The organism is Sphingomonas phoenicis (assembly GCF_047238005.1).
GTDB lineage: Bacteria > Pseudomonadota > Alphaproteobacteria > Sphingomonadales > Sphingomonadaceae > Sphingomonas.
In genome coordinates this window covers 56,258-110,922 of record NZ_JBDFMC010000005.1, presented here as the reverse complement: position 1 = coordinate 110,922, position 54,665 = coordinate 56,258, and the positions used below count along the sequence as shown (strand labels likewise).

General features: G+C 67.0%; 61 protein-coding genes (2 of these 61 running past the window's edge). 7 read left to right on the top strand and 54 right to left on the bottom strand.

What is annotated here, in order from left to right; genetic code table 11:
* The 3 genes in view from ABC319_RS19380 to ABC319_RS19370 are tightly spaced (at most 3 nt apart) and all read left to right on the top strand, a layout consistent with a single transcriptional unit that may run on beyond the window.
* Positions 1–387, top strand: partial view of a Y-family DNA polymerase gene (locus tag ABC319_RS19380; protein ID WP_413071905.1) — the end only. Its footprint begins 1,413 nt before the window's first position; the window shows 387 of its 1,800 coding nt (coding positions 1,414–1,800); the start codon falls outside the window, past its left edge; the stop codon is at positions 385–387.
* On the top strand, positions 384–3,647 hold the full coding sequence (locus tag ABC319_RS19375) for an error-prone DNA polymerase (RefSeq protein WP_413071904.1): 3,264 nt from the start codon (positions 384–386) through the stop codon (positions 3,645–3,647). The genes ABC319_RS19380 and ABC319_RS19375 overlap by 4 nt, the downstream gene beginning before the upstream one ends.
* Before the next feature lie 3 nt (positions 3,648–3,650).
* Positions 3,651–3,938, top strand: coding sequence for a hypothetical protein (locus ABC319_RS19370; protein WP_413071903.1), 288 nt, complete (start codon positions 3,651–3,653; stop codon positions 3,936–3,938).
* 617 nt (positions 3,939–4,555) lie between these two features.
* On the opposite strand, the gene ABC319_RS19365 is transcribed toward ABC319_RS19370, so the two are convergent.
* The 5 genes from ABC319_RS19365 to ABC319_RS19345 form a co-directional block, all read right to left on the bottom strand.
* Positions 4,556–5,167, bottom strand: a complete 612-nt coding sequence (locus ABC319_RS19365; RefSeq protein ID WP_413071902.1) for a DUF3800 domain-containing protein — start codon at positions 5,165–5,167, stop codon at positions 4,556–4,558.
* A complete protein-coding gene (locus ABC319_RS19360) occupies positions 5,168–5,686 on the bottom strand; it encodes a helix-turn-helix domain-containing protein (RefSeq protein ID WP_413071901.1) in 519 nt (172 codons plus the stop codon).
* A 272-nt stretch (positions 5,687–5,958) separates the two neighbouring features.
* Positions 5,959–7,377, bottom strand: coding sequence for an argonaute/piwi family protein (locus ABC319_RS19355; protein WP_413071900.1), 1,419 nt, complete (start codon positions 7,375–7,377; stop codon positions 5,959–5,961).
* Positions 7,374–8,975 (bottom strand): SIR2 family protein, encoded by a 1,602-nt coding sequence (locus ABC319_RS19350; RefSeq protein WP_413071899.1) that lies wholly within the window; start codon positions 8,973–8,975, stop codon positions 7,374–7,376. Before ABC319_RS19350 ends, ABC319_RS19355 begins: the two co-directional genes overlap by 4 nt.
* A gap of 136 nt (positions 8,976–9,111) precedes the next feature.
* A complete protein-coding gene (locus ABC319_RS19345) occupies positions 9,112–12,576 on the bottom strand; it encodes a class I SAM-dependent DNA methyltransferase (protein ID WP_413071898.1) in 3,465 nt (1,154 codons plus the stop codon).
* 458 nt (positions 12,577–13,034) lie between these two features.
* Between ABC319_RS19345 and ABC319_RS19340 the strand changes: the two genes are divergently transcribed.
* Positions 13,035–13,181, top strand: a complete 147-nt coding sequence (locus ABC319_RS19340) for a hypothetical protein (RefSeq protein WP_413071897.1) — start codon at positions 13,035–13,037, stop codon at positions 13,179–13,181.
* 82 nt (positions 13,182–13,263) lie between these two features.
* Here the strand turns inward: ABC319_RS19340 and ABC319_RS19335 are convergent, their stop codons facing one another.
* The 9 genes from ABC319_RS19335 to ABC319_RS19295 form a co-directional block, all read right to left on the bottom strand.
* Positions 13,264–13,767 (bottom strand): hypothetical protein, encoded by a 504-nt coding sequence (locus ABC319_RS19335; RefSeq protein WP_413071896.1) that lies wholly within the window; start codon positions 13,765–13,767, stop codon positions 13,264–13,266.
* Positions 13,768–13,780: 13 nt separating this feature from the next.
* A complete protein-coding gene (locus ABC319_RS19330; protein ID WP_413071895.1) occupies positions 13,781–14,581 on the bottom strand; it encodes a CsgG/HfaB family protein in 801 nt (266 codons plus the stop codon).
* A 19-nt stretch (positions 14,582–14,600) separates the two neighbouring features.
* The gene (locus tag ABC319_RS19325) at positions 14,601–14,945 is read right to left on the bottom strand and encodes a hypothetical protein (protein ID WP_413071894.1); all 345 of its coding nucleotides are present in this window, start codon (positions 14,943–14,945) and stop codon (positions 14,601–14,603) included.
* A gap of 19 nt (positions 14,946–14,964) precedes the next feature.
* Positions 14,965–15,174, bottom strand: a complete 210-nt coding sequence (locus tag ABC319_RS19320; RefSeq protein WP_413071893.1) for a hypothetical protein — start codon at positions 15,172–15,174, stop codon at positions 14,965–14,967.
* A 140-nt stretch (positions 15,175–15,314) separates the two neighbouring features.
* Positions 15,315–16,010, bottom strand: a complete 696-nt coding sequence (locus ABC319_RS19315) for a hypothetical protein (protein WP_413071892.1) — start codon at positions 16,008–16,010, stop codon at positions 15,315–15,317.
* A 294-nt stretch (positions 16,011–16,304) separates the two neighbouring features.
* Positions 16,305–16,544 (bottom strand): hypothetical protein, encoded by a 240-nt coding sequence (locus ABC319_RS19310; RefSeq protein WP_413071891.1) that lies wholly within the window; start codon positions 16,542–16,544, stop codon positions 16,305–16,307.
* 2 nt (positions 16,545–16,546) lie between these two features.
* Positions 16,547–19,624 (bottom strand): MobF family relaxase, encoded by a 3,078-nt coding sequence (mobF, locus tag ABC319_RS19305; RefSeq protein ID WP_413071890.1) that lies wholly within the window; start codon positions 19,622–19,624, stop codon positions 16,547–16,549.
* A gap of 3 nt (positions 19,625–19,627) precedes the next feature.
* On the bottom strand, positions 19,628–22,105 hold the full coding sequence (locus ABC319_RS19300; protein WP_413071889.1) for a type IV secretion system DNA-binding domain-containing protein: 2,478 nt from the start codon (positions 22,103–22,105) through the stop codon (positions 19,628–19,630).
* Complete coding sequence (locus tag ABC319_RS19295; RefSeq protein WP_413071888.1) at positions 22,098–22,355, bottom strand: hypothetical protein; 258 nt, start codon at positions 22,353–22,355, stop codon at positions 22,098–22,100. Before ABC319_RS19295 ends, ABC319_RS19300 begins: the two co-directional genes overlap by 8 nt.
* A 575-nt stretch (positions 22,356–22,930) precedes the next feature.
* On the opposite strand from ABC319_RS19295, the gene ABC319_RS19290 reads away from it, so the two are divergent.
* Complete coding sequence (locus tag ABC319_RS19290) at positions 22,931–23,149, top strand: hypothetical protein (protein WP_413071887.1); 219 nt, start codon at positions 22,931–22,933, stop codon at positions 23,147–23,149.
* A gap of 196 nt (positions 23,150–23,345) precedes the next feature.
* On the opposite strand, the gene ABC319_RS19285 is transcribed toward ABC319_RS19290, so the two are convergent.
* From ABC319_RS19285 to ABC319_RS19120, 34 genes are all read right to left on the bottom strand, one after another.
* On the bottom strand, positions 23,346–23,900 hold the full coding sequence (locus tag ABC319_RS19285) for a hypothetical protein (RefSeq protein ID WP_413071886.1): 555 nt from the start codon (positions 23,898–23,900) through the stop codon (positions 23,346–23,348).
* Positions 23,901–24,952: 1,052 nt separating this feature from the next.
* On the bottom strand, positions 24,953–25,963 hold the full coding sequence (locus tag ABC319_RS19280) for a DUF2493 domain-containing protein (RefSeq protein WP_413071885.1): 1,011 nt from the start codon (positions 25,961–25,963) through the stop codon (positions 24,953–24,955).
* 537 nt (positions 25,964–26,500) lie between these two features.
* A complete protein-coding gene (locus ABC319_RS19275) occupies positions 26,501–26,917 on the bottom strand; it encodes a hypothetical protein (RefSeq protein ID WP_413071884.1) in 417 nt (138 codons plus the stop codon).
* 104 nt (positions 26,918–27,021) lie between these two features.
* The gene (locus ABC319_RS19270) at positions 27,022–27,357 is read right to left on the bottom strand and encodes a single-stranded DNA-binding protein (protein WP_413071883.1); all 336 of its coding nucleotides are present in this window, start codon (positions 27,355–27,357) and stop codon (positions 27,022–27,024) included.
* Positions 27,358–27,985: 628 nt separating this feature from the next.
* Positions 27,986–28,336, bottom strand: a complete 351-nt coding sequence (locus ABC319_RS19265; RefSeq protein ID WP_413071882.1) for an A1S_2505 family phage non-structural protein — start codon at positions 28,334–28,336, stop codon at positions 27,986–27,988.
* Positions 28,337–28,612: 276 nt separating this feature from the next.
* A complete protein-coding gene (locus ABC319_RS19260) occupies positions 28,613–29,041 on the bottom strand; it encodes a type II toxin-antitoxin system VapC family toxin (protein WP_413071881.1) in 429 nt (142 codons plus the stop codon).
* A complete protein-coding gene (locus tag ABC319_RS19255) occupies positions 29,041–29,295 on the bottom strand; it encodes a type II toxin-antitoxin system prevent-host-death family antitoxin (protein ID WP_413071880.1) in 255 nt (84 codons plus the stop codon). The genes ABC319_RS19260 and ABC319_RS19255 overlap by 1 nt, the downstream gene beginning before the upstream one ends.
* Before the next feature lie 131 nt (positions 29,296–29,426).
* A complete protein-coding gene (locus ABC319_RS19250; RefSeq protein ID WP_413071879.1) occupies positions 29,427–29,912 on the bottom strand; it encodes a DUF736 domain-containing protein in 486 nt (161 codons plus the stop codon).
* A 190-nt stretch (positions 29,913–30,102) separates the two neighbouring features.
* Positions 30,103–30,690: a hypothetical protein gene (locus tag ABC319_RS19245; RefSeq protein ID WP_413071878.1), complete on the bottom strand. Its 588-nt coding sequence runs from the start codon at positions 30,688–30,690 to the stop codon at positions 30,103–30,105.
* Between the two features lie 178 nt (positions 30,691–30,868).
* A complete protein-coding gene (locus ABC319_RS19240; RefSeq protein ID WP_413071877.1) occupies positions 30,869–31,036 on the bottom strand; it encodes a hypothetical protein in 168 nt (55 codons plus the stop codon).
* Positions 31,037–31,091: 55 nt separating this feature from the next.
* Positions 31,092–31,373 carry a hypothetical protein gene (locus ABC319_RS19235; protein WP_413071876.1) on the bottom strand — a complete coding sequence of 94 codons (282 nt, stop codon included), beginning with the start codon at positions 31,371–31,373 and terminating at the stop codon, positions 31,092–31,094.
* A gap of 452 nt (positions 31,374–31,825) precedes the next feature.
* The gene (locus ABC319_RS19230) at positions 31,826–32,143 is read right to left on the bottom strand and encodes a DUF7673 family protein (protein ID WP_413071875.1); all 318 of its coding nucleotides are present in this window, start codon (positions 32,141–32,143) and stop codon (positions 31,826–31,828) included.
* A 2-nt stretch (positions 32,144–32,145) separates the two neighbouring features.
* The gene (locus ABC319_RS19225; protein ID WP_413071874.1) at positions 32,146–32,397 is read right to left on the bottom strand and encodes a hypothetical protein; all 252 of its coding nucleotides are present in this window, start codon (positions 32,395–32,397) and stop codon (positions 32,146–32,148) included.
* A 56-nt stretch (positions 32,398–32,453) separates the two neighbouring features.
* A complete protein-coding gene (locus ABC319_RS19220) occupies positions 32,454–32,585 on the bottom strand; it encodes a hypothetical protein (RefSeq protein WP_413071873.1) in 132 nt (43 codons plus the stop codon).
* Positions 32,585–32,962 carry a hypothetical protein gene (locus ABC319_RS19215; protein WP_413071872.1) on the bottom strand — a complete coding sequence of 126 codons (378 nt, stop codon included), beginning with the start codon at positions 32,960–32,962 and terminating at the stop codon, positions 32,585–32,587. Before ABC319_RS19215 ends, ABC319_RS19220 begins: the two co-directional genes overlap by 1 nt.
* A 55-nt stretch (positions 32,963–33,017) precedes the next feature.
* Positions 33,018–33,470 (bottom strand): hypothetical protein, encoded by a 453-nt coding sequence (locus ABC319_RS19210; RefSeq protein ID WP_413071871.1) that lies wholly within the window; start codon positions 33,468–33,470, stop codon positions 33,018–33,020.
* A gap of 355 nt (positions 33,471–33,825) precedes the next feature.
* Positions 33,826–34,353, bottom strand: a complete 528-nt coding sequence (locus tag ABC319_RS19205; protein ID WP_413071870.1) for a DUF736 domain-containing protein — start codon at positions 34,351–34,353, stop codon at positions 33,826–33,828.
* A gap of 337 nt (positions 34,354–34,690) precedes the next feature.
* Positions 34,691–35,449 (bottom strand): hypothetical protein, encoded by a 759-nt coding sequence (locus ABC319_RS19200; protein ID WP_413071869.1) that lies wholly within the window; start codon positions 35,447–35,449, stop codon positions 34,691–34,693.
* Positions 35,450–35,489: 40 nt separating this feature from the next.
* A complete protein-coding gene (locus ABC319_RS19195; protein ID WP_413071868.1) occupies positions 35,490–36,005 on the bottom strand; it encodes a hypothetical protein in 516 nt (171 codons plus the stop codon).
* Between the two features lie 35 nt (positions 36,006–36,040).
* Positions 36,041–36,325: a hypothetical protein gene (locus ABC319_RS19190; protein WP_413071867.1), complete on the bottom strand. Its 285-nt coding sequence runs from the start codon at positions 36,323–36,325 to the stop codon at positions 36,041–36,043.
* 118 nt (positions 36,326–36,443) lie between these two features.
* Positions 36,444–37,760, bottom strand: a complete 1,317-nt coding sequence (locus ABC319_RS19185; RefSeq protein WP_413071866.1) for a hypothetical protein — start codon at positions 37,758–37,760, stop codon at positions 36,444–36,446.
* Between the two features lie 57 nt (positions 37,761–37,817).
* Positions 37,818–38,525, bottom strand: coding sequence for a hypothetical protein (locus tag ABC319_RS19180; protein ID WP_413071865.1), 708 nt, complete (start codon positions 38,523–38,525; stop codon positions 37,818–37,820).
* Between the two features lie 26 nt (positions 38,526–38,551).
* Positions 38,552–39,061 (bottom strand): hypothetical protein, encoded by a 510-nt coding sequence (locus ABC319_RS19175; protein ID WP_413071864.1) that lies wholly within the window; start codon positions 39,059–39,061, stop codon positions 38,552–38,554.
* 77 nt (positions 39,062–39,138) lie between these two features.
* Entirely contained in the window at positions 39,139–39,453 is a 315-nt protein-coding gene (locus ABC319_RS19170) for a hypothetical protein (RefSeq protein ID WP_413071863.1), read from the bottom strand.
* 67 nt (positions 39,454–39,520) lie between these two features.
* Positions 39,521–39,814: a hypothetical protein gene (locus ABC319_RS19165; RefSeq protein WP_413071862.1), complete on the bottom strand. Its 294-nt coding sequence runs from the start codon at positions 39,812–39,814 to the stop codon at positions 39,521–39,523.
* Positions 39,815–39,876: 62 nt separating this feature from the next.
* A complete protein-coding gene (locus tag ABC319_RS19160; protein ID WP_413071861.1) occupies positions 39,877–40,683 on the bottom strand; it encodes a Mom family adenine methylcarbamoylation protein in 807 nt (268 codons plus the stop codon).
* A 31-nt stretch (positions 40,684–40,714) separates the two neighbouring features.
* Positions 40,715–40,975, bottom strand: a complete 261-nt coding sequence (locus ABC319_RS19155) for a hypothetical protein (RefSeq protein WP_413071860.1) — start codon at positions 40,973–40,975, stop codon at positions 40,715–40,717.
* Positions 40,963–43,365 carry a DNA cytosine methyltransferase gene (locus ABC319_RS19150; protein WP_413071859.1) on the bottom strand — a complete coding sequence of 801 codons (2,403 nt, stop codon included), beginning with the start codon at positions 43,363–43,365 and terminating at the stop codon, positions 40,963–40,965. Before ABC319_RS19150 ends, ABC319_RS19155 begins: the two co-directional genes overlap by 13 nt.
* Positions 43,366–43,437: 72 nt before the next feature.
* A complete protein-coding gene (locus ABC319_RS19145; RefSeq protein WP_413071858.1) occupies positions 43,438–44,487 on the bottom strand; it encodes a deazapurine DNA modification protein DpdA family protein in 1,050 nt (349 codons plus the stop codon).
* Positions 44,487–44,849 carry a DUF3768 domain-containing protein gene (locus ABC319_RS19140; protein WP_413071857.1) on the bottom strand — a complete coding sequence of 121 codons (363 nt, stop codon included), beginning with the start codon at positions 44,847–44,849 and terminating at the stop codon, positions 44,487–44,489. Before ABC319_RS19140 ends, ABC319_RS19145 begins: the two co-directional genes overlap by 1 nt.
* Positions 44,850–44,938: 89 nt before the next feature.
* On the bottom strand, positions 44,939–45,868 hold the full coding sequence (locus ABC319_RS19135) for an adenine nucleotide alpha hydrolase family protein (protein WP_413071856.1): 930 nt from the start codon (positions 45,866–45,868) through the stop codon (positions 44,939–44,941).
* Positions 45,865–47,541 carry an ATP-binding protein gene (locus ABC319_RS19130; RefSeq protein ID WP_413071855.1) on the bottom strand — a complete coding sequence of 559 codons (1,677 nt, stop codon included), beginning with the start codon at positions 47,539–47,541 and terminating at the stop codon, positions 45,865–45,867. The genes ABC319_RS19135 and ABC319_RS19130 overlap by 4 nt, the downstream gene beginning before the upstream one ends.
* Positions 47,542–47,567: 26 nt before the next feature.
* A complete protein-coding gene (locus ABC319_RS19125) occupies positions 47,568–48,146 on the bottom strand; it encodes a hypothetical protein (protein ID WP_413071854.1) in 579 nt (192 codons plus the stop codon).
* An 87-nt stretch (positions 48,147–48,233) separates the two neighbouring features.
* Complete coding sequence (locus tag ABC319_RS19120) at positions 48,234–48,866, bottom strand: DUF7007 domain-containing protein (protein WP_413071853.1); 633 nt, start codon at positions 48,864–48,866, stop codon at positions 48,234–48,236.
* Between the two features lie 114 nt (positions 48,867–48,980).
* Here ABC319_RS19120 and ABC319_RS19115 point away from each other — a divergent pair, with 114 nt between their 5' ends.
* Positions 48,981–49,184, top strand: coding sequence for a hypothetical protein (locus ABC319_RS19115; RefSeq protein ID WP_413071852.1), 204 nt, complete (start codon positions 48,981–48,983; stop codon positions 49,182–49,184).
* Positions 49,185–49,192: 8 nt separating this feature from the next.
* On the opposite strand, the gene ABC319_RS19110 is transcribed toward ABC319_RS19115, so the two are convergent.
* Positions 49,193–50,500: a hypothetical protein gene (locus tag ABC319_RS19110; protein WP_413071851.1), complete on the bottom strand. Its 1,308-nt coding sequence runs from the start codon at positions 50,498–50,500 to the stop codon at positions 49,193–49,195.
* 75 nt (positions 50,501–50,575) lie between these two features.
* On the opposite strand from ABC319_RS19110, the gene ABC319_RS19105 reads away from it, so the two are divergent.
* Positions 50,576–51,097: a hypothetical protein gene (locus ABC319_RS19105; protein ID WP_413071850.1), complete on the top strand. Its 522-nt coding sequence runs from the start codon at positions 50,576–50,578 to the stop codon at positions 51,095–51,097.
* 95 nt (positions 51,098–51,192) lie between these two features.
* On the opposite strand, the gene ABC319_RS19100 is transcribed toward ABC319_RS19105, so the two are convergent.
* The 5 genes in view from ABC319_RS19100 to ABC319_RS19080 are tightly spaced (at most 23 nt apart) and all read right to left on the bottom strand, a layout consistent with a single transcriptional unit that may run on beyond the window.
* Entirely contained in the window at positions 51,193–51,600 is a 408-nt protein-coding gene (locus ABC319_RS19100) for a response regulator (RefSeq protein ID WP_413071849.1), read from the bottom strand.
* A 23-nt stretch (positions 51,601–51,623) separates the two neighbouring features.
* Positions 51,624–52,187 (bottom strand): thermonuclease family protein, encoded by a 564-nt coding sequence (locus ABC319_RS19095; protein ID WP_413071848.1) that lies wholly within the window; start codon positions 52,185–52,187, stop codon positions 51,624–51,626.
* Entirely contained in the window at positions 52,184–52,429 is a 246-nt protein-coding gene (locus ABC319_RS19090) for a hypothetical protein (protein WP_413071847.1), read from the bottom strand. Before ABC319_RS19090 ends, ABC319_RS19095 begins: the two co-directional genes overlap by 4 nt.
* Positions 52,426–52,794, bottom strand: a complete 369-nt coding sequence (locus tag ABC319_RS19085) for a DUF6927 domain-containing protein (protein WP_413071846.1) — start codon at positions 52,792–52,794, stop codon at positions 52,426–52,428. Before ABC319_RS19085 ends, ABC319_RS19090 begins: the two co-directional genes overlap by 4 nt.
* Positions 52,791–54,665, bottom strand: the 3' portion of a protein-coding gene (locus ABC319_RS19080; RefSeq protein WP_024018999.1) for a reverse transcriptase domain-containing protein. 48 nt of this gene lie beyond the right edge of the window; the window shows 1,875 of its 1,923 coding nt (coding positions 49–1,923); its start codon lies off the right edge, out of view; the stop codon is at positions 52,791–52,793. Before ABC319_RS19080 ends, ABC319_RS19085 begins: the two co-directional genes overlap by 4 nt.

Below are 54,665 nucleotides of genomic sequence, written 5' to 3'. Positions count from 1 at the left end.
TGCGTCGCTCCGCTGGAGAGCCACGTCCCTGAGCGGGCGGCCGTCAGGGTTGATCCGGTCGGCGAGACCGGAGCGTGGCCAAGTTGGCCACGGCCGGTACGCCTGTTCGCCCATCCGGAGCCTCTCGCGAGCGTGATCGCGTTGCTGCCTGACCATCCCCCGCGACGGTTCGAGTGGCGCGGCCGCTCCCACCGCGTCGTCGCCGGCGACGGACCGGAGCGCATCCATGGCGAGTGGTGGCGGCGCGAGGCCGAGGTTTGGGCGGTGCGCGACTATTACCGCGTCGAGGACGAGGCGGGGGGTCGGTACTGGGTGTTCCGGCGCGGTGATGGAGTGGAGGACGATACCGGCGATCGAAGCTGGTGGATTCACGGCGTGTTCGGATGACGGACTATGTCGAGTTGCAGCTCCTCACCCACTTTTCACTTCTCCGAGGCGCCTCGTCTCCGGAAGAGCTCTTTTCGGCCGCGGCGCTGCTCGGGTATCGGGCGCTCGGCGTGGCCGACCTGGGTACGGTCGCCGGCGTCGTCAGGGCTTGGGAGGCGCAGAAGCAGACCTCCGTACGCTCGATCGCGGGAGCGCGTGTCGATTTCGTAGATGGCCGACGACTGATCCTGTACCCGACCGATCGGCCCGCCTGGTCGAGGCTATGTCGTTTGTTGACCATCGGGAAGCGCCGCGCCGGCAAAGGCGGCTGCGAGCTTCAATGGCAGGATCTGGCACCGTGGTCTGAGGGGTTGATCGCGATCCTCCTTCCGGAGGAGCCGGACGAAGCGAACTCAGCGGCGCTGGCAGACCTCAAGGCGCTCTACGGCCGACGGGGGTACCTGGCGTTGTTTCAGCGGCGCCGGCCGGGTGATGCGGTGCGCATCGATGCGCTCGCCCGGCAGGCGCGGGAAGCGGGCGTGCGCGCGGTCGTGACGGGTGCCGTGCTTTACCATGCGCCCGAGGCGCGCCTCCTTCAGGACGTGGTGACCGCGGTCCGGGAGAAATGCACGGTGGACGAGCTCGGCTACCGCCGCGAGGTCAACGCGGATCGCGCGCTCAAGTCGCCGGAGGAAATGGTGCGGCGTTTCGCCGCCTATCCGGATGCGCTGCGCGCCAGCGTCGACATCGCGCGAGCCTGCACCTTTGACCTGGGAGAGCTCGCCTACCAATACCCCCACGAGCGGTTGATCGAAGGGCTGAGCGCACACGAGGCGCTGGAGCAGCTAACGGCGGAAGCGGCCGGGCAGATGTTCGCCGACGACGTGCCGGCGGCATACCGGGACCAGCTCGACCACGAATTGAAGCTGATCCGCGAGCTGTCCTACGCGCCCTACTTCTTGACCGTCCATTCGATCGTCCGCGAGGCCCGCCGGCGCGGCATCCTGTGCCAGGGGCGCGGTTCGGCGGCCAATTCGTGCGTGTGCTTCGTCCTCGGCATTACCTCGATCGACCCCATCAAGCATGAACTGCTGTTCGAAAGGTTCATCTCGGGCGAGCGGCGCGAGCCGCCCGACATCGACGTCGATTTCGAGCACGAACGACGCGAGGAAATCATCCAGTGGATTTACGAGACCTACGGCCGGGACCGCTCTGCGCTAACGGCGGTGATCCAGCGCTATCGAGCGCGGGGGGCGGTCCGCGACGTCGGCAAGGCGTTGGGGCTCCCTGAGGACCTGACGAAGGCTCTCGCCGGATTGGTATGGGGATGGTCGGTCGACGGTGTTGGCGAGCAGCATCTCGAGCAGCTGAACCTCAACAACGCCGACCGGCGTCTGCGCCTCACTCTTGACCTCGCACGCAAGCTCATCGGCGTGCCGCGCCATACCGGTCAACACCCAGGCGGGTTCGTCCTAACCCAGGATCGGCTCGACGACCTGGTGCCGATCGAGCCGGCCGCGATGGATGATCGTCAGATCATCGAATGGGACAAGGACGACATCGACGCCCTGCGGTTCATGAAGGTGGACGTCCTGGGGCTGGGAATGCTCGGCTGCATGAACCGGGCGTTCAACCTTCTTGAACAGGCGAAAGGTATCCGGCTCGGGCTTGCGGACCTGCAGGACGACGATCCCGCCGTGTTCGCGATGATCCAGAAGGCCGACACCCTCGGGACCTTCCAGATCGAGAGCCGCGCGCAGATGAACATGCTGCCGCGCATGAAACCGCAGCGATTCTACGACCTTGTCATCCAGGTCGCGATCGTCCGGCCGGGTCCGATCCAAGGCGACATGGTGCATCCATACCTCCGGCGTCGCGAAGGCCTGGAGCGGCCCGAGTACCCGCGCCCCGAGCTCCGCAGTGTCTTGGAGAAGACGCTGGGGGTGCCCCTCTTCCAGGAACAGGCGATGAAGGTCGCTATCGTCGGGGCTGGTTTTACCGCCGCAGAGGCCGACCAATTGAGAAGGGCCATGGCCACCTTCAAGTTTACCGGGGGCGTGTCGCGCTTTTCGGAGAAGCTGATCGGCGGGATGGTCGAGCGGGGCTATCCCAGGGACTTCGCGGAACGCACTTTCCGCCAGCTCGAGGGCTTCGGCAGCTACGGCTTTCCGGAAAGTCACGCTGCGAGTTTTGCGAAGATCTCCTACGCGTCGAGCTGGATGAAGCATCATCATCCCGACGTCTTCTGCGCAAGCCTGATGAACGCCCAGCCAATGGGATTCTACGGGGTCGCACAGATCGTGGGAGATGCCCGCAAGCATGGTGTCGATGTTCGGCCTCCCTGCATCAACGCGAGCCGGTGGGATTGCAGTCTGGAACCGACCAGTGGTCCCTATCTGGCCGTCCGCCTCGGGCTTGGCCAGGTGCGGGGGTTGTCCAATGCCGATGGCGCGGCAATCGTGGCATCGCGCGGGGAGGCGCCATTCGAGTCCGTGGAGGATGTCTGGCGCCGCTCCGGCGTCCAGCGTGCCGCGATCGAGAAGCTGGCCGATGCCGACGTCTTCCACGGCTTCGGCGCGGATCGCCGGCAGGGCCTTTGGGAGGTGCGTGGGCTCGGGGAAGCGCCCCTTCCTCTCTTTGCAGCGGCTGATCGCGCGGCGATTGCCTTCAGTCCGGAGGGCGTCGAGCCGGACGTCGCGTTGCGGCCGCTTACCGACGGGCGCGAGGTAGTCGAGGATTACAGGTCGCTGCAGCTCTCCCTCCGCGCGCATCCGGTGGCGTTCCTGCGGGACGAGCTCGCGCGCCGTGGTGTGACGCGTTGTGCGGATCTTGCCGGTGTTCGCGATGGGCGGCACGTCGAGGTCGCAGGCATCATCCTCGTCCGGCAAAAGCCCGGCAGCGCAAAAGGCGTCCTCTTCATAACGATCGAGGACGAGACCGGCGTCGCGAACGGGATCTTATGGCCCGATCGTTTTGAGGCGCAGCGGCGCACCGTCATGTCAGCGTCGATGATCTGCATGAAGGGTAGAGTTCAGAAAGAGGGCGAGGTGATCCACGTCATCTGCGACCGGATTATCGACCACGGCGACCTGCTGCTTCGCGTCGGCGAGATGTCTTTCCCGCATCATACCGGGCGCGGTGACGGTGCCCGGCATGGTGGCACGCCCGACCGCGGCGATGCTGTTTGGAAGCCGTCCTCCCGTAACTGCTACTGGCCACCCCACGCGGAGGGCATGGATCCCGAAGAGGTCGTGCGGATGCAGTCGCGCGACTTTCGCTGACTCATGGTTCGCCTTCCGCTGCACCAACGCAAGATCATCAGCTATTCCCTCGATGTGCTTCGGGCGGCGGCGGCTCGTTCGTCTGACACGCGGATTGACAGGATCGACGTGAAGCTGGCGCTACGGTGCCTTCTGCCGCACTGCCCCGAGAAGTGGCCCCTGCTGCTGTTCTGGGATGCTGCCTGTCAGCCCAACGAAATTGGCCGTGCGCAAGGAGTCACCGCGGCCTTCAACGGCATCGTGCGCCAGCTGCGCAGATCTGGTTGCTATGAAGAGGTGAGCATCACGTGATCAGCTACATTCTGTTTAGGCACAATGACATTCGAGAAAAGTCGCCCACCTGTCGAGATGATGGGCGGGAAGCGGCCCGGCTACTTTCCGCGACGGACATGGCATAAGCTGCCGCTTGTCAGCACGCCGGCACGGCGCAGGCTCAGGCTGGAGCATCCTCCCTTGTCTCATGCGGCTTCATCTGAAGTCGCGCCGCTTCTTTAGTGGCTTGGACGGCTTTGTATCCTTGATCAGCGCTTCAAGCTCGATGAGAGGCGTACCGTGTCGGAGGCGGGATTGTTGCAGCTGTGACCATGGTGGCCATAAACGATCGATCGGGTCTGTAGCGAGGCGGCTTCAGAAGCACCGCGCCTTCGGATGGGCAAGGCGTGTCACAGGACGTTAACGCCTCTGCGGTATGGGCACCCTCGTCCGGGCGTACTAGTAACGAACGTCCGGACCCCTTGTATCCGGCTCGCGTGCCGCGTACATGGAGATTGCAGGGAGACCTGCAAGGCGACTTGTCCCGGCCGTGTGTTGGGCGAGCGCCGTGGCTACCCAGGGTCTACAAGCCTTGGTTGCCGGCCACCACTCCCTGCCGAGTTCTCTGAGCCGCCCTTCGGGGCGGCTCTTTCTTTTCAAAGAAGCTCGATCCCGAAGCGCTCCCGCAATCCTCGGGCGTTGAACTCCTCAGCAACGATCCACTTGCGGGCATAAGCGACAACGTCAGCAAGCTGCAGTAGGCGAGACGCCGCCGAGTCCAATCGCACAACGCGATTGACGCCGCGAAACCGACCATCGTCCTGCCGTGCTCGCTCAAGCTCGCCAGCGAAGCTTGGATGATCATTGTGCTGGTTCACGTCGGTAACAACATCCACATTCGAGACGCTGTCCCGCCCCAGAACCGGGCGAAACCGCTTGAGGCCGATTTTCACCGTCTCCACCACAGCCTGAGCGTAAAGAACCGGCGGATCGCCTTTCTGGACGGGAAACTTCTGATTGATCATGACTACCCGATCGAGGTGAGAGCCAGCACGCAGGCGGTCGAGCAGGCCTTGGAGATAACCGTCCGAGAGGTTCACCGCATGGATCTCGTTGGCATTTGCCTCGAGCAGGTCACTGAAGCCCTTATCCAGACGTCCAGCCTCGCTCGCCAGCACGAACACCGCGCCGAGATGGAACGGCGCAGATCCGGCCGTCCCATACTCATCGATGAAACACAGGACCTTCTTGTTGAGCCGAACTGCCACTTAGGCCTCTTCTGAACTGGCGGTTGCGGTCGGCTTGCCGCGCCGGCGCAGACCTGGCCGAGCAGCTGCCTCGCGCTTTGCCCGCGCGTCCTCCGCGGCCTCACGGAAGTCGGGTTCGATCTCGGCCAGCTTATCGACCAGCCCCTGAAGATCATACTCGTTCGAGATCTTACCACGATGCGCGGCACGTCGCTCGATACGGCGCACCAAGCCCGCCTCCTCCAACTCCGCGATGTACCGCTGGACCTGCCGTTCGCTAAGACCGAGCCGCTGGGCGAGGTCCGCCTTTTTGGGAAACGGCTTACGGCCGGCATCCCACCAGAAGTCAGCGAGCTGGATGAGTACGGCAAGCTGGGTCGGGTTGAGCCCGAGACGCCGTTGCGCCCGCAGCAGCAAAGAGGGCAGGATGCAGAAGCCCAGGGCAATCACCTTGGCGCCCCACTTGTTCGCCGACCCGGCATTCCCTTTCTTTGGCTTGGCCGCCACGTCGGTCGCGGTAGTTTGGGTATTGTCACTCACGTCAGGTCTCCTTAGACCTCAGATGAGCCGCTTACCGTCGGGGAACAAGGGCGAGTGACCGGACACATAGACCTGGTCGCTTCCAGTCACTTATGACCGGTACGACAGGGTATACACGTCCGCTCTTAATAAGGACGTAGGGAATTCGGATAAGCTGGAAACGGATTAACCGAGTATCAGGGGTACCAGGCGCAGATGACCGGTCGGTTTCGCTGCTGACTTGCCAGCGCTGAGTTGCTCGGGATCCGGCTTAACGATCGTCGGAGCGCCGCTTACATGAAAAAGCGGAACTGGAACGGCGCACTGCCCAAGCGCGGCATGCGTTTGAGGACTCGGGCGAGCACCTTGGCGTAGCTCATGGTGACGGGCAGAGGATCGTAGAGCCCGTCGTTGTTCCAGTTCATCTTGGACAGCGCCAGCGCCGCCATTGCCGTATCGTCCCAGGAACCATGTCCGGCGTGTCGGACAAGGCGGATCGGTTTGGGCGTGCCTCGCCCTCCCTGCAGGTGTGGACGCTTGCCGAGGCCATCCACCGCACCGTGGATCCAGAGCAGGGCATCGCGCGGCCCGAGTTGAACCAGTGTACCCCGCTTGACCGGATAGGCAGCAGCCTCGTTCCGGCGGGGATTGTTAGGGTCCTGCTCCCACCACACCCCACGCCACCCAACCTCGTCGACGACCTGGATGAGATCAACCGCCTCGCACACCGGTAGCGCCTCGAAGCAGCCGGCAATCTCGTCATCTTTGAATTCGGTCGTCTTGTGGATCATGACGCGCCGAGGCGAGCGCCCGGCGTGCCGCCGCCTGTACAGTTCCAGCGATCGGGTAATCACGCGAAACATCTCGGCACGCGACAGAAACGGGTTCTCGCGTTGCACCTGGATTTCGTTGGTATCGAAAGCGATAAACTCCAGCCCCGCCCCGTCCTCGTCGAAGACCTGGCTGCAGCAGGTCACGAAGCGTGGGTTGCCGCTGTCGTCATTGCGGACGGCGTAGGAGATCCCGATGAAGGCCGTCTCCGCTTTGGTATCGGCCAGCTTCCAGGGCACGCCGCCTGCCTTGGCGTAGATGGCAAGGCCAATCCGCCACATCACGCTGGCTCGACATGAGTAGGACAGCGCGCGCCCTTCGCGCACGATCTGAATCGGCATGCCCCGGACCGCGGCGAAAGCTTTCAGATAGTCGTGCAGGTCAAAATCGTCATCTTGGCCGAAGAAGGCGGCCTCCCAGCGATCAGGCAGGTAGACGAACAGGACGTCGAACTCGGTGCGGAAGGCTTCCAGGGACCGCACCGCCTGGATGAGACGGTCAGCGAGCAAGGTCTGCGGCGCGGGACTGGCTGCCAGGTCACCGTCCAGTGCCGGCTCAAGCTCGACACGGCACTTGGCCGGCGCAGCGGTCACCCTCGTGTTGAACACCGCCGAGAAGCCAGGCCACTCGGGAAGATAGTCGGTCCGCTCCCGCGGCGAGAAGGTCCGGTGCAGTTCCTGCATGAAGCCGAACAGGCGGGTAGATTCCCCAGCCGGTGCGATGGTGGCGACACGAATGGGGCTGGGCACTTGCGAGGCAGAATATGGCCCGAACCGTTTGAGGCCGCGTAGCGGATGGATGTCCCGATCGCCGGTTCGCTCAGGATGGAACAGGAGCTCAGGCTCGGGGTACCAGACATGGGGTGAGACTTCGCTGCTCATGGCGTCACCCTGTATGAAAACGCGGTTCGTCGGCCCAAGCTGAAGGACGCGTCGATCCCGTCGCCAATCTCAAGCGCCCGGACGTTTTCTCCGGCAAACAGCCCCGTCCAGAAGTCAATGAGCTTGTCCGCATCGCGATTGTACCGGCGCGCGGTGCGCTCACGCGCGAAATCGGCTGCCTTCGCCCGGCTCGCGACGGAGCCGTCGTCCTCCGTGTCGATCCGGGGGTCTACCAACAGCCAGAGGCGATCGTCCGCCCAATCCAAGCGGATACCGAGGCCCTCGCGCCATTGTACAGTGCCCCCGTCGAGTTGGCCTCTAACAGGGCCTACCAGGGCCCGCAGCGGCGCCCATTGCTCGTCGATTGGATTATGCGGTGCCAAGATGTGAATGTTGCGTCGCCGCTTGGCATTGAGCCCATGTGCCCTGCACAGCCCGCGAACCAGCGCGTCTCGTAAAAGGCCTCGCTCGCCGGAGTCATAGCGTAGCCGCCGATCCTCGAAGACGGATAAGTCGAAATCCTCGATGTCGAACGGCGCGAAAACGCGACGGAACTCCTGGTCGGAGCCGAAACCGATAACGCCCCCGCTGGTCCGGGTGGCAATCAGATCCGCACTTGCCGCCAGTATGGCATCTCGGACCTCAGCTGCTCCGCCAATGCCGCAGACGATCCGGCGGGCATTGGTCGGGATGGACTCCACTTCGATCCCGTTCAACCGAACGAGTGGCCAATTGTGTTTGCCAGTCAGGGCCGGCGCGGCTGTCCACCAACGCTGCTTTTGGCCAAGGCTGTCGAGCGCGGTTGTGTCGAGGTCGGGCAGCAGGCGCACCAAGTCGCGAAGAGCTTCGTCCAGATTCTCGATCCTGACGAGACCGCAATCGACCCCGGCCGCGTGGGCGAGTTCGAGCAACCGGGTAACGCGGTCGAACGGCTCGTCCTCGCCGCGATGGAGCCAAAACAGGCCACCGGGAAAAGCGCCCGGTCGCTCCAGCGCCGCCTCGAATGCATCCATAATGGATGCATCGCGCCCGCTGTAGCCACCGACGATCAGGCCCGCTCGTCGGCAGGAGTCGACGAACACGTCCCTGAGCTGTGCGTCCTGGTGCCTGAGCTCGTCGGATGTGTTCTTGAGCCGGCGCGACCGGAAGTCACCGTGAAGCTTGATCTCGATAGGCCATTGCTGAGCATTGATCTTCTCTGCCGCCAGCTCGGGCGCGTCGAGGGCTATGACGCTCAGGGGCTTGGTGGTCCCATAGGTCTGCGCACAGGCATCTGCGACCAGATGGTCAAAGTTGGTGGTCCAAACGAGATGCGCATGCCCCGCCTTAAACAGTGCAGCCAGAGCTAGATGGCCGTACGCGGGCTTCGCACCGCCGATCATTCCATCAATGAACGTGCGCCGATCCTTCTCGGCGGGGTACGCAGCCTCGAAAAGCGCTGCGTACTCATCGGGAGCACCGGGCGGCGGCAGGCTGCCTGAGCCGCTGACATGGGCATTGAGCAATGCTCGTACGCTCGGATTGCTGGTGTCGGCGATGGTGGCAAGCGGAACCCGCCGCTGAGCGGCGTAGAGGATTTGCTTGAATTGCCAGATCATGTCCCAGGCGGTTGGTACGCCTGCCGATACGGATGCGCCGGCGCCTAAGAACCACATAAGTTGCCCAGGACGCAGCGCGAAGCGTCGCGCAAAGTCATCACTATCGACTTCAAGTCTCAAGTCATTCCTCTCACGCTCATGCCGCGTAGCGCCCATCATTTAGGCGGCGGGCCATGCCGAGGCCTGCAAGCGCATCGAGCACCGGGCGGACGGTGGCGGCGCGCTTGCCCTTGAAGCTGCGAGCGATGTCCGCTGCCGCCAGCGGCGCAGGAGCGGCGGCGAGGATCGACTGTACCGCGCCGACCTGCTCCGGCAAGGTCGCCGGCCAGGAAATGACGTTGCTGACCGGTGCCACCGCCGACGGGCCAAGATCGAGCGTGGCCGCGATCGGCGCGCGATAACCGGGGTCTTGGAACTCGGGGCGCAGGTAGCGGACCAGCCCACGCGCCTCCTCCGCCGCCCGTTCCTTGTTGAGCGCCACCAGGCGGCTGAGGATCGTCTCATCGCCCAGCGTACCAGCTCGATGCTCGTCGCCCCAGCCATAAGCGTCCGCTACGCTCTCATCGATGGCGTCGTGATGCTGGCGGATCAGCGTGACGAGCCCGCGATCGTGGATGTCGCGCTCCTGCGGCGTCAGCACGCGGCCTTCGCGCAGGGCTTCGAGGACGTTGTAGAGCTTGGTGAGCGTTAGGTCGGCATGCTGGGCGAGCACGCGCTTGCGGAGGGCATCCAATGCTTCGGCATCCGCACGGATACGAGCAATCAGCGACCCGGAAACGTCTGCCGGGAAGGGAAACGGATCGAAGCACTCCCCTATGTTGTAGTTCAAATCGTTGCCGACACCTTGCTTTGCTCCCCAAGCGATGCTCCAAATAGAGTGAAACTTGGAGCTCAGTACCGCGAGCGTCAATGCATCCGAAAGCGCGAACGCCACCAAACGACTTTCTGCGAGCGTTGTAATGTCGGTAAATGCGAACATGCGATGCTTTGCTGTCCGCGCGGTGATGACGTATCTATGAAGCCCTGCAAGAGCGGCTCTCAAGTCGTTCCTTGGCTCTCCGTATATCCACCAGCGATCCCGATATGACTTCCGAGCATTTGTCTGACGCTGAGGTAGCACAGCCGCATGAAGATGCTGATAGAGGCGGGGATGCTCCTCAACGAGGCTTCGCACCTCCATTCCATAAGCATCGATCGTATATAGCCCGCGGCCACCGGACGTAAGATCGCGCCCGCTTGTATAGGGCCGGATGATCGACGCGGATGAGGGCTCGAGATCAAGCAGTTTCTGACGTTCGCGTTCATCAATAATGAATCCCGAACCGATCAGGGTCGCTCCCAAGGACGCCAGTCCTGAATTTGCCCGTAGCGGCTCAGCCGAAAGCAAATCGGCTCCCACCTGCAAGTTTGCTCCGACCATCCCTACCTTTTCGCTCAGCACCTCGAGGCCCGGGGTCTTGCTCTCCGACTGAACCGCCAGCGCCTTCCCTGCTACCCTGGCGGAAGAAGCTACCGAAAGAGCAACCCGAACCGCCGCCGAGCCTGTTTCGTCAATCCAAGGGTGATCGGCTATCGCGAAGGCAATCGAGAAATCCTGCTTTCCGGCGAGGTGCTTCGCCACCACTTGCCGATTGAATGTCTGTGTCAGCGAGTTTGTGGTGATAAAGCCAAAGCGCTTAGCTTCGCCTGCCTGAACAGCTCTTGCCGCGACCTCCCACCAGTACATCACGAAGTCGACGGACTGTGGAATTCGCCAAGCGCTGAAGAGCGCGTCCACGTAGCCGCCGCCCAGTCGCTCCCGCATCCGCTTGTTGCCGATGAACGGCGGATTTCCAACGATGAAGTCCGCCTTCGGCCATGTCGCCGCACGCGAATTCGCGTAGCGATACACCTCCACCTGCGCCGCCTCGTCCGGGATTGGCTTGCCGGTGACCGGATGCGGCTTCATCGTCTCGCCATCCCAGCGAGTGACGGGTGCGCCGGAGGCGTCGCGCTCCAGCACGCGCTCGTCCCATGCGATCAGCGCGTCGCGGTTCTCGATGGTGCGGATGTCGCGCAGGATCGGTTCGGGCGGTGGACGGTCGGCGCCGTTCACGCGGAAGTGCCACTGGAGGTAGCCGATCCACAACACCAGTTGCGCGATGGCCGCGGCGCGTGGGTTGATCTCGATCCCAAGGAAGTTCTCCGGCGTGATCGTGTGGCCGGTCAGCTCGGCGAGATACTGATCGTCGCCAAGATCGACCAGGAGGTCGAGAACCTCGCCCTCCAGCTCCTTCATCCGCGCCATGGCGACGTAGAGGAAGTTGCCGGTTCCGCACGCGGGATCGAGCACGCGCGTCTGCGCGAGCCGGGTGTGGAAGGTCTCAACCGTGCGGCGTGCCTCCTCGGCCTTGCCCTGGTCGATGAGCTCGGTCGCGGCCACGCGCACGCCGGCCCAGTCGGCGCGCAGTGGTTCGATGATCGTCGGCCCGACCAGCCGCTCGACATAGGCGCGCGGCGTATAGTGGGCACCGAGCTTGGCGCGCTCCTTGGGGTTGAGCGCACGCTCCAGCAGCGTGCCGAAAATGGCGGGTTCGACCTCCGTCCAGCGATGCTCGGCCGCCTGGATTAGCACCTCCAGTTCCTCGGCATCGAGCGGGATGGCGGTGCGATCCTTGAAGAGATAGCCGTTGAACTTCCGGAGCGGCACGCCAAGCGCCGGGGAGAAGTCGCCGGCGTCCATCGCCGCCCACAATGCGGTGAGCTGGTGCTCGAGGTGCTGCGGCGCGCCCCGTTGGTTCTTAAGCAGGTTGGTGAAGCTCTTCTCGGGGATCAGCCCACTGTCTTCTGCAAACATCGTGAAGAGCAAGCGCATGAGGAAGCCGCTGGTGCGCTCTGCGGTGTGGCCGCGCTTTTCCAGCCGGCGAGCGACCGTGGCGAGCAGGTCGGCAATGTCGCGCGTGACACGGGCCGCACGGGCTGCGGGATCCAGGCTGGCGGGCACGTCCCAGATCGCCGCCAGCCGCTCGCGCACCTCCGGATCGCGCAGATCGTCGAGCATGATGCGGTATCGAGAGCGATCGGGAAACTGAGCGTACGACTTCCCGGTCCCGGTGAAGTCGGCATAGACCTCGATGCAGTAGCCGATGTCGGCGATGAGCAGGAACGGCGGCCAGCCATGGTCCGCCGGCAGCGCCTTCGCATAGCGCTCGGCCTGACCCTTGGCCTGCACCATCGCCTTGGCCCAACCGGGCGTGCCGCGCCGTGCCGTGCCCCGCTTTAGGCGTGTCGACGCCGTCTGGCCGAAAAGGTCGAGATCGTCCTCGCCGCGCTCAGCCGCGGCGCGATCTGCCTCACTTCCCTGCTTGGCCTCAAGGATGAACGCGCCTCGCTTATAGCAGTCGATCCGGCCGAAGCTGACGGTGCCGTCGCCATTGTCCTGGAACACGCGACGCTCGAAAACATAGTCGTTCTGGGCATCGTCGGTGCGGCTGCCGCGCGGCGGCTCCACTCCGATCAGCCGGCACAGTCCGTTGATGAAGCTCTGCGTGTTCGCGAGCTCCGACCCACCCGTGTCGCGCCACTCTGTGATGAACTGTTCGACGGCAGAAGTTTCCCCCATGCGAGCACCTTACGGTGCCGACAGCGCGCGGGGCAACAAATCGATGCTGATAAGGGAAAGTAGATCGGGGTGCGCCAAGCGACCAACGGGTGTCCGGTCTTGGCGAGCAGCAGAGCGGCGCTGAACGGCCGGCAATGGGTTCCGTGTCGAGGTACTGCCCCAGCGGGTATCTGGGATCGCTTCATCGCATAAGGAGTACGGTCGCTCGCGGCACTGATCGTCGAGGAGTTGCTCCGCCGAAAACGACTGTGGGCGCGGAAACTAGTTTCCGAAGACCGGCAACTTCTTTCCAGCCGAGGCTGACAGCGACCGACCCGTAGCTCCGGGGGTGAATCTGGTCAGCGGTCGCCTGGAACGACAACGGCACGACCTGGTCGCCGAACGAGGCAGCGACCGTCGCCACTACGCGGGCGGCGGAAGGGTGATATGGGAGCAGCCACGTCACCCGCGCCGCTGCCGTGCGGCGTCGCACCGCCATCAGGTTGCGCGCGAGCGCCGGGTTCATCGGATCGTTCGACCCGATCGCAAGGAGAGCATGGGCGGCGGGCGGGCTGCCGCGCCACGTGCGCGCGACGTCGGACGAGCTGGCGCCGACCCGCGCGTGAACCTCGCATCGGATCCCTTGCGCAGCCAAAGCCGCGGCGGTGCCGACCCCGGTGCTGTCACCGATTATGAGGCACAAGGGGATCACCGGGAACCTGCCCGAACCGTGAAGGGCGGCACGCCATCGGCGCGCGCCGGCGCGAGCGCCATCAGCCCGCAGACGGCAACGAAGCAGCCCATCGATCCCCATGCTATCTTCGCCAGGCCGAGGCGGCGGCCCCCGCGCCCCTCCCGAACCTTGCGCCAGCTCCGGTCGACGCGGGTCCGCCACGACAGGTAGCCGTCGGCGACATCGCTGGCGCCGAACAGGGCAATGGGGACTGCGATTGCGAGTACGATCGCGCGCACTCCTCCTCCCGAACTCAGCACTGACGTGAAGCCGATCACGGCAAGGAGCGCCGCGAACGCGTGGATCGCGGCGTAAAGCGGAATGATGCGGAAACGTCGCCGCTTAAGAATGGACCGATAGATCGCGAGCGGCCGCTGGCACCGCTCACAATAATGCAGCCTCTTCCCCGGCGTCCAGGGCAGGAGCCCGGTGGAGCAGTACGGGCATTGGGTGAGCCCGAAGCGATCCATCATGTTCACGGCGAGGCTCGTCCTACCGGCGCGGCGCCGTGGAGGGCACCGCTGGTTGGCTGGTCGCGGGTGCCGGAAGCGTCTGCGGAGCCGGCCTCAGCCGTGCCGCTAGACGCGGCTGTGCGCCGGTGATCAGCTTGCGGTAGGCGTCCAGCATCGCGAGCGACGTGATCTTGCCGATGTCGGTGGAGCCGTAGGTGCCCGCGAGCGCGCCGACGCCGAGGCCGAGCAGCAGCCCGCCCCCGACTACGCCGATGTCCTTCTTGCGGGCCGACCCGCTGGCGACGGCCTCCTGAATGCCCGTGTCAACGTCGACGAGGGTGAGCAGGACCTGGCTCTCCAGCGTCTTCGACTTCAGACCCACGGCTCCGCCAAAAACGCCGCCCACGCCACCGCCGGACTCCCGCGATTTCGCATCGGAGTAGACGACCTGCACCTGCAGGAGGTAGTCCGCCTTGGTGATCTGCCGCGCCGGCGCGGATGCGCCCGCGATCGCGCGTTCGCGCTCCAGCGCGGTGAAGGCATCCCCTCTGTCGGCGACGCGGAAGCAGCCGCTGCGGGCAGCCATCAGCTTCACGAGGGGCAGCGGGTCGACATTGGCCGTGCTCCCGCCGTTCTGCATCTGCGCCATCCGCATGAGAGCCTGCAGCTGAGGGGACAGACTGTCGGTCGGGTTGGCGGTCTTTTGCTCGACCAAGGCGGCGACGCCCAGCGGAGTGTCGCAATGCGGCAGAGTGGAGGTGTCGTCGACCCCGGTGCCGCCCTGACCGAGCTTCTGCGCCGAAACGGTGGAAGGGGTGACGGCCGCGAGAGCGGCCGTCACGGCGATCAGGACAGTCCGGTTAAGCACCGGCGAAGCTACCCTTATTCGCGGCTCCGTGCTTGGTCGGGTCACAGATGCCTGCCTTCTCCTCGGCGGCCGTGATCGTCGCCTTGGCCTTGTCGCAGTCGGCGCAATCCGCGCAGTCGGGGCAGTCGTTGCAGTCGCCCTTCGCATGAGCGGCCGCGCGGGCGCTGTAACGCGCCTTCTTCAGCACCGCGCGATCTGCGGCGTCCGGCCCGCCCTTCTCGCCGGCAAAGCTCGCCATGGCGAGCAGGACCGGGCTGCCGGGAGCGGCGCTGGCGACAGCGGGCATGCCGATGGAAAGCGCGACGGCTCCCAGCGCGGCGAGACGATGTAGTTTCATGGTCGTACGTGCTCCCTCTTCAGAAAAAGCCGGTGCGACGGCCGTCGCGCCGGTCGTTGTGGCGGCTGCCACTATCCCCGAGGGCCGACCGCCGGACCTCGAGCTCCACGCCGTCTCCCTTGCGAGAGAGGCGGACGTCCTGTGGGGCGATGTTGTTTCGCTTCGCCCAGCGATCTGCGTCGGCCTCGGAGCCGAACTCGCCCATTTCCTCAAACTGCCATTGGCTCATGCGGTCACCTCGCGCGGCGCCGCCCCTTCCCCACGCACGCAGGGGGGCGCCTTGATTGTGGGAAGCTGCGTGGTCGGAGTGGCGGGCCAAATCGCGATCGCGGCTGGCTAGGTGCTGGCGCTTGTTGGCAAGAGCGCTGGTCATTGCAGCGCCTCCGGATCGCTCAGCATGGGCCGAGTAGGAAGATTGCCGTCGACGCGGCGACGGAGATCGATCCCGTTCCCCCCGCCCTTGGGGAAGGTCATGAGCTGCACCACAGTCTCGTATTGGGTGTTGGGACCGAAGTAGTCCGTGGTCCCGTGCCACTTCCGACCTTCAACTATCCGCATCCGATAGGTCCCCTTAGGAGCGGGGATCACCACCTTGTCGTTACTCGCGACGTAGACCGAAAGGACGTGCTCGTCGGTATCAGGGTCGAATAGCTGAACCACGGCGTTCGCGTCGCTGGTCTGTACGGACAGACGGCTCGTGATCCGCTTCCGCGCGAGATTAGGTGCAACGGTCACGCTTCCTGACTCGGGGAACTCGATCCCGGGCTTTAGGTCGGGCATCCAACCGCCGCGCTTGGCGTCGAAGTACATGGGGACCAGGTACGTCGAGAGGCACAGGATCGGGATCAGCCAGCGCGCGTGGCGAAGAACAGCAGGTCGCCGCCCGCGATAGCGACCCTGCTGATAGGTGTGCCCACGGTTCTTCCGCTCGAACCAGGCACCCCCGCTCGCGGCAGGCTGGGCGGTCTGGCCGATCCAGCTGGCGGAGCCTAGCGGAACGTCCCGCTTTCCCCCCTGACGCTGACGGTAGCGATCGCGCATGTAGTCGCGGTCATCGAGGCCCATGCGATGCCTCCGTTGAAGAGACGAAGGTGCCGCCCTCCGTGTGGAGGCTGGCACCGATCAGACCGCACGCTACCGCCCAGGCAAGCGTGAATAGCCCCGCAGAGGCTCCCAGGAGCCCCAGGAGGCGTCGGCGCGACCGTCGTGGCCTCGACAGTGCGGAAAGCCCCGGCGAGCTGCTGTAGGATGCCCGCGCGGGCGCAGCCGCAATGTCGATCGCATCGGCCGACGGGCAGTAAAGCCGGGTCGGGCGCTGCCGAGGCGCTCGCTCCCGCATATATGGGCGACCGGCGAGGCTCACGCCGCAGTCACCGTCGGCGGCGCAGCCTGCTTTCGGGCGAGTGCCCGCTCGATCGGGCGTACCACGGCGATCAGGACCGCATACACCGCGCAGAACGAGAGCACGTCGGCCCCCCATGCCACCGCGTGCTGGTGGCGCGCGTCAGCGCTGCACTGCGCGATCGTGTGCGTGCCGAGGTCGCAGGGATGCCAGTGCTTGGCGGTGAGGACCTGCTCCCAGGTCGGCTTTGCGTGCATGTTCATAGCTCCAGTCCGATGTCCTTTTCGGGGAAGGGTAAGTCCGGCCCTTTCGGTTCGACGTTCACTCGGATGCTGGTGAGATCGAGCGAGGGGTTGTTGCGGAGGTCGGGCTTGGCCGGAGCGCTCTCCCCGCCCGGTGCCGGCGGGCCGGCGCCGCCAAGCTTCTCCGGGCCGCGGTCGAGGTCAGGCGGCAGGGTCGGGTTGAAGGTCGCGCCGGCGCTGCCTTTGGTCGGCTCGCCATTGTTGCCGTGCTTGCCCGGGTCGACCGACAGCTCGCCTACGGTCTCGAGGGCGGATGTCTTGTTGCCCTCGTTGCGCTCGATCGCGAAGGTCAGCTTGTCGCGGTCGTCGGTGAACAGCCGGACGTCGTCACGGACGCGGGTGACGGTGACGTTGAAAAGGCGTTGGTTGGAGAGGTTGCTCTCCTTGTGCGACATGACGGCGATAGCGGTGTCGGCGGTGACCCCCTGCGCCGCGTGCATGTTGAGGGCATAGGCGAGGCTGATGCGCTCCATCATCGGGTCGCCCGGCTTTAGCTCGTGGACCTTGCCGTCGGCGCTCTCGACCTTGATCCCGTTGCGATGGGCCGAGAGGACGCGCGCGACCTCGTTGTTGTTCAGCCCGCGCTCCTTGTCGTTCTGGGTCCAGCGGATCTTGTCGCCTTCGTGGAGCTTGATCTGCTCGCGCTGGGCGAGCTGCATGGCGTCCGTCTTGTCGAGAGGTGAGATGCGCTGCGGGTCGAAGGTTCGGAGGCGGTTACCAATCATGACCTGGACCCGGCCCTTGGCGTCGACGCCCACCACCTCGAACGTCCCGCGCGGAAGCCCGAGCTCGCGGATGGCGTGGCGAAGATCCACCACCTGGCCCGCCTCGTAGGTCTGCGGGTAGCGAAGCTCCTCGCGGGTGTGGTTCACCTTGTCGAGGACGCTCAGCTCGACCCCTTCGCCCTTCAAGGTGCCTTCGGTGGCCAGGCCATCCTGGATCCGGATATTCAGCTCGGCGCGCGCCTTGCGGCCGGAGGAGAACATCGCCGTCGCGCCGCGCTCCTCGGGGGTCAGCTTCAGCCAGTGGTCGGCCGCGGCCTTCACGTGCTCGGGATTGGCGATCAGCTTGTCGCCCAAGACCTGCATCGCCTCGCGCACGGCGCCGCGGTTGGTCAGCGCCGCGACGGTGCGGAGCTGCTCGGTGCGCTGCCGGAGGTTCTCGTCCATTCGCGCCATGCTGATGCCGCCCTCCTGGGCGACGGCGAACGCCTTGCCGGCGTCGACGGCGGTGATCTGCTGGCGGTCGCCGATCAGGGCGAAACGGTCGACGCCGAGCGCGTTCGCGATCCCGACCAGGTGCTTCATCTGGTCGCTGCCGACCATCGACGCCTCGTCGAGGACCAGCACCGTGCCGGCGAGTTCGGCGCGCGCGCCGTCGTAACCGGTCCCGCGCCCCGCCAGCGCATGGCTCGCGTAGCTATGGACGAACGAGGACACCGTCCGGGTCTCGATGCCGGTTTCCGCTCCCAGCCGGTCGGCCGTCGCCTTCATCAGCGCCAGGCCGACCACCTTGCGGCCCTCCTGCTCGGCGTTGCGCGCGACCGAGGAAAGCATGGTCGACTTGCCGGCGCCCGAGACGCCCTGGACGGCGACGATGCGGTCGGCCGAGGTGAGGATGAGCGAGGCGGCCGCGAGCTGTCCGGCGTTGAGCTCCTTGTCGCCGGACGCGGCGTGGAGGCGGTCGAGCACCTTGTCGGCGGGCACGATCGGCGCGACGGAGCCCTTGCCGTGCTCGATCGACGCGATGATGCCACGCTCGGTCGCGAGTGCGTCGGGCGTCGTGACGTGGGTGACGACGCCGTCGATCCGGTCGTTCTTTCCCGGGATCAGCTTCTCGTCGCGGATCAGCTGCGACACGCGTGCGTCGATATGGGTGGCGGTTACGCCCTTCAGGCCGAAGTTGAGGGCGGTCTGGGTGACCTCCGGAACGGAAAAGGCCGCCTCCCGCTGGGCATGGTGCCGGATCGCGGAGGCGACGGCGTGCTGCGCGCGCATGTCGACGGCCGAGATGCGGAGCCGCTCGAGGCCGCTGCTCACCAGCGGGTCCTTGGCGGAGAACACCTCGCCGAGAACGGTCGCGATCCCGGCGATCGTCTCGCGGGCGCGTTCCAGTGTCTGACCGCGCGTGTCCTGGCGGTCGCTGCCTGCGCGTGCCTTCGCCTCGTCAACGAGGGCCTTCCCGTCGAACCCGAGTTCGCGCGCGCGACCCTTCCAGTCGTCGCGCAGCACCTGTCGATCCTCGACGTTCAGCTTGGGGTCGCGCGACCGCTTGGTGACCTCGCGCAGCGCCTCGGGCGAGGTGATGTTAAGCTTGCCGGCCCGGTCGAGGATCTCCTGGCGCCGCTGGCTGAAGGCGTAGATCACGGCCTTCGGCACGCCGTTGATCTCGAACTGCCCGTGCTTGCCGGTGACGCTGGTCTCGTAGCCGAGCTTGGCAAGCTCGGCCCGGAACTGGGCGTGGTAGGCCGCGCCGATCGTCGTGTTGTTCTTCCAGAGCTGGCCGTTGTGGAGCGCCTGCCACGCGCCGTTGGCCATCTTGGTCATGTTCGCGATCAGGACGTGGATATGGCCCTGCGGGTCGAGCGCCCGGCTCGTGTCGTGCTGGAACAGGGCGTAGACCAGGTTGCCGGTCCGCACGGGCTCGCCGGACTTCGTGCGCTCGTAGGTGCGCCCTTCGGCAAACTTCGCCTCGACCCAGGTCATGGTGTTCTTGACCGCGGTCATGTGCGCGGCCAGCACGCGCTCGTCGCCGGCGACATAGGCGAGGATGCTCGCGGATTTCGGCATGGAGAAGGTGAGGTCGACGCCGGATTGCCGGTTCTGGACCTGCCCGACCTTCTCGCCGCTCGGCAGCTCGCCGTTCAGGGTCTTCTCGAACGCCTCCTTGGTCACCTCCCCTTTCAGCCCGGCGTCGACCGCGCCGACCCCGCCCCAGGCGGTCGCCTCGGAGGAGTGCTCGGCGGTGTAGTAGTCGTCCTTGGCGAAGTAGTTCGCCGCGCCCGAGGCGGACTTGACGGAGGCGACCGACAGCATGGATCAGTCCCCCATTCCGTAGCCGTCGTCGAGCCCGTGATCATGGTCGTGGCCGCGGTGATGATGCGCGTTCGGATCGAGCGCGATGCCGTCGCGCAGCTCGCGGATCACCTGGTCCTCCTGCCGGTCCTCGCCGGGCGTCTGGCCGCCACGCGCCGCGCCTTTCGCGGTGCCGTCCGACCGGGACTGGTCGCTCATGTCCGAGCCGGACCGCGCCCCGATCGCCGACTTGCCCATCCCTCCCAGCGAGGCATCGATCCCGCCCCGGACGCCGGGGGCGACGGGGGTGTTGCCGCTTGGCTGCGTCGGCGTCGTGGCGCTCTTCCCGTCGACGATCGAGGCGGGCTCCCCGGGGGTGGCCGGTGCCGTCCCCGGCTGCTGGACGATCGGCTGGGCCTGGATGATCTCGATCGCCGATGCCGCCTGCTCCGCCTCGCTCCTGACCCGCTGCGGCTCGGGCCTCTCCATCACCGGCTCAGCGCCGTTCAGCGGCCGGTTGGGCGTGTGCTCCGTCCCTCCCTCGCCACCCTCTTCCGCGCGATTGTTCCTGCGTCGCCGGTCGTCCGGCGACACATATTCGGTCGGCTTGAACTCGGGTCGCGGCGCGAAGCCGACGGCCACCTCGGGATAGTTCTTCCACCGCAGCTCGATTCTCGTGGCGGGGAAGCCGTCGGGGAACTTCACGAACCCGTGGAGGGACGGAAGGTTGTTGATGTCGTCCGGGATGACCAGTGGCTCGATCGCCTTGCGCGGGGTGAGCGTGGAGGCGTCGCGGGTGTTGTTATAGCCGTAGCTGTAGGCCTCATCCATCTGGCGGACCTCTCGGCTGCCGATGAACTCCGAGCACTTCTCGGCGGTGGTGCGGTCGGCGGTCGCCAGGATGAGCTTGGTCCGGGCGAGCCCGGTCAGTGCCGTCGCGTTCTGGAGCCCGTAAGTGGCGACCAGCTTGTCGAACGAGTGGATGCCGAGGACGAACGCCCCGCCGTAGTTTCGGGCGCTCTGGAGACCGTGCTCAATCGCGGGAAGTGCGTGGAGTGCGTGGACCTCGTCGAAGAGATACCAGGTCCGTAGGTCGCGGGTCTTCGGCAGGCGCATGAGGTTGTTGACGGCGAGGTCCATCCACAAGGTGAACAGGCCGCGCGTCATCTCCAGGTCGTTGTAGCTCCCGGTGATGAACATGATCGAGCCGTCGCGGTGCTGGGTCGAGATCCAGTTCCGGATGGAGAAGGCCGGCGGGCCGCCTGGGACCGGGTCCGGCATGAAACGGATCGCCTGTCCGTTGACGTTGAGGACGGATCGGATGGACTCCGCCATGCGAGCCGCCTTCTCGGTGGTCAGTGGCGCGGCCACCGTGTCCTCCAGCTTGGCGTGAATCGACTTCAGATCGGCCTGCATGAGGTGGTGGGCGATGGCGGCGTTCGTGGTCTCGCCGGCTTCCTGCAGCTTGATGCACATCTCGATGAACAGCATCCGCGCCGCGTTCTGCCAGAAGGGCTCCTTGTCGTCCGGATGCGACGGGATCAGCGCCGCGGCGGCGGAGACGAAGTCGGCGTAGTTGCGACACTCGTCGAACAGCGTCCAAGGAGCGCACCGTTGGTCCATGGGGTTCAGGACGATATCGGTTTCGGGATTGTAGAACGCCTCCATGAACGCGCCGGTCAGGTCGAAGATGACGGCCCGGTGCTTGCGCTTGCGGAGCTGGGTGACCAGCGAACGCAGCTGAGTCGTCTTGCCGGTGCCGGTCGTTCCGATCATCATCGTGTGGCTCTGCTCGAGGCGCCACGGGTACGGGATGCCTGCAATCGAATAGGGTGTGTGGATCCCCAGCTCGACGCGGTCGGGGAGGCTGAGCTGGGCGACCATCGCCGGGTTGCGTGGCGTCGCACTCGACCGGCATTCGTTCTCGAACTGGTCGTTGTTGTGGGCCTTGATCTCGCGCAGCAGGACCGGACGCTCCACGAGCATGGCACCCCGCTCGTGGCGCTCTTTCAGGATGTCGCTGCCGCGTTTGTTGGCGAAGGTGATGAACCACATGATGATCGGCGCCGCGACGATCGTCGCCACGACCAGGCCGGCCCAGATGATGCGGAGTGTCTTCGCCCATGCTGCCGCCACGGCGGGGTGATATGGGACGTAGCCCATCGGCACATGCGCCACGCTTCCGTTCGGAAGCGTCAGGTTGATGAGGTGGTATTTGTCGGCACCGACCCATGTCCAAAGGGTCGAGTAGAGGCGCATCAGATCGAGCTGGAACTCGTGGTCGTCGAGGCCGAGCCAGACGAAGATGTTGAACAGGACGACGAAGGTCCCGACCCAGATCCAGAGCGGGATTTTGATCCCCGCCCAGGTCATCTGGTATTGGTGGGAGAGGAGCTGCGAGCCGCGGGTGAAATTGTCCGCGTTGCGGGTGATCCGGCCGCGCGCCGAATGATGCTCGATCGTGGCTGCCTGGCCGCTGAAACGGATGTCGTTCCTACGCATGGTAGGTCTCCAGCCGCTGCTTCGCGGCTTCGAGAAGCTCGGCGACGACGTCGCCGTGATCGCGGGTGATGATGACGTCGATCGCCGCCTGCATGTATTCCAGCAGGAGCACCGCGCGGGTGACGTTGAAGGTGTGCCCCGCTTCAGCGAACCGGATGCCTTGCATCAGCGCGGCGCGCGCGGCTTCGGCTCGGGAGAACCCGTGCTTCAGCGCAACCTTATCGAGGGCGTTCCAGTCCGCGCCGTTCAAACGGAGCGTCAGTACCTGGTGTCGGTCTGTCATCCCAGTCCTCGTCGTTGGCGAGGGCTGGTGGGGTTTTCGCATAGCTACAATCGCGCAATCTGGGGGTCCGCGCAAGCCTATTCTGGTATCGCCCGGGATACGGGAAAGTCAGGCGAAAGCAGTAGGTTAGGCCGGGGGTGGCGTTGGTATCGCCCACGATACCCGGTATCGCCCGCGATACCCAGGCGATTACAGTCACTTAACCTTGCGGTCGCCGCATACGGTGTGCGAATCCTAGGGACTGCCTCGGTGGTTCTGGTCTGTGAGAGATGGGGGAGCTGTCGATCGCTCGGGTCACCGGTTGAGCACTGCATCCGCAGGCAGTCCCGGACAGTCGGCGTGGGGAATGCGAAGCGATCCCCGCACCCAAGGACCCGGCTGAAAGCTAGGGTCCGCATCCTGGCGATGGTCCGGCATCAAGCCGGACCAGACACCCTCGATGACCGGCCATCGGACGGGGACCGACGCTCGCTATTGAAGCCGGATTGAGGCGGTGTCATCCTCAGCGATGGAGGCCTTATGAAGGCAAGGAGAGACGGGTCATGGCGCTTAGCATCGAACAGGAGCGGCAGCAGCTGGAGGCCGAGGAACAGCGGCTCGCCGATCGGAAGAAACGGCTCAACGAGCGGGAGCGTGCGGAACGGTTGAAGGTGATCGATCAGTCGGGCTTGATGAAGGCCGGTGGCGCAAGGTTCGAAGCCGTGATGAAGGCGATCAAGACGCTCGGTGTCGAGGAAGCCGAGAAGCGGCTGACGAAGTGAACGAGCCAGTGTCGCGGTGGTTTGGGTCCAGGACTGAGGACCATCCAGACAGAAAGAGGGGAGAGGCTCGCGGGCCTCTCTCCTTCGGCTCTTGGCGAGCACGGGCAAGCCGCCGCACTGGGGACCATTCAGGCATGAATAAGGGGGACATCGGCACCGCCGATGCCCCCCGACACGTGCGTCCCAGGTGGAGGCTTTAGCCCCAGACGACGTGTACCTCGTCCTCGCTGCGTTCGACCGTGGCCAGTCGTTCGAGCTGATCGGCGTACCGCCCGAGCCCGTCATGATGCAGGCGGGTCCGAACCCCCGGATCGCGAACGATGGACCGAAGGTCCGAGACGGCGATCCGACCGCAGACATCGCGTTCGATGCCAAGGGCGTCGAGCACGGCGTAGGCATTGTCGTTGCTGAGGTCGATCGCGGCGGAGCCGTCGATCGACGAAGCAACGGCCATCATCACCTGGCCCATGGCATCGTCCCGCCAGAAGCGGACATTCAGGCCGCGAAACTGCGCCTCCTCCACCACGGCGATCACGCCGGTATCTTGGTCGAACAACGCCGCGATGCTGGCGAGGGACCAGGGACAGACGCGAGCTTCGAAGTCGTAGGCCAGGAAGGCGTCCCCCTCCTCCCCGAAGCGTTCGCCGCGCTCGCGCGCGAACGCCCGGAAGGCGGCGAGATGGCGGACGTTGACCGCGATCGCGGGGGCAATCGCTGCTGCCGATACCGATGCGGTGAAGCTGATGGACATGCTGGGCACTCCCTGTCTGATCTCCCTCCCCGCTCCTCCTGTTCTCTGGCGGGGTATGCCTCGGCATGGTGGCTCCGGGTGGCCCGTGAGGGCCGGGTTGCCTTGAGCCCCATCGTGGCGTTCACGTCATGCCGCTGGCCCGCGCGAGGCGTAGCGAGTAGGCAATCCGGATGGATTGCCACGATGCGAGCGAGCCGGGGCGGAGGGTGTCATTAGGTCGGCCGGCGTTCGCATCGGCGAGGCGTAGCAAGCTGGTCATCCCGAAGGGGATGATCGCGTCGCGAGCGAGCCGATGCGGGGCTTCGAGGGTGCGGCATACGGACCGTGCGAGGCGTAGCGAGTAGGCAACCCGGAGGGGTTGCCACGACGCGAGCGAGTTGGTCCCGCGCCCGTTTGGAGGGTGGCTGGGTCGCGCGTCGGCGAAGCGTAGCAAGCTGGCCATACTTCAAGGATGGCCGCGAAGCGAGCGAGCCGAGGCGCTGCCACCACGGCGTTGCGGCGGGCGCGCGAGGCGTAGCGAGTAGGCAATCCCGAAGGGTTGCCACGATGCGAGCGAGCTGTCCGCAGCGGCGATGTTAAGCGTCCTCCGGGGCAGCCTCGGCGAGGCGTAGCGAGCTGGTCATCCCACCGGGATGACCGCGATGCGAGCGAGCTGAGGCGGGTCCGTGGGCAGGTGGGTCCGACACCGGCGAGGCGTAGCGAGCTGGTCGGCCGCAGGGCCGGCCGCGACGCGAGCGAGCGGTGTCGCCGCTGGCCAGGCAGTCGCGCGGGCGGCACGTGCGAGGCGTAGCGAGTGGGCAACCCGAAGGGGTTGCCACGACGCGAGCGAGCCGTGCGGGCTGAGTCCTGGCGCGCACCGGCGAGGCGTAGCAAGCCGGTCGGCCGACAGGGCCGACCGCGACGCGAGCAAGCCAGTCCGCGCCCTCCAGCCGGGGAACGCGGAAGCGCAGTCCCATGCGGCGCGATGGGGCTCGATGCCCCGGAGCGCCGCCCCGGCGTGACGAAAGAGAGCAGGAGGCCCCGGTTGCCCGGAGCCCCCTGCGAGAGCGTTGTTATGCGCGACGGCCCATGGCCAGCGGACGCTGCTCGGCCGCGCGGAACACGTGGAGCGGGACGCCGGCGTTGCGGAGCTTGCGGGCGAAGTCGAGCTGGACGCCCGACCCCTCGCAGACGATCGCCTCGACGGGGTTCAGCGATGTGATCCGCTCGTTGCGGACGAAGCCGGCGCGGTTGCCGAGCTTCCGGTCTAGGCGGAACAGGACGATCTTGCACCCGCGCGACGATGCCCATGCGGACGCGATTGCATCGCAGCCCTTCATTTGGGCGGTGGTGACCAGCACCATGTTCGGGATGCGGCGCTTGATCTGGTCCAGCCGCTCGTACAGCGTCTCGTGGTCGTGCCAGTTCGCTCCGCCCGAGAAGGCGACAACCGGGCCGTCGGGGTGGTACTCGGCCCGGCGCTTGGCGGCGCGCGCTGCGAGGTAGTCGGCGCCCTCGATCATCGACGCGGTGAGCTTCGAGGACACCTTGCTGCCGCGGGTTGTGGAGAAGGGCCGTCCGGTCTCGACCCGGAACACCTCGCCGGCGTGGTCGCGCATGCACTCCAGCGCTTCGCGGCAACCCTCCAGGGTCTGGCAGAGCAGCTGCGTCTCCTCCAGCTCGGTCGCGTAGATCTCCGACGGATCGAACGCGCGGGCCATCTCGCCGAGCTTCTTGGCGGCGTCGTCCTCGCGGCCCTCGATGCGCTTGGCCACCATGTGGAAGGAGTTGACGAAGCCCCAGGCGAGGTCGGCGGCGTGCTCCTCCATCCGGGTGTCGCGGAACACGTCGAACAGGGTCCGCATCATCAGGTCGACCGCGGCGGCCGCCTGCTCGGGATCGGGCATTTCCAGCTTCTCGGCGGCGTCGACGATGCTGAGCTTCGCCATCTCGCTGCTCTCGATGAAGGCACCGTCGTAGGTGCGCAGCGTACGCTCGTCCGCCCGGGTGTCGTCGGCGATCTGCATTGCGCGCGTGTCCGCGATCGTGCGGGCGAGGTCGGAGAAGTTGCTGAACTTGGTCATGATAGCCTCCATGAGTTGAACTCTCACCTTCTTCTTGGTGAGGTCTCTCATTCGGCATGCGGCGGTCAGGGCCGTCAGGGACGTTAACCGGGAAGCCGCGCCTGCTTGCAGGCGTGGACCCCGGTTAACGCTCGCGAGTGGGGGAGCCGATTTTCTCGGCCCCAGAGCGGAGCGTAGCGGAGTGGCGGGGTCGTGAAAATTGGGGGCACCGCTCGTCCTTGACGGCTCGCCAACCCCGCATGCCATACTCGGACTCACAGAAAGATATATTGGTTTGGGGTGGTACGCCGTCCGGATCGAGCGAGGGCCGGCAGTCGTGCGCCGTCAGGCGCGCGGCTGCCAAGCGGCGAGGGTAGCGCCGAAGGGCGCGACCGATGCCGCTGTCGGCCCGAGCGAGGCCGGACGGCGTCAGGCGAGGGATCGTCACCCGACAGGGCGGAGACCCGCCTCGGCGGGGCTCCGGGAGGCCCGCAGGGCCGACTAGAGCCCGGTTCCGCCCACAAGGCGGAACGCCCCCCTCCCCTCCTCTTCAGCATCTTAGCCAGTCCGATCGACCGCACCGAAACCATCATCATCGGCGCGCACCCAACCTGCCCATTCGTCATATTCCGGTGGACCGTCCTGTCCGGGGTCGTCGGGGTCGATCCGGTCCGCGAGTTGGTCGTCCTGGGCTGTGTCGGCAGGCGTGGTCGTCGGATCGACGTCGCGCCAGCACAGCGGGTCGCAGAGCAGGAGGGGTATGCCGCGATGGACGAGCTGGAGGCCATCCAGGAGAAGCGGACGCGAGGCCGACCGGCGGCAGGGCTGGTTTCGGCAGTTCCGGAAGCCGCACGGGGCCGCGAGCGGCGCGGCGACCTGTTGCACCGGCTCGGCGACGACGGTCGGCTCAGGTTCAGGCTCAGGCTCTTGCCCATGCGACGGGGCGGGATCGAACAGGTCCGATTGCTGGTGCATGACCATCTCCGGGCGTAAAGCGCAGTGCAAATGCACTGCGGGTTTGAGGATGTTCTGGGAGCACGCCGAAAGGGCGGCACGTCAGTGCCGCCCCGCGTAGCGGGTCAGTAGAACTCGACCCGGTCGGCGATGATCTCGCAGCCGTAGCGGTCGTTGCCGTCGCGATCCTGCCACTTGGTGTAGTGGAGGCGACCCTCGACGACGACCAGGTCACCCTTCTTGCGGGCGCTGGCGACCGCCTTGGCGAGACCGTTGAAGCAGGTGACCTTGTGGAACTCGGTCTCCTTGACGGTGAAGCCGTTGCCGTCCTTGTAGGAGCGTCCCTCCTTGTTCAGCTTGGGCCGATCGGTCGCCACGAACACCGTGGCGATGCTGGTGTCGCCGGCCTGGCGCAGCTCGGGGTCGCGGGTCAGACGGCCGGCGAGGTTCACGTTGTTCATCGAAGCCTCCTTGGTGGGGCCGGCGGTATCCCCGCCGGGTGTCACCGAGAAGCGGGCCGGGGTGGGCCACCGCACCGGAGCGTCAGCGGAGGGGAACCGCTTTCGCGGGGGTGGTGCGGGCAGCCGCGCGAAGCGCGGCAACACGGCCCCGCTAAAGCGGTTGCGGTGGTCCGCGCCGGTCCGCAGGTGACATGAGACCCGGCGAGGATACCGCCGGCGCCACCAAGGTCCCCGAGGCTTCGATGGGCAACAGCCGTGAACCTCTCGCGTCGGCCGTCTGGCGCACGTCCCCGGGCGATCGGCGACGGGTCGGCGACACCAGCATCGCCACCCGGCGGTGTCGCCGGTGACAGGCCCAAGCTGAACAAGGTGGGTCGTGAGTGGCGGCAACGGCGCGGCGAGGTGGCCGAGTTCCGCGGCGGGGACGCCTGCGGGTCTCGCGAAGGCGGTCGCCTGCGTCGCCCGAAGGATCGAAATGACCTGGGCGTCGTCGTGGACCGGCGTGCGGCACGGGGGCGGGACCGCGACGGTGGCGGCCGTGGGTGCGGGATGGTGAGCCTCGACGGGTGTGTTCCTGGCCCGTCGACCGGGGCTACAGCGATGTGCCGTCCTTCGGCGGGCGACCGGCTCAGGTGAGGCCGGCGAACTCGGCGGGAAGCGTCACGTTCGCCGGGGCGGCGGCGAACAGCGGCGCGATCTGCGCGTGACCATATCCCGCCAGGCCGCACCCGATCGGGGTGAGCTGGAACGTCAGGTCCGGGCGCGACCGGGCGAAGGCGACGAAGTCGTCGACGTGGCGTCGGATCGAGGTCAGCGGCAGGGTGCGGAGCGATCCATCCTTGGTCGGGATGGCGTAGCTTGCGCCCTGTAGGCCGATGCCCTGCCCGTAGACGGCGCCGCGGTGCTGGCGTGCCCAGAGGGCAGCGCCCTTGCCGTGGCGTCCTGCGAGATTGCTGCCGAAGACGAAGATGGCGGTCATGATGAACTCCGTTGGCGCGGGACGATCGCTGCGCCCGCCGGACCGATCAAGCGCCGAGGCGCACGGTAGCGCATCGCGATCCGGCCCCGCACGAGTGCGGAGCCGGGTCGAGGGGAACCCTGTTCGCCGGGGTGGTGCGGGCAGCCGCGCGACGCGCGGCAACACGGCCCGGCGAACAGGGTTGCGCGACGTGCGCCATGGCGCAGGTCCCGAGCGGGTGAAGCGGTCGTGCGTTACGAGCAGTGATCGGCGGCGTCCGGCTCGCCCGCGAGACGGTCAACCGGCGACGGGATCCCAGGGATTGATGATCGTGGCGGTCGTGCCCGCAAAGTCGGCGACGTTGCGGGTCACGATGCCGAGGCCGTGCGTCAGCGCGGTCGCGGCGAGCCAGGCGTCCTGCTGTGGACGTGGATCGGGAACATGGAGGAGCGCGCAGCGCGACGCGATCTCGCTGGTAATGGGCAGGATGCGATCGGCAAAGGCCGGGCGGACATGGTCCCGCAGCCAGCGGCGCAGCATGTCGGCCTGGGCGTGGTCGCGTCGATCCAGGCGCGCGATGCCCATTTCAAGCTCCATGAGCGTGACGACCGACAGGAAGAGCCGGTTCTCGTCCGCGGCGGAGAACCAGGCGACGACAGCGGGATCGGTGCGTCCGTCAGGCACCTTCCGCAGTTCGGAGACCACGTTGGTGTCGAGGAGGAACATCAGCTGAAGTCCACGGCGCGCGGCGGGTCCTTCGGCAGCGTGGTGTCCAGCTCGATGTCAGACAGGCCCGGCATCCCGATACGGTCGAGAAAAAAGCGCCCGTTCCCGGTGAGCGAGGCATAGCGCTCGTAGGACATGACGACCAGGTCGGGCCGGCTGCGCTCGGTGATGATCACCGGCCCTTCCTTGGCGGCTCGCTTGATGCGGCTCGGTTCGCGGTTGAAGTCGCGACTGGTGAAGGTAGCGGGCTGCACGTCGGCCTCCGTGGGTAGTGACGTAACTACTTAGGGTTGCGGCCTGCCGCTGTAAAGCGGCGGCGCGGCTGGACAGGAAAAGGGGACCGCCTCGCGAGAGGCGATCCCCATTCCGCACCGTCGTGGGCGCGTCAGGCGACGGGTTCGACCGGGGCGGTGGTCTGGCCGAGGCCGTCGTCCGGGCCTGCGCCCGCGCCCGCGCCCTCGCCGGCGTCGCCGACCGGGCTGCCGTCGGCACCGAACGGCGGGGCCAGCTCGTCCTCGCCCTTGACCCCCAGCGCCGCCCCCACGTCGCGGCGACGCTGCGCGCGCTGCCACACGACGTTGTACGAGCCGTCATCCTGGCGGAACGCCGAGATCTGCAGCGGCGCCGGCAGCGACGGGTCGTCGATGCGGCCGTTCAGGAACGCCTCGCCGGTGTTGTTGGAGGTCAGCTCGAAGAGCGCGCCGACCTGCACCCAGGTCCGCCCCGGGGTGAGCGCGTGGATCTCGTACCGCGGCGCGCGCGGGTTCGCCGACTGCACCGGCTTCAGCGCGATGGTCATCGCAACCGCCAGCGTCGAGATGCGGCCCATGAAGATGCCGCCGTCGTTCTGCTTGATCGAACCGATGTTCATGATGTCGTACTCCTGATGCCTTCGGACCCCTCGTCCTCGACACCCCTCTTCATCCCACTCCTCTCCTCGGCCCCGTTCCGGGCCGAGCAGGGCGCGTAAGCGCCCCTCATCGGCGCGCCCTTTGCGCGGCGATGGCCCACCCGAAGGAGACGTCCAGGGCATCGCCGGGAGGTCGGGACACCCGCGAGCTTCAGGCGATCGGCTCGATGTCGCGAAGTTCGACCATCGTGATCTTCTGGGTGCGCTCGCCTCCGACCGGGTCCAGAAAGACGTAGCAGCGATCATCGAACGTGCTGGAGCAAAGGCGCCAGACGACGCCAGCGCGGCCGAGAAACCGCTCCGGGCCAAAGGCGGGGTCGACGGCGCCGGGCGCATCGACAATGCGAACGCGTTGCCGAACCCGCAGCCAGTTCGCGGCCGCGCGAGCAATCGCGGTGCGTTCGTCGCGGGACAGGAAGGCGGGGCGGTCAGCCCGAAGAGGTCCGAAGGTAGCGAGCCGATCGCCCTTGATGCGGTCGAGCTTGGCGTCGACCGGTTCGGGTGGGCGGTCGACCTTGGGACCGGGCGCGTGCCGGTGGTAATGGGTGACGACGCTGGCGCCGAACAGGTCCGCTTGGAATCCGGCGATGCGGATCGCCCGCTGCTCGCGTTCGTAATCCCGGCGCCAGCGGTCTTCGTCCGACAGCGGCCGCGCCGCCGCCGGGTCGGATCGGACGATCGCCATCAGCGCCTCGTAGTCGGCGACCGGGATGTTCGCGACGCGAGGGTTGTAGGGCATCGGTGGTCTCCGACGGGGTGGAAAGCACGCGCGAGGCGTGGCGAGCTGGTCGGCCGCAGGGCCGACCGCGATGCGAGCGAGCCGTGCCGACGTGGTCGGCGGCGGTGTTATGGGGTCGGCGAGGCTTAGCAAGCCGGTCACCCGCAGGGGTGACCGCGACGCGAGCGAGCCGATGTCGTCAGCGCAGTGGCTGGAACCACCACTCCCATCCGGCGAGGCGGGCCAGGGGACCCGTCGCGGCCGCGATCATGAAGAGGGCGGCAAGACGGCGGAAGCGGGTTGGAGCGAGCGGGTGACCGCGATCCTGAAGATCACGCACGCCGCGGAGAAGAGCATAAAGCTGCACGATCGCCTCCGTCGTTGCGAGCGAACGAAAAAAGGGGGCCGAAGCCCCCCTTGGTTCAACCGATGTGGACTAGCTTGGCGATGGCGGTGCCGATGCTGCCGGTCACCGCGCCCACCGCGAGGATGAAGCCGATCTGCAGCTTGGTCAGCGAAAGCTTCGTCTCGATGTTCCCGAGCTTGCCGGTCATCGTGTCGAGCTTCGCCACCAGGTCCCTGTTCGCGGCGTCGACAGTCTTCACGATGAAGTCCTCCGTGATCTCGGTCAGCTCCTGAGCCTCGCGGGCCTCTATACCCGCCTTCAGCGCGGTGCGGAAGAAAGTGATTTGAAAGTCCGCCATTTCAACCTCCATTGCTCGATGGCGGTTCCGCCCGGGCAGGCGGTGGTCAGGGCCGTCAGGGACGTTAACCGGGAAGCCGCGCCGCAGGCGTGGACCCCGGTTGACGCTCGCGAGCGGGGGAGCCGATTTTCTTGGCGCCGTAAGCGGAGCGCAGCGGAGTGTCGGGGTCGTGAAAATTGGGGGAACCGCTCGTCCTTGACGGCCCGCCAACCCCGTCTGCCAGACTCGGACGACACGAGAGAGAGCCCTTGGTTTCCGAAGGGACGCCGTCCGGCCGGAGCGAGACCGCGATGCCGGGCCGCAAGGCGCGGCGAGGTCGGGCGAGCGGAGACGGACGGCGCCCGCAAGGGATCGTTACCCGATGGGGCGGAGACCCGCTCGCGGGGCTCCGGGAGGCGCAGCCGACTAGAGCCCGGTCCCGCCAGTGGCGGGATGCGCCTCTCGCGCTGCTTTCAGGTCGGACGCCAGCGTTCCACCAGTTCGACCATTGCGTCCCGGTAGCCCCAGGCATCGGCGTACACGGTCGGCTCTTGGGCGAGATAGGCCATGACGATCAGCATGTCCTCGGCGATGGTGGCGTCGCAATTGCAGAGGTGGAGGATCGTGAAGTGGCCGTGGTCGGGGCCATTCCACCAGGCGAGCAGGAAGTCTGCGGCGCGACCGGCTTGCCCGGTGTCGCTCCCGGCGACGACCAGGAGCCTGGTGATCGCTTCGCCGGCATCGTCGAAGGTTACGGCTCGGATCGGCGCGCGCGAGGCGGGACGGTCCACGATCAGTCCTCGCGTTCGGTGCGGGGCGGCAGCGTGACGCGGGCGATGCCGTCCTCGCCGGTTACCGCGGCCGCTTCCATCGCTTCCCAGCTGCCGTAATGCGCGAGCGCGCGACGCGCAGTAGCGATCGTCTCCGAGCTGGCGGAATAGAAGTTGCGGCGACGGCCGAAGGCGGTGGCGAACAGCCACGGCAGGGTCAGCGAAGCCGAGACGATCAGGACCAGACTGAGGCCGTGAAGGGTGCTGTTGTCCATGACGGGCATCCTAGTTTGGCGGGGTTATCCGGCATCGTGTTCGACGCCGGGGCGGGTCAGGACAGCAGCGACCAGATTGTCGCGCCTACGCCGTAGATCGAGAGAATGGTGGTGATCGCGATCATCAGCCGTTCGCCGCGCGACAGCGGCGGCGCGGGCATCCGGTCCTCGAAGTCGATCATCGCCATCAGCGGAGGGCGACGGCGAGCAGAAGCAGGTTGAACAGCGCGGACAGGCCGAGGAGCGATGCGACGACGCGGTAATCGCTGGCGCGCCGCGACGCGGCCTGTCGCGCGGCGGCGCGCTCGCGCGCGACCGCGGCCGAGGCTCCTTCGGTCAGGACCATCATCTCCGCCGCCCACCGGCCGACCGTGCTGGGCGGCAGGTTCTCGCTCGCCGGGAGCGTCTCCAGGTCCTCGAGGAGGCTGAACGTGGATGCGAAATCGTGGAGCAGTCGCAACGTCGCGTCGACGCCGTGCGCCGTACCGGCATCGCCGGTCCGGGCGCACAAGGCTTCGACCTCGCGGCCGAACGCGACGACCCTCGGGTCCAAGGTTTCGGTCATGGCGTCTCGCTCACAATCGATCGGGTGTAACGCGGCCGCGCTGCCCGCGCGAGTATCAAGCCGCTGTGGTCGAGACCCGGAAGGGCGGCGGTTCGTATTGACCGTCCGCGAAGTGTTGCGAGATGGCCTCGTAGCTTCCGAGTTCGCGGGCCTCGTTGGCGTTCAGGACGATGTTCTCGTCCTCGTCGGCGGTGAAGCTCTGGCGTGGACCTTCGCCGGTCCACACGACGATCTCGGGGCCGAAGGCGCCCGAGGCACCGCCCGACCAGCGGACGAACGGCAGGCCGTTGGAGCAGCAAAAGTCCTCGACGTCTTCGAGCTCGCCGTTCGGGATCTCGTGGGCGTACAGCCGCAGCGGGCCGTCGTCGGGCAACTGGTCGCGCTCGAAGGGCTCGCCGCCCCACTCGGTCGATAGGGCTTCGGCCTGTGCGAGGGCGATCAGCTCGTCCAGCGAGCTGTCGGGCAGGGTTCCACCGATCGCGATGGACACGGAAACGCGGTCGCCCATGGGGGTTTCTCCAGCGGCTGAGGGCAAGCTGGTTCCGGGCGCGAACTCGTCCCCTTTCCAGCTCATCACAACCGCGGCCCCTTTTCTCTATCTCGTGTAGTTGCGACTCGTTCGCAGAACTTCAAGCCTTTCCGGCAAGAAGGGGGGACGATGCGCGAGCATCGCCCCAGGAGATACTTGTTAGGTATTATTGCTACTTAGTTAAAGCGCGTTCGATGTTTTGATCCGATTTGGAGCTAATTGCTGGTCTGCTCCGCGCGTGCGACGACCTGATGACGATGAACGACGCAAGGCCCGCGCTCGGAACGAGCGCGGACCCTGCGATGTGGACGGTGATGTGCGGCCGCTGTGGACGTCAGGCGTCCTCGGACACGGTCTCGCGGCGCCCGCGGCGGCGGGTCGTGGCCGGTTCGACCGGGGCGGTGGTCTGGCCGAGGCCGTCGTCCGGGCCTGCGCCCGCGCCCGTGCCCTCGCCGGCGTCGCCGACCGGGCTGCCGTCGGCACCGAACGGCGGGGCCAGCTCGTCCTCGCCCTTGACCCCCAGCGCCGCTCCCACGTCGCGGCGACGCTGCGCGCGCTGCCACACCACGTTGTACGAGCCGTCGTCCTGGCGGAACGCCGAGATCTGCAGCGGCGCCGGCAGCGACGGGTCGTCGATGCGGCCGTTCAGGAACGCCTCGCCGGTGTTGTTGGAGGTCAGCTCGAAGAGCGCGCCGACCTGCACCCAGGTCCGCCCCGGGGTGAGCGCGTGGATCTCGTACCGCGGCGCGCGCGGGTTCGCCGACTGCACCGGCTTCAGCGCGATGGTCATCGCAACCGCCAGCGTCGAGATGCGGCCCATGAAGATGCCGCCGTCGTTCTGCTTGATCGAACCGATGTTCATGATGTCGTACTCCTGATGCCTTCGGACCCCTCGTCCTCGACACCCCTCTTCATCCCACTCCTCTCCTCGGCCCCGTTCCGGGCCGAGCAGGGCGCGTAAGCGCGCCTCATCGGCGCGCCCTTCGCGCGGCGATGGCCCACCCGAAGGAGACGTCCAGGGCATCGCCGGGGCTTCACACAGGATCGATCCGAAAGATCGTCGGCTCGTAGGCGTCGCCGCTGGTGAGGCACTCCTGGCAATGGTCCGCCTCGTCGGCCTCGGCGCGCGCGCGCCCGTTCTGTCTCCCCGATCGTGGCGAAGCGGCCGATCTCTCTCTCGGCACCGCGGTAGGTCGCGATCAGCGTGCGCATGACGGTTCGCCTGCTGCGATATGGTCCTGGCGGAGCGCGAGGAGCGACCCTGCGATATGCGCCTCGACGCGCCGGACGGGCATGAAGGTCAGGCGGGCGATGGTGCGGTAGCCGAGTTGGGCGCGGCAGCTCATCAGGTAGACGCCCCGGGAGGCGATCGGCAGTCGGCTGATCGCCCGGACGAACCATCGGTCGCGCGGCGCGAAGTCGAGGTCGTGGGCGAAGAAGATGGCGCGGACGGACGGAAGGCAGGCGGCGACCGCGAGTACCGCGATGCTAGAGGCCAGTCCGGCCCTGGGCGGTCCTGACCGGGGCTGGAGCACGCCGGCCTTGATGTCATGGGCCACCCTCTCGATCAGGTCTGCCGCGATGGCGCGCGCTCGGGTGACGAGCCTGGGCCAGCGGCGGCGTCGGCCGCGGTGGAAGCCGCCCTCCATGTAGTAGGGATGGAGGACGGCGATCAGCGCGCGTAGCGGGCGAGGAACCGCGAGCCCGCGATCTGCGGCCTGGTCTGCGGCCTCGGCAAGGTCGTGGCCGATGAACACGCGGTTCGAGTAGTCGGAGCTGCCGGCAGCAAGCAGTGCGGCCTTCAGCGCCAGTTCGACGCATATTGCGACCATGTGGAGGTGGTGGTCGAGAGCGTTCCGCTCGCCGCGCGTGAGCGGCGCGGGCAGGAACCCGCGAGCGTTGTCCAGCATCCATGCCGCGGTCGGCGCCGGATCGCTGGGGCGTGACGAGGTCGCCATGGTGGGCTCCTTGGGGCTGGCTTGGATGTGTCGGACAGGGTCAGGCGCGCTGCAGCGCGTAGCTGCCGAGTTTCTCGCGGGCTGTGCGCAGGCGCGCGATCGCGTTCTCGGTGAACAGCGCCAGAGAGCTCCCGCTCTCTGCGCCGGTCAGGCGCTGTTGCAGGGCCGTGATCCGGTGGTCGATCGCGTCGGACGTGACCAGGAGGTCATCGAGGTGGAGCACGACGATCGTTTCGGTGGCGTGCAGCGCGTGACGCGGCCCTGCGAACGCGAGGAAGTGCGGCGCGACCGGGAAGTGATGGCGGAGCGCTTCCTCGACCGCGACGGTGATCTGGTGTGCGTCGTGGACCAGCTCGGCGAGGAGCCGGTCACGGTCCATCGTCGGAAAGGAGCGCAGATCGCTGTGCGCCGTGGTGACGGCGATGGGATCGGTGGATGCGAGCGCGACGATCCCTTCGGGTGGGACGACGAGAACGTCACCCTCGCGCACGTGCGGGTCGTCAAAGCAGGCGTTGAAGGCGTGCTGGCTGGTCGGGAAGTGGTGGACGCGGTTCATCACCGTTCCTTTCAGATGGGGTCGACGCCGCGGCGTCAGGAATAGGAGGGCCGCGTGGCGGGGAAGTGCGCCGGCGGGAGGTCGGTGAAGGTCAGCGCGCGGAAGCGCCCGCCCGTGTAGGTGACCGACGACATCGGCGTGCGGTGCCGCTGCAGTCGCTCGAGGAGGCGGTTTGCGCGACGCTGCGCCTGTTCGGCCGCGGCCTCGTCCCGGAAGAGGCCGGCGACGCGGACGAAGGTGCCGGTGTCGAACCACCAGCCGCCCTCCTCGGGGCCGCCATAGTCGATGTCCATGTCGTAGAAGGCGAGAAGCGTGCGCATAGGGGGCTCCTGGATCGACCTGGCCGGGTTTCCCCGTCCTGCCGCTCCCGCTCCCCCTTCCCTCTCGCCCCGGTGGCCCGGAGTGGCTGGGTCACCGGGCTGAGTGTGGTCGACGTGGCTATGCGGCGCGGCGCGCGAAGGTCCCCATCAGGGGTGTGGACGCGGCGAAGTTCCGCAATGCGGTGGCGATGGTCGCGCGTACCTTCGCCTTGCTGGACACGACGATCTCGGGCGCGAGCGGCGAGCCGTCGGACCCGGCGTACCCCGAGGCGAGAGCGCCGGAGACGGTCTCGACGCGGATGAGGTGTCCCCGGTTGGGAGCGGCTCCGACATGCCGGGCGGTGAACTCCCCGAGCTTCCCGTGGAGGCCGTGGATGGCCTTGCTCCAGCGGATATGGCCGGCGGCCATGTTGTCGTCGGATCCGTAGCCACGGTCGAGCCAGGTCCTCAGATGGGTCCGTTGCTGGAGCCGGGTATTGCGCGTGCGCTCCATTGTCCGGCAAAGCGGGAGGGCGCTCGCGACCTCATCGAGAAGGGCGAGCGCCTCACCCTGCAGGGCGACCAGCACGTCGTCGAACTCGCGGCCGGCGAGGGCATCGGCGAGCTGCGCCCGGGCGGCGGCTGCGGTGAGCGGGACGGTGGTGATGTCTCCAGCGGTCGGGTCGCCGGCCCGGACAAACCCCGCGGGCGTGTGGATGATGATCGTCGCTTCGTCGGCGCCGTCACGGGCGCGGATGAGACCGAAGAAGTCCCATGGGTCGTTCGGCGGGGCGAACGCCTGCGCATCCGTGTCGCTCAGGATGGCGAGCCTGCGCGACCAGCGTGTCGGCCTCGGCTCGTCGCTCGGCTTCGGCCAGGCGCTGGGCAGCGGGCGTCCGGTGTTTGTCGCGGTCGGCGCGGGCGGAGGGAAGTTGCTCGTTCGTAGGATCGCGAGGTTGCTGCGCCGGGCGGCATCGAACAGGTCGGTACGGTCGCCGCCTCCATCGGTGAAGCCTTGGTCATAGGCCTGTCGGCGCGACGCGAGCGGAGCCTGTGAGGGGATGCCGTCGGGATAGCTGTGCGGCCAGCCGACATGAGCGGCATACCAACCATCCGCGTAGCGGTTCGCGACGTCCCATTCGTAGCTGTACTGGTCGCGGCCGCGCAGGATCGCGACGTCTCGGTCGGTGCCCTTGCCGCGTCTCAGCAGATTGTCGGTGAAGCTGAAGTTCGCCCTTTGACGTTCAGCCTCCACCTGGACGCGGATCTCGTCGTTGATCGGGCGCATCGCGGCGATGCGCTCGCGGCCTCGGGCGAGACGGTCGGCGGCGGGGGCGCTGGGCGGAAGGTCCGGAAAGTCCCGCCACGCGCTGGCGATGGCGGCCGCGTGCGCGGGTGTTCGGCCTCGCGCGAGCCAGCAGCTCGCGTCGGCCGGATCGAACGGCTCCTCGATCATGGTGGCCTCGTGCGCTGGTGCCGGCCGGCCGCGGTGGTGCGACCGGCGCGGCGGGAATCATAGGGCGGTGGTGGGCGCCGGCAGCGACATGAACTCCGGCTCGTCATCGGCGATCGGCTTGTCGAACTCGGCCGCTTCCCGCTCGGTGAAGACGGTGGCGGTGGCGAGCGCGCCGAACCCGTCGGCGTTGTTCCAGAAGGACAGGCCGTGATCCCTGTGGCGCGTGGCGAGCACGAAGCCGTCGACTCCCTCGAACGGGCCCTTCTCGATGCGCTCGAACGCGCGCTCGAGGATCGACTGGGTGTTGTGCCACTGCAGGCCGGCGTCGGTGATGACGACGCAGCCGCCCCCGAACTCCCCGACACGGAGCCGGTCGCTGTCATACGACCAGGTGAAGCCGCAGGGCAGCGCCGACTTGCAGGCGCGGAACAGCAGCTTCGCGATCGGGTCGATCCCGAACTGGTCGCCGGTGAACCTCACGCGGACGAGGGGCTCCCCCGGCGTGTCCTCGATGTCGATATCGGCATCGAGGTAGATGCAGTCGCGATCGTCGAAGAGCTCGACGAAACTCCCGAAGGGCGCATCATTCTTGGGCGGGAAGATCGTGCGGAACCGCTCGTCGAGCGTTTCGTACGCGGCGGCGAGCTCGTCGTCATCCAGTCCGTCGTTGAGGAAGGAGGCTGCCGCTTCGGCCTGTCGAAGGAGCGCCGCGTCCTCGCGCGACATGAGCAGGGCGAATGCGGCCTTGAGGTAGCTGTTGGACATTGGTCTCTCCGGTAATGGCGGCGCCGTCAGGCTGCCGCGGCCTCGGTCAGGCGCGCGCGGGCGATCGCGGCCTCGTCGGGAAAGGCGCTGCTGAGGTTGCCGTGCAGCGTCGCGAAGTCGGCGATCGGGAAGCTCCCGTCGGCGCTTGGCCGCGTGACCAGGAGTGCGCTCACCAGGATCTCGATCGGGTCGGCGTGGACCTCGGTCGGCGTGGCGTCGTCATAGGAAACGGGCGCTCGAAATCCGGCTTCGAGCCAGGAGCCCAGCCCTTCCTCGACGGCTTCGGCGTAGGCGCGCACGGCCTCGTCGAGCTCGTTCTCGACTTGGAGGACCAGGGTGACATAGCAACCGAAATCGTGGCGGTTGGACAGGCCGGTCAGTCGGCAGCCGGGGGGCGGCGCGCCGTAGCGGGCGATGATCGCGTACTTGTAGGCGAGCACCTCGAGCTTGTTCAGCGTGTCGAAGCGCGGCGTCTGGCCGAGCTGCGCGCAAGCCTCGTTGGCGGGTGCGCCGCCAATGTCGACGAAGTAGGGCATGGGGGTCTCCAGCGGTCCCGATCGGACCGCCTTACCCCGCCCCCTTCCCTCTATGTCGGGCCGGTTAGTCGGCTGGGCTAGTCGCGGGAGAGGCGGCGCTTCATCTCGACCTGGTGTTCACCGTCGGACTTGCCGAGCGTCTTCATGCGGTCGGTCTCCAAGGTGGCGCCGAGATCGGCCGGCAGGAGGGCCCAGGGGCGCGCGGCGGCAAGTGCATCCGCGGCGGTCGGCAGCTCCCTGAGATCGGTGCCCTTCCAGAAGAGGACCTCCTCTTCGCCTTCCAGCGTCGGGTGTGGTGCAAGCACTTGGACGAAGAATGTCTCCAGTGGCCGGTCCCAGCCGATCGCGATCGTGTTCTCGCCCCGCAATCCGGTGAATACGTGTCTGCTCATCCTGACCTCGATCTTGGGCGGTGGCCACGATCCGTTGCCATCAGCCGCGGTGATTGCGCGGGTTCGCTCAAGCGAGCGTGACCCACGCCTTAAGCCAAGGGTGCGGCCCAGGCTCAAAGCGAACGACGCCGACGATGTCCTCGACGCCCATCGCGACACAACCCTCGAGCCAGTCGATATAGGCGCTGGATTCGGCTAGGTCGGTTTCGAGCAGCTCGTCGAGCATCGACGCCTCGCGCGCAGTCTGCTCGGGCAGCGCATCCCAATCCAGCGCGTCGAGGAAGCGGCCTCGGCGGTCGATGTAACGGGTGAGGCGACGCTCGTCCTGTCTGGCGATGCCGATGGCTTGATGGATGTGCATGGTCCGGCCCCTTCTATGGACACCGGATCAGCTCCCTCTCTCCTTCCCGTCGGAACGACGGGCTATGGTCCGATCTGTTCGCGCAGGACGTCGGAGCGCGACGGATAGTTGAGCCTCGGCAGGGCGTACCCGGAGCGGCGCGCGGCGCGCGTAAGCTCGAAGCAGTAGGTGAAGAGGGGGCTTTGCCGGGCGCTCGTCAGGATGCCGCCTGCGCGGCATCGTTGGAGCCAGTCTCGGGGGTGCTCTCGCGGCCTCGGCCGCGGTGCGCCGAGGCGGACGAGCTTGTCGATTGCGCCGGCGTGGCCGCTCTCCAGGTTGCGGATCTTGGACAGGGTCCGGTCGGAGATTGTCTCCCCGGCGATGCGAAGCACCTGCCGCGGCCTCGTCCGGCCTCGGTAAGCGCCCGAAAGGGCGGCGTACACACCGCCGCAATGCCCGAATGCCGGGTCGGAGAAGCTGACCACGCTCTCGATGCTAGGGCGTACTTGCCGGAGCAGCCGGAACGCTCGTGCGGCGAAGTAGCTTTCGCCGTTGGCGGCCACGCTGGGCAGGCAGAGCAGTCGCTGCAGGACGCAGCCCCTCGCCGGGTCGGTAAAGCCGGTGTGGCGCGTGATGACCGCTCCGGTGGCGGGAACGCCGAAGACGATGACGCCTTCGAGTGCGGGCGAGCCGCCCTTCCCTGCGCCGAATATTCCGACCGCGACCTGCGCCGCAGGATAGCGGGTCAGGTAGTGATGGTCGGCGATGAACGCGCGCGCGGTCTCGTGATCGAGGACGTCCACGGCGTAGCGTCGTGGGTCGATCAGGGTATCGCCCGCGACGAATAGGCTGCGTCTGTCGCGCCAGCGCTGGCTTCGGTCGGTCAGCATGATGATCGCCCTGGTTGGTCTGCGGCCTCGGTCAGCGCCGGGGCCGGTTGAGGGATCGCGCGATGTGGCCGGCATAGACGCCGACGGCCGACCAATAGGCGGCGAGGGGCGGCTTGTGAGTGCGCCAGCTCTTGTCGGCTCGGCGGCGAGCGTCCTGCTGAAGGTCGAGCAGTACGAGCCGCAGCGCGGCCTGGGCAGCGGGATCGAGGCCGCGTAGCGCGTCGATCGCCGGCAAGGCGAGCACGGGATTGCGCGTTTCTGCGCGCGCGGAGCGGTCGATCACATGAACCATGTGTCGATCCCGTCCATCTCGAAGGCCGGCTGGCGATTGTCGATGGTGAGCGCGAGCGCGCCGGGCTTCACCCAGATCTCGCGGGGCGAGAGCGCGAACTGCTCGCCGGCATCGGCGAGGAGCAACGTCTCGCCCACGGTCTCCGCGATCCCGCAGGAGGCGGGCGGCGGGATCGCGTTCCCGACCCATTCGCGCTTCTCGGCATCCGAGGTGCCGATCAGGTCGATGTACTCGGTCGGAGCGAGGATCCCCTGGATGACGAGCAGCTCGGCCGATGTGAACGGGCGGTGCCAGGTCCCGTCCAAGGCGACAATCCGCGCGACAAGGCGGTCGTCCTTGGCCGGAAGCGCCGCTGGACGTTCGTCGACGGATGGCGGGCGCGGGTCTGCGACCGACCAGCTGCCGTTGCACTTCTTGGCGAAAGCCGGGAGCGCGCCGGTGTGCTGCCCCCAGCCGACGATGCCGTAGTGGCTCTGTGAGAGGTAGTCGTGGCGATCGGCGCGGCTGAGCGCCCGCGGCCTCGGGTCGGCGACGGAGAGTGCGCCCGAGCCGACGCGGTCCGAGCCGGTCACCGTCGGCGCGGCGGCGGTCGCCGGCACGACGCGCATCTTGTTCGCGTGTTGGCCCATCTCGCCGTTGTGGTAGATGGGATCCGCGACCACGAACGCGCCCATGCCGGTGGTCGACGCGCCGATCACCGCGTTGGTCGGGCTGTCGTAGGCGCACACGCGGTACTTACCGTTGGGATGGCGTCCTTCGCGGGCGCGCGGATCGAGCACGGCGGTGGCCTCGGTGGCGAGTTTCACGATCCGAAAGGTATTGGCGACGGGAGCCCGATCGCGGCGCGGGTCGGCGACCGCGTTCCGGCCCGAGCCGGCCCACATGTTCGCGGTGACGACGCCGGCGGGTTCGGTCCAGTCCCGGATACCGAGCTGGACGCTCGCGCTGTGACCATTGATCCGCGGGTCGGCGACCGAGTGGGCGCCGGTGCTGGGCTTCGGCGAGCCGGTCACGACGCCCGTGGAGCTCGTCCACGCGATCACCCCGAGGACGTGGCGATGGGTCGCCGGACCATAGCAAGGCGACGGGTCGGCGACCGAGAAGGTGATCGGCACGGTCGGGGTGCCGGTCCGTGCGGCTGACCTGCGGCCTTGATGGCTGATGTTGGGGTCGGCGACGCTTAGCGCCCCGCCTGCGACGTGCGCGGCGCCGCTCACGACGCGGGCAGCGGCGTCGTAGGAGGCTACCGACAGGAGGCTGGTGTGGGTGCCGGCCCGGTAGCCGGGGCGAGGATCGGCAATCGAGAAGCTGCCATTGGTGGGGCCGCCACGACTGCTCACCACCCCCGTGGGATCCACCCAGTGGCGGACGCCGAGGTAGCCGCTGCCGTCGCGGGACGAGAACGCGCGCGGATCGGCGACGGAGAAGCGGCCCTGGCCGGGCGCGCGGGCGCTGGTGACCAGCGGGCTACGGTCTTCCCACCGGCATACGCCGTAGGCGTTGTCGCGCAGCGGCAGCTCCGGGCGGATGCCGTAGTCGCGCAGGACGCCGTTCTCGACGGCCAGCTTGTTGAGGGAGCGCCAGTCCGAGCCGGCCTCGACGAAGGCGAGCCGGACCCAGGTCTGCCATTGGAGCGAGGGGACGCGGTGCATCGGACCGGCGAGCGGATCACCGGGAAGCGGCATCTGCCCGATCACCTCGCCGACACCGCGCAGCGGGTATTTGCGGGGCTGGTACACGAAGGGCGGGACCAGCTCGGCGTGCCGGGCGATCAGGATGAAGCGCTTGCGGCTCTGGGCCAGGTGGCCGATCTGGCCGCAGTCGTGGCGGTCCTCGTTGACCGAGTAGCCGTAGGCGCGGAGTAGCGCGATGATTTGGTCGAGCAGCCATCGGCCGCGGGTCTGGATGCGCGGGACGTTCTCGATCAGGATGACGCGGATGGGGTCGTCCTTGTAGGCTTCGAGCGTCAGCCAGATCCCCCTCAGCGTGAGTGCGTTCAGCGCCTGGTACTTGTCCGTCAGGCTCTTCGCCTGCGACAGGAGGCCGCTGAAGCCCTTGCACGGCGGGCTGAGCAGCATGCAGGTGAGCGCACCCAGCGCGGCGCGAATGTCTGCCGGCGTCGTCTCCCGCCAGCCGCCGTCGGGCTCGCGGCCGTGGAATGCGCGGAACTGGTCGCGGCTGAAGAGATCCATAACGGTGCCGGGCACGCCGGTGAGCCGGCCGAAGTTGCGGATGGCGCCGGGATCGACGTCGATCCCGCCGGCGCACTCCCAATGCGCCACCATGTTACCGACCCGGGGGCGAGCCTGGTTGAAGCCTTTCGCCCCGGCGCCGATCCCGGCGAACAGGTGCCCGTGGCGGTAGACGCGGGTGATGGTGGACTGAAGCATGGGACCTCCGGAAGCGTGGTCGCGGGGCGCTGCTCGCCGTCGCGCGCTGCCTTTCCCGCTCCCCCTTCCCTCTCAGGCCGCCTCGAGCTCGTGGTAGATGTCTGCCGCCCATGTCTCGATCCAGGCGGCGGTGATCTCGTCGTGTTCGAGGTCGCCGCTCTCGATCAGCTCGCGGACCTGCTGGCGAGCGAGCGCGATCGCGTGTTCCCACGGGTCGGGGCACACGGTCGTCGGCGCGACCGTCTCCTCGGCCTCGGGCAGGAAGCGGGGCGGGCGCGCGGCCCGCGCGCACTGCTGGCGATACCAGCGTTCGAGGTGGTCGGCGACGAGCTGGTCGGTCTTGGCGACTTGGCGACGATGCGCGTCTCGACGTGCCGCGATGCCATAGGCTTGGGAGTCGATCGAGGCGACCCAGCGGGCGAACGGCGCGAGGAAGGGAAGAGCGTCGCCCTTGACCCCGAAGCCGTGGAGCTTCGTGCCGATCGGTAGCTCGCGGCTGAGCCGCTCGACGACGGCGACAAGCCCCTCGGGACCGTGGATGGGGCGCCGACACATGCTGCCGACGCCGATGACGGTGCCGGGCAGCATCAGCCCGTGGAGCGCGTCTAGGCAGCGGACATAGTCACACGGCGTCCGTCCCTGCAGGATCGGCATGAAGCGGTCCCGGATGCCAAGGTCGATAGCGCGGGCGTGGCACTCCCGGTTGGTCGCGATCGTGCGCGAGACCCGGTCGCGGACCTCCTCGCGGTCGTGCGCGACCTCGACCTCGCAGCAATAGTCGGCGGAAGCGACGCGGCGGAAGGGGAAGGCGGCGGCCAGTGCCATGTAGTCGCCAATCGTCCAGGGCATCCCGCCATATTTGACCGTCATGGAGAATCCGGCGCTGTCCAGATCGACGCTGGCGAGCGGCGCGGCGTTTGCCAGTGTGCTGGTCCGCCAGCCCGACCATTCGCGCCAGCCCTCGGCCTTGCGCCACCTCGACAGGCAATTCGCCGAGATCAGGACCGGCGCGCCCAAGGCGGCCGCGCGGGCAAGCAGCGGCCCGCGGGCGAGATGGGGCAGCCCGACGATGATCTCGATGCCGGAGGGGGCGATGGTCGCGCACGGGGTGACGGGGGTCATTATAGGTCGTCGCGCAGCATGATCGTGAGAACCCGGCAGGTGACGCTCGCGTCGGCGGGATCCTCGGAACCGTATTCGAGGTTGCGATCGTAGCAGTCGATCGTGAAGTAGGCCCTGACGCCGGCGACGAGGAAGTCGCCGCGATCGCGCACCTGGTCGCCGTCGGCGAACCGGTGGCGGCGGATCGCCCGTAGGAGCGTCGCCTGGGCGACCGCCTGCGCGGCGACGGTATCGTCGGCGAGCGCGCCGAGGCAGGTGCGGGTGACGACGATACGAGCGGTCCTGTCGTATCCCTGCCGGCAGCGGTCGTTGAGCCTGCCGATGGCGTCGCTGCGCGAGGCCAGTCCGGTGATGCTGTCCATGGTCTCGTTCCCTCTTGCGTGGGCTTTGCGGGCGCCCTCGAGAAGCCGATCGCGCGTGCTGCCGGTGGCTGACCCCGTGCCGCGGCTGCTCAGGCGGCTATCCGGTTGCGGTCCGCGGCGAACGGCAGACCGGCGTTGAAGCGTGCGAGCCAGTCCTGCATGGTCGGCCTTTCGGAGACCGGCACCATCGCGGCGACGTCCTGGAAGCGGATCAGGTCCAGCGGGGCGTCCCGCCAGATGCGGTCGATCTCGTGGGCGGGCAGCAGTCGCTCGTGCCGGATGAAGTCGGTCATGCGGCCCGGCCGGGCGCGGGTCGTGCGCCGCCACAAGCCCTCGGCGGTATGGAGGCGTGGCGCCGCGCGCGCCTCCACCAGCACGATCAGCCGCAGGCACCAGGCGGGAAGGCCGCGGATTTCGTCGGGCTTGTTGGCGATGCACAGCCAGCACGCCGACTTGGGCGGGACCGGAAGCCCTTCGGCCTGGATCCTGGCGACGCAGGCGTCACGGTCCCAGCCCCACTCGCGCAGCGGGTACTGGCAGTCGTACAGCGGGTCGTCGATCGACAGCGCGTGGTTCGCGCGCATCGTGTCGCGGGGTCCGGCGTCGTAGCCGATCAGGCGCACGACACGCTGGCCGCGCGCCCACGCATCGATGGCGGGCTGCCACGTCGCGAGAAACGCGTCCTGCGGAGCCTTCTTGTATTTCAGGCTGCAGCTCGAGCCCCCCAGGCTCTTGCTCGGCAGGGTCGCATTGGTCAGGCACATCTCAAGCAGCCCGTAATAGGGCGGCCAGTGCTTGAACCGCTTGGGCGTGTAGGAGACGAGTTCGTGGCGGATGCCGCGGGCGGCCATCCATGGCCGGATCACGTCGAGGTAGGCGTAGGTCTCCGGCTTCTCGACGCTCGTATCGGCGCTCAGGACGAGGTCGGGGATCTCGCCGCGAGCGACCTTCTCGATCAGGAGCGCGGTGCTGTCGACGCCGATGCCGTAGGCGAGGACGACCGGCGGGGCCGGGATCATGACGCGTCGGCCGGGGTGGTCGGCGAGATCGTGATCGACAGGCCATTTCTCGTCACGTCGATGGAGACGGCCCGATCCTCCGGGATCAGGAACGAGTAGCCCGACAGCAGGTCACGCAACCGCTTCTCGAGCGCGGCATCGCCGCCCTCCAGCAGGCGGATCGTCCTCTCGATGGCGTCGCGGCTGAAGCGTTCCTGCTGGGTGTCGTAGCTGTCCGCGTCACCATCGTCGCTCGCGTAGAACGTGGCGCTCTCGAGGAGCTCGGCGACAGCCACGGCAGAGAGGCCGCTGCCGCGGCGAACGAAGATGGGCGTCTCCTCGGCGGGGAAGAACAGCTGGGCCGTGGTCGCGAAGGCGACGTCGGCATCGCAGGCGACGTCCACGAAACCGCCCAGGTGCGACACCGACGCGGTCAGCGTGATCGCGTCGACCCACCCGTCCTCGGCTTCGGCCGGCGGCTCCAGTTCGTCCGAGACGGTGAAAGCGAGGTCGCCCTGGACGACGTCGAAAGCGAGGGTTTCGATACGCGCGAGGCGGTCATACCATCCGTATCCCTTGAAGGCGTCCTTGGCCTCGACCAGTGGGCCGCCAAACGGGTTGTGGGCAGCGATCGCGCGGGCTGCCGGCTGCGCGACCAGCGCGTCGAAGTCGGGCATCAGGACCATCGACGGATCGGTCGAGCGCTCGCCGGTTTCGTAGTTGCGGTAGGTGTCGGCGGCGGGCGCGACCCAGGTGAACAGATACGGCTCGGCCTCCGGCAGGACGATGCCGAGGTCGCGCGCCTCGCTCCATTGTTCGAACGACAGGCGGTGCGTGCCGTGCGCCGCGATGGCGCGGTAAAGCGCACATTGCACCGACCGGCGCAGCGCGGCGACGCCGTCGTTCTCGACAACCTCCTTCCGGGCCGGGAGCACGAGCTGGATCTCCGGCGCGTTCACGATGTCGACCCGCGCGACCCAGTGGCCCCCGCGATCGGTCTCCTGCACATGGGGGAGATGGCAGGGGATGGTCACGCCGTGAAAGTTTAGGCTGGGGTCTTTGACCGAGTGGTGCGACGCGGAGACGTTGAGGATGCCGATCCGCGTTCCGTTCCAGACCTCGACGTGAACCGCGTCCGCGAGCCAGTCCTTCCGGGACTGCTGCGTTCCGTTGAGACTGACCGCGACCGGGAGATGCAGCGCGGCCGCGGCGACGTCGCGCTCGATCGTCGCCAGCCACTGCCCGGGCATCCGGATCGTGATCGACGTTCCGTAGGAGATCGGGTCGGGCGAAATTGCGATGGGGCGACTCGTCTCCCAGGCCAGCGCCGGAATATGCGCCATCCAGCCCTGTCGGTCGGGCTGGGAATAGGACCGGATGATGACGTCGCGGCCGGCGAGGCTGAACACTCCCATTCCGGCAGGGTCTTCGGCCTTGCGCGTATCGTCGGACCAGCCCGACCGCCCCAGCGTCACGATCGATGCCGGATCGGCGATGCCGTGGCCGTCATCGACCACCTGAAGGTAGGAGGCGTCGCCCCCGTCGACGATCGTCACCGCGATCTCGCTCGCCCCGGCGCGGCGCGCGTTCTGGAACAGCTCGCAGATCACGTCATAGGCGGTGTTGTTGAACAGCCGAGTGACCTTGGTGATCGTCTCGGGCGCGACGGCGGTCGCGATCATGGCGGGGATCATGGAAAAGCTCCTGGAGGCTGGCGCGGTCAGTCACGCCTGCTCTCCCGCTCCCCCTCCCCTTCGGCCTCGGCCGCCCCCGTCGATGGAAGCTCGACCTCAGCCTGATCGCTCTCGCGCGACGGTGCCTGGGCGTTCGGCACCCAGCTCGCGATATCGTCGCCTTCGCGTTCGCAACGCTGGCAGGTGGTGGAATCGTAGGTCGACAGGAGCGACCATTCCTGGTGGTCGCGATTCCATGTCGCGGCTGCGTCCTTGACCAGGTCGGCGCTCCCGCAGACGTCGCATACCGGGGTGACCGGCGACGCTGTCGGCGAACGCAGGGCGTCGGTGCCGCACACGCTCCAGTCGCCGTAGAGCTTGCCGTCGTGCGGCAGGCAGTCACCGGCGAGCTGGATCGCATGCTCACCGTGGCCGTCGTGGAAGTGGATGTCCGCCTCCGGGAAGAACTTCTCCAGTACCGCCCGGGCACCGCGGATCTTCACCTCGCTGCCGTAGGTGGTGTGAACGTAGCTGAGCGGCCCGATAGTGGCCCCCTCGGAACCCCAGTCGTCCATGTCCTGGCCGAGGCTGTCACGGCCGTGAAAGAGATACAGATAGACGCTCATGGTAGGAGACTCCGGCTGGCGGCCGCAGGCGGTGCGAGCGCAGTGCAAGGCGCATTGCAATTGTATTGCGGTTCAGGTCCGGTCGGGTCAGGTGACCTGCTTGGTGATTGGAGCGGTGCTCTCGACCCGTGTGGCGGCCAGGCTGTCGAAGGTCTCGACGTCGCCGCGTTCGGCATAGCGCGCCTGGTCAACCAGGCCGTGGATCGGATTGCCGGTGTACCGGGCAAACCCGAGGGCATCGACGCTGTCGACTTTGCGGAAGGTGATGCCGACCATTCCCTTGGGGACCCAATCGGCCCAGTCGCCGAACCCCGAGGTCGAGGCGTACTGGCCGACGACGGCCAGGTAGGCGGCGCGTCGGCGCAGGACGTGGCTCTCCGATGGCGGCACCTCCTCGCCCGTGAAGGCGCTGTAGCGTTGCGGATGCCATGCCCGGACGGAACGGCGCGCATTCTCGACCTGCAGGCCGATCCCGGCGATCGGCAGGCGCCGGAACTCGAGCGCGAAGCCGAGCATCACCAGCGACCAGTCGACGTCCTCCTCGTAGAACGGATCGTCGCGGCGCAGCGCGTCCGGCATGGACGCTTGTCGTTCGTCCGACAGGACATACCCGCCGTGGCTGGGCGTCTTCACGTGCCAGACGCCCGGGAGGACCTGACTGGCGGTGTCGGGAACGCCCCAGATCGTCTCGGCAGGTGCGGGGCAAGGATGGTGGGTCAACTGTCGTCTCCTTCGCGGTACGACTGATCCCTCCCCCTCCCCTCCCCGACCTCTGGAAGATGCTGGTCGTTCTAGGCATTGTCCGGCGCGATGAGTGACGAGCAGGATAATCCCGTGCCCGCGTGGCTGTTCGCCGGCGAAGCCGGTCTGATGGCGCTGTGCGCGGATCCGGACGGCGCTCCGCTGCCGGACGAACACGGGCCGTGGACGCGGGTCCGCCAGGTGACGCTAGATCATGCGGACGAGGAAGAGGCGCGCCGCCTCATTCGGGAACATGGCTTTTGCTGCTTCGACGCTGCCATCGAGGATGCTTCGTGACTTGCCGGTCAGCCGATGTGGAGCTGGTCCATGATCGCCGCCTCAAGGCCATCGGCCTCGAGATCCTCGTTGTGGATCGTCACCACGGGCGCGATCGTCCGCAGCTTCTCCACCTGGCGTAGCTTCAATCCGAGGCTATCGGCGTCCGATCCCGTCACGACCTCCAGCGCAGCTTCCATGACCTCGCCGGTCGTGAAGTCGCGTAGGTCGAGAAGCATGTCGGGGCGCATCTCGCCGGCGCTCGTCGCGACGTCAAACAGCAGGCGCTTGAAGCCGATCCCGATACCACGACGTCGGAACCGGTACTGCAGGTCGAGCAGGCCGACGATCGTCTCGCGCTCGGCGGCGTTGTGGATGGCGACGAAGTTCGAGGGCCGGGCGATCGGCTGAGCATAGGCTCGCAGCGCCGCGTAGCCCTCGCGAGGATTGTGCTCCCCCACGACGGCGAGCACCAGGTACGGGGCGCCGATCTTGCGCTGGTGGACGCCGATGTGCCGGATGCGGTTCTTCACCTCCAGCTCACGGCCCTCGGCGAGGGTGATGGTCGTTCCCGAAATATCGACGGCATAGAGCAGGAGGAAGGCTTGCGGGGCGTGGCCGCTCGGCCATTTCTTGGCCGCTTCGCGCAGCTTCGCGAACACCACACCGCGCTCGTAAGGTTCGACGTGGGTATAGAAGTGGCGAGCGAGCGGAACGCCCGGCGCGATCTCGACGCGCTCGGCCGCCCGGCGCATGGCGGCGAACTCGCTGGCCATCGACGTCGTGCGCGGCTCGCCGGCCTCCAACGGCTCCACGATGTTGACGTGCGCCATCTCCATGAGCAGCCACAGGAGCCGCGCCAGACGGGGGATGGCGACGCCGCGGGTGCGATCGTCCGGCTCGTCCTCGTCCGGCAGCTGGGCGAGTTTCTCGGGCGCCAGGCGGTGGGCAGAGAACATGCCGTCGGGTTCGTTGATCGTGCGCGGGGTCGCGGTGGCCTTCTCGCGGATGCGGGGCGGTGCCTGCTCGCGATAGAAGGGACAGTCGAGGTCGTGTTCGGGGCGGCGCTGGCGGACGCTGGTCAGGCGTCGCAGGTAGTAGGTCTCCGCCTCCGAGAGGTAGGCAGGTGACAGCAGAGGTGGGGCGTCAGCGTCTCCCAGGCAGTCGCACGCGATCCACTGATGGTGGTCGCGCGCCTTGACGACCATGATCACCGACGCGCGGTGATCGCTGTCCTCGCCATCGCCCTTGTACCAGCGGACGAGCGCTGCGCGCACGACGTCCGGCACGGGCGTGCGCTGCTGGAGTCCACGAGTGTCGCGCGGGACCAACCACATGACCAACCCATACGATATTGTGCTTGCGCGGTCCACGATGTTCACGGTACGTTCACGGCCGAGGAGAAGCGCGCCATGAAGACCGACTGCATCGAAGCGATCGACCTCGATCTGACGCTCAAGGAGGCGTCGGTCGATCCGGCCATTCGACCCACCCGGCGGATGATCGCGACCGCCTGCATCGGCCTGGGGCCGGAGGACGCCTACTATTCGGTCCGCGAGCTCCGTGAGGCGATCGAGTGGATCCATGCGGGAGAGCCGGCCGGAAAGCGCAAGCTGACGACGATCCTCGGCAACCGGTGTGACGACTTCCAGCGGTGCATCTTCTACGCGCTGGCGGGCAAGGGCATCGTCCTCATCCTCGATGATCTGCTGTGGCTGGAAGGGGTGCTGGAGGCGCGCGGCCGCTTCGCGGGTCAGCTGATGCGGATGAAGCGGCCGGTCGCGCCGCTGTTCTCGCCCTATGTCGAAGCCGAGCCGGATGGACCGGTCGGCAGGTTCGACCCGGATTTCGAGATCGGGGCATCCTGGTCGTTCGATCCCGGCCCCGGCTACGAGGCGTTCGACCGGATGACGGGCCCGGAACTCCCGGCCTGACGGCAAAAGAAAAGGCGGCCCTGGCGTGAGCCGGGGCCGCCCTTCTCGTTAGGGGGGTGATGGTTCAACGTCGCGTGCGGGCAAGCCGTTCCCAGTCAGGCAGCCGTCTTCAACGGTTCGGGCTTCTTCCCGTCCGGCAGGATTTCGCGGAGGTGGTCGTGGATCATCGACGCCGAGAACGGCTTCCCGATGAAGGTCGCTCTGGGCGGCATATCCCCTTGGCTCGGCTTCATTCGCCCGCTCGCGATCACGATCTCGATCCACGGGTAATGCTCGGCCACGTGCCTCGCGAGATCGAAGCCGTTCGTCGCGCCCGGCATCTCGACGTCGGAGAACAGAAGGGTGATGCTCTCCGCGAAGAGCGGCAGCATTTCCTTTGCGGCATCGCCGTCATCCGCCGAATGGCAGCGGAAGCCTGCGTCCTGAAGGATGTCGACGATTTCCATCTGGACAAACGGGTCGTCTTCGACCGCCAGGGCATAGGGAATGGTGGACTTGGACATGGCTGATACAACCCTGATCTGAGTTATTGGTTCGACCGCTGCTCGGACGGCGCCAGCGCTGATCGCCGGTCGCCGCGCCTCTCGCAGGCGAGCCGGGCACCCCGTCGCCAGCGCGCCGGCTCGATCCAATCACCGGAGTGGATGCCGCGGCGATGCGCGCGCGCGTCCTCGAACGCCGCGACGTACCGGGTCGCGCGTTCGGGATCGCGCTTCAGGTACTCCACGGCCGGAACCGCGAAGCCCTGCGCGATCAGCTGCTCGCCGAGGTCGGAGCCGTCGACGCTGACGATCGCGACCGGCCGACCGTAGCTGCTGTTGCCGACCAGCCGGATCGAGGCCTCGCCGCTCCGGAGCATTCGCGCCGTCGCGTCCTGGGCGAGCTTGCCGCAGGGATAGCAGCCCCCTTGTCGTCCGCAGAGCTGCTTCGATTCCACCGCGTCGGCGCCAGAGAAGCGGAAGTCGAGCGAGACGGTATCGCCGTCGAGCGCGCGCGCCCTTCCTTGCAGGGCGGGCTGCGCGCCGTCCCGCTGTGGGCTGGCGCCGCAAGCGGCGAGCGCGACGAGCGGGAGGATGACCGGCCCTTTCATGCGAGGCGCATCTCGAGTTCGACGTCCGCGCCGTCGACGCACTCTGCGACGATGCGCAGCGGTTGGAGCGGGTTGCCGGTGCGGACGATCGAGACGCAGTCCGTCCCGTCGTCGACCATGCGCGCGGCGATGCGCTGCGCGTTCAGGCTGCTGCAGAGGACCCGACGCTTCGGGCTGAGGGCTGACGGGTCGTGAAAAGCGATCATGACCGTGATCCTGGGTTGGTGGTGATTGTCGATCAAGCGAAGACGGTCTTGTGGACCTTGGTCTCGGGGATGATCGTCCATGCCATCTGGCGCAGGCCGCTGACCCGGTAGCCAGGATAGCTGGACCCGGGCTTCGCGGGCCCGATGCGGCGGCCGCGCTTGTGGACGACGAACTCGTCTCCCTCGTAGCCGTCGGTGAACTTCACCGGAGCGGGCAGGCGGATCCGCATCCCGTCCTCCAGCGCCCGAGCGGTGCGGGCGAGATTGTCGATGCAGCGACGCCGCCAGTTGAGCGCTGAGGGATCGTCGGTGTCGCCGAGGAGGGCGAGGATGCGCTCCGGACACTCGGCCTCGCATGGTCCCATGTGTTCGGTCAGTCGGGTAGGATTGGTGCTGCTCATGGAGTCAGCCCTGATCCCCCCGCCGAACCGCACGTGCAGCTTTCACCGCATGCGGCTCTCCACTGTGACGAACCATCACTTTGCCGTAGATCGGGCAGGCGGCCTCTGTGAGTATCCCAGTGGCATTGCTCGCACAGGACCACCGTCCTGCGGGCGCGTGCCACCTTCATTCTCACGACAAAACCGCGGTGCGAAACATCGGCCATCCCCCGGATATGGTGCACCTGACACGGAACATCGGATCGACCGCAAGCCTCGCATTGCTTGGCATTCTGACGATCAACCCAGTCCGTACGTGAGTGGGTGAACACCTGCGTCCAAGGCTGGATATCAATCCTGGACGAGGTGGCCGGATCACGTTTCAGATGAGCCAGTTTCCAGACTTTGACCGATCGGGGCTGGCCATCGACGTCGTAGCCGATGGTGAATTCCTGCCCCGTCCTCATGCGGGCCACGACCGCTCGCACATTGGTTTTGTGCTTGCTGGCCAAGGTCTTGAACAAGCTCCACCGCTGGAGAAACTCAAGCCTGTTCAGCTTGAAGCTCACATCCTTGGCGAGAGCATAGTAGTTCGCAAAACCCCGCAATTCGGCGTTGTAAGCTAGGACGATCTCAACGTCGCTGCAGCTGAGCAGCAGGCTACGATGACGCGGCTTCAACACCGACAGATCACCATAACCTTTTGCAGAAGCGAACGCGTGGACCTTCTCCCAAGGGACATGCAGCTGCATCACTTCCGACGGCGGCCTACGAAGGAAGCTGACGGAACCTTGTCGGCTCCGGACAACCCGTTGGCGTGTCGTATATGTGCGGACCTCATATCCAAGGAAGGCGGCTCCATCGCTCGCCTTGCGGATACCGCTTTTCTCCTCGGACACCGTGAGCGCCAGCGCCTCGGTCAGGAATGCCCTGACTTCGGCGAACACGCTTCGTGCATCCTCCTTGCTACCGATAACCCCAATCATGAAGTCGTCCGCGTAGCGACAGTAACGAAGTCGGCGATAACCGGGGTCCATCGCGTCTCTCGACGGGATGGACCGCTTTTGCGGCAGTAAGGTTTGGATTTTGGCCAAGGAGGCCGCAACCTTCACCTCGTCGACATTGTCTTTGGCCCGCAGCATGGTGACGCGCTTCCGTTGTTTCTGGATGCGCCCAGCCAGTCGCCCATATTCCGGGTTCGTGGCACGGACCTTCCCCCTCTCGAAAGCCGCGATCCGTTCCGCCATGAACATATCGAGTTCATGGAGGTAGATGTTGGCCAAGATTGGAGAGACGATACCGCCCTGCGGAGTGCCGCTGTAGGTCCGGGTGTGAACCCGGTCTTCCATAACACCCGCCTTAAGCATGCTGCCGATCAAGCCGATGAATTTCTCGTCATCGATCCTTTTCCGCAACAGCCGCAGGAGGATGTCGTGGTCGATGTTCTCGAAGAACCCCGCGACATCCACATCTACGAGCCATTTCACCCCCGTCCATACGGCTTTGACGTGTTCAAGCGCCGTATGACACGACCGGCCCGGCCGGAATCCATGGGAGGCGTTCGAGAACACCGGTTCATAGATCCGTTCGAGCAGTTGCCGCGCCACTTCCTGAACGAGGCGGTCGTCGCGCGTGGGAATGCCCAGCGGACGCCGTTTGCCCTTGCCTTTCGGGATAAACACCCGACGCACTGGTTTGGGATCATAGGTCCCTGCCGTCACGCTGGCGATAATCGGGTCGAGGTCTTCCGGTCCGAAGTCCGCGAAGGTCTCGCCGTCAATACCCGGCGTCATCGCACCCTTGTTGGATCCGATCTTCTGGAGCCCCTCCTCCCAAAGGAGGCGAGACCCCATCAGACGATAGAGTCCATTCACCCTTTTGCCCGACGCAAC

What these genes read in the sequence shown, in the direction of transcription:
- ABC319_RS19220 (WP_413071873.1), bottom strand. Translation starts at nt 32,585, where the DNA reads ATGGCGATGATCGACTTCGAGGACCGGATGCCCGCGCCGCCGCTGTCG.
- ABC319_RS19350 (WP_413071899.1), bottom strand. Translation starts at nt 8,975, where the DNA reads ATGATCTGGCAATTCAAGCAAATCCTCTACGCCGCTCAGCGGCGGGTT.
- ABC319_RS19135 (WP_413071856.1), bottom strand. Translation starts at nt 45,868, where the DNA reads ATGATCCCGGCCCCGCCGGTCGTCCTCGCCTACGGCATCGGCGTCGAC.
- ABC319_RS19315 (WP_413071892.1), bottom strand. Translation starts at nt 16,010, where the DNA reads ATGGGCCTCGATGACCGCGACTACATGCGCGATCGCTACCGTCAGCGT.
- ABC319_RS19265 (WP_413071882.1), bottom strand. Translation starts at nt 28,336, where the DNA reads ATGACCGCCATCTTCGTCTTCGGCAGCAATCTCGCAGGACGCCACGGC.
- ABC319_RS19235 (WP_413071876.1), bottom strand. Translation starts at nt 31,373, where the DNA reads ATGGCGGACTTTCAAATCACTTTCTTCCGCACCGCGCTGAAGGCGGGT.
- ABC319_RS19165 (WP_413071862.1), bottom strand. Translation starts at nt 39,814, where the DNA reads ATGCACATCCATCAAGCCATCGGCATCGCCAGACAGGACGAGCGTCGC.
- ABC319_RS19285 (WP_413071886.1), bottom strand. Translation starts at nt 23,900, where the DNA reads ATGTCCATCAGCTTCACCGCATCGGTATCGGCAGCAGCGATTGCCCCC.
- ABC319_RS19185 (WP_413071866.1), bottom strand. Translation starts at nt 37,760, where the DNA reads ATGATCGAGGAGCCGTTCGATCCGGCCGACGCGAGCTGCTGGCTCGCG.
- ABC319_RS19155 (WP_413071860.1), bottom strand. Translation starts at nt 40,975, where the DNA reads ATGGTTCATGTGATCGACCGCTCCGCGCGCGCAGAAACGCGCAATCCC.
- ABC319_RS19310 (WP_413071891.1), bottom strand. Translation starts at nt 16,544, where the DNA reads ATGCACGCAAAGCCGACCTGGGAGCAGGTCCTCACCGCCAAGCACTGG.
- ABC319_RS19300 (WP_413071889.1), bottom strand. Translation starts at nt 22,105, where the DNA reads ATGCGTAGGAACGACATCCGTTTCAGCGGCCAGGCAGCCACGATCGAG.
- ABC319_RS19375 (WP_413071904.1), top strand. Translation starts at nt 384, where the DNA reads ATGACGGACTATGTCGAGTTGCAGCTCCTCACCCACTTTTCACTTCTC.
- ABC319_RS19370 (WP_413071903.1), top strand. Translation starts at nt 3,651, where the DNA reads ATGGTTCGCCTTCCGCTGCACCAACGCAAGATCATCAGCTATTCCCTC.
- ABC319_RS19150 (WP_413071859.1), bottom strand. Translation starts at nt 43,365, where the DNA reads ATGCTTCAGTCCACCATCACCCGCGTCTACCGCCACGGGCACCTGTTC.
- ABC319_RS19320 (WP_413071893.1), bottom strand. Translation starts at nt 15,174, where the DNA reads ATGAGCCAATGGCAGTTTGAGGAAATGGGCGAGTTCGGCTCCGAGGCC.
- ABC319_RS19140 (WP_413071857.1), bottom strand. Translation starts at nt 44,849, where the DNA reads ATGGACAGCATCACCGGACTGGCCTCGCGCAGCGACGCCATCGGCAGG.
- ABC319_RS19225 (WP_413071874.1), bottom strand. Translation starts at nt 32,397, where the DNA reads ATGGACAACAGCACCCTTCACGGCCTCAGTCTGGTCCTGATCGTCTCG.
- ABC319_RS19345 (WP_413071898.1), bottom strand. Translation starts at nt 12,576, where the DNA reads ATGGGGGAAACTTCTGCCGTCGAACAGTTCATCACAGAGTGGCGCGAC.
- ABC319_RS19250 (WP_413071879.1), bottom strand. Translation starts at nt 29,912, where the DNA reads ATGAACATCGGTTCGATCAAGCAGAACGACGGCGGCATCTTCATGGGC.
- ABC319_RS19275 (WP_413071884.1), bottom strand. Translation starts at nt 26,917, where the DNA reads ATGCACCAGCAATCGGACCTGTTCGATCCCGCCCCGTCGCATGGGCAA.
- ABC319_RS19100 (WP_413071849.1), bottom strand. Translation starts at nt 51,600, where the DNA reads ATGTCCAAGTCCACCATTCCCTATGCCCTGGCGGTCGAAGACGACCCG.
- ABC319_RS19190 (WP_413071867.1), bottom strand. Translation starts at nt 36,325, where the DNA reads ATGCGCACGCTTCTCGCCTTCTACGACATGGACATCGACTATGGCGGC.
- ABC319_RS19210 (WP_413071871.1), bottom strand. Translation starts at nt 33,470, where the DNA reads ATGGGCGACCGCGTTTCCGTGTCCATCGCGATCGGTGGAACCCTGCCC.
- ABC319_RS19270 (WP_413071883.1), bottom strand. Translation starts at nt 27,357, where the DNA reads ATGAACAACGTGAACCTCGCCGGCCGTCTGACCCGCGACCCCGAGCTG.
- mobF (WP_413071890.1), bottom strand. Translation starts at nt 19,624, where the DNA reads ATGCTGTCGGTCGCCTCCGTCAAGTCCGCCTCGGGCGCGGCGAACTAC.
- ABC319_RS19160 (WP_413071861.1), bottom strand. Translation starts at nt 40,683, where the DNA reads ATGCTGACCGACCGAAGCCAGCGCTGGCGCGACAGACGCAGCCTATTC.
- ABC319_RS19175 (WP_413071864.1), bottom strand. Translation starts at nt 39,061, where the DNA reads ATGCCCTACTTCGTCGACATTGGCGGCGCACCCGCCAACGAGGCTTGC.
- ABC319_RS19125 (WP_413071854.1), bottom strand. Translation starts at nt 48,146, where the DNA reads ATGAGCGTCTATCTGTATCTCTTTCACGGCCGTGACAGCCTCGGCCAG.
- ABC319_RS19170 (WP_413071863.1), bottom strand. Translation starts at nt 39,453, where the DNA reads ATGAGCAGACACGTATTCACCGGATTGCGGGGCGAGAACACGATCGCG.
- ABC319_RS19145 (WP_413071858.1), bottom strand. Translation starts at nt 44,487, where the DNA reads ATGACCCCCGTCACCCCGTGCGCGACCATCGCCCCCTCCGGCATCGAG.
- ABC319_RS19355 (WP_413071900.1), bottom strand. Translation starts at nt 7,377, where the DNA reads ATGAGCAGCGAAGTCTCACCCCATGTCTGGTACCCCGAGCCTGAGCTC.
- ABC319_RS19325 (WP_413071894.1), bottom strand. Translation starts at nt 14,945, where the DNA reads ATGAAACTACATCGTCTCGCCGCGCTGGGAGCCGTCGCGCTTTCCATC.
- ABC319_RS19200 (WP_413071869.1), bottom strand. Translation starts at nt 35,449, where the DNA reads ATGGCGACCTCGTCACGCCCCAGCGATCCGGCGCCGACCGCGGCATGG.
- ABC319_RS19260 (WP_413071881.1), bottom strand. Translation starts at nt 29,041, where the DNA reads ATGTTCCTCCTCGACACCAACGTGGTCTCCGAACTGCGGAAGGTGCCT.
- ABC319_RS19280 (WP_413071885.1), bottom strand. Translation starts at nt 25,963, where the DNA reads ATGACCAAGTTCAGCAACTTCTCCGACCTCGCCCGCACGATCGCGGAC.
- ABC319_RS19215 (WP_413071872.1), bottom strand. Translation starts at nt 32,962, where the DNA reads ATGACCGAAACCTTGGACCCGAGGGTCGTCGCGTTCGGCCGCGAGGTC.
- ABC319_RS19180 (WP_413071865.1), bottom strand. Translation starts at nt 38,525, where the DNA reads ATGTCCAACAGCTACCTCAAGGCCGCATTCGCCCTGCTCATGTCGCGC.
- ABC319_RS19105 (WP_413071850.1), top strand. Translation starts at nt 50,576, where the DNA reads ATGAAGACCGACTGCATCGAAGCGATCGACCTCGATCTGACGCTCAAG.
- ABC319_RS19095 (WP_413071848.1), bottom strand. Translation starts at nt 52,187, where the DNA reads ATGAAAGGGCCGGTCATCCTCCCGCTCGTCGCGCTCGCCGCTTGCGGC.
- ABC319_RS19085 (WP_413071846.1), bottom strand. Translation starts at nt 52,794, where the DNA reads ATGAGCAGCACCAATCCTACCCGACTGACCGAACACATGGGACCATGC.
- ABC319_RS19245 (WP_413071878.1), bottom strand. Translation starts at nt 30,690, where the DNA reads ATGCCCTACAACCCTCGCGTCGCGAACATCCCGGTCGCCGACTACGAG.
- ABC319_RS19130 (WP_413071855.1), bottom strand. Translation starts at nt 47,541, where the DNA reads ATGATCCCCGCCATGATCGCGACCGCCGTCGCGCCCGAGACGATCACC.
- ABC319_RS19290 (WP_413071887.1), top strand. Translation starts at nt 22,931, where the DNA reads ATGGCGCTTAGCATCGAACAGGAGCGGCAGCAGCTGGAGGCCGAGGAA.
- ABC319_RS19110 (WP_413071851.1), bottom strand. Translation starts at nt 50,500, where the DNA reads ATGTGGTTGGTCCCGCGCGACACTCGTGGACTCCAGCAGCGCACGCCC.
- ABC319_RS19195 (WP_413071868.1), bottom strand. Translation starts at nt 36,005, where the DNA reads ATGAACCGCGTCCACCACTTCCCGACCAGCCAGCACGCCTTCAACGCC.
- ABC319_RS19205 (WP_413071870.1), bottom strand. Translation starts at nt 34,353, where the DNA reads ATGAACATCGGTTCGATCAAGCAGAACGACGGCGGCATCTTCATGGGC.